The following is a 57,671-nucleotide window of genomic DNA, read 5'->3' as shown; positions in this document are numbered from 1 at the left end:
AGGGTTGTTTTTCACGGCCGCAGCCGATACCGATTTCCTGTCCCGGTTTACGCCCTTCCAGAATCACACGATTCCAGTTATGGCGGGCACACGCCAGTTCATCCGCGCTCATTTCCGGCGCATCCGCCAGCACACACCAGATAAGGAACAGGTCGAGGAAACGGATTTGTGTTTCATCGACACCGGTGGCAGAGAACGGGTTGATATCCAGGGCACGGACTTCGATATACTCCACCCCGCCGCGCTGTAAGGCATCTGACGGCGACTCGTCGCCTTTCTGCACACGCTTCGGCCGGATAGGCGCATAGAACTCGTTTTCAATCTGCAGGACGTTAGTATTAATCTGAAGGTGTTTTCCGTCTTTGGTTAATCCCAGTGCGGCAAATTCTTCAGACGGGATCTGAATGGCATTCTTCAGCCCGGCAACATAGGTGTCCAGATGGTTGAAGGTGATGTTCAGATCACTTTGTGACTTGTTGGTATAGCCGAGGTCGCTTAAACGCAGTGACGTGGCATACGGCAGGTATAACGCCCCTTTCGGCAGTGTTTCAAACGGCAGATTGGTTTTGCGGCCGCGCAGGAATGAGCCGCAAATCGCCGGCGATGCACCGAACAGATACGGGATCACCCAGCCGAAACGGTAATAGTTGCGGATCAGGCGAAAATAGCCGTCGGAGATTTTATCCTTGCCGCTCTGCGCATCACTGATACCGCTCCACGCCTGCCAGAATTCCATCGGCAGAGAGAAGTTATAGTGGACACCGGAAATGGTCTGCATCAGCGCACCATAGCGGTTTTTAAGCCCTTCACGGTACAGTGTCTTAAAACGGCCGGCATTGGATGTGCCGAACTGCGCCAGTTCGATATGCTCTTCAGAATCAATGAAGCATGGCATACTCAGCGGCCACATCCGTTCATTGTTCAGATGACGCGCGGTATAACGGTGCACATCACGCAGAAATTTCACGGTGTAATCAATACGCGAGTCCACCGGGGTTATAAACTCCAGCAGTGACTCGGCAAAGTCCGTGGTGATCCACTTATGGGTTAATGATTTTCCCAGCCCTTCCGGGTGACCGGTACGTGCCAGAGCACCATCCGGCGTGATACGCAGTGTTTCGCGCTCAATGCCGCGGTTGATGCCTTTTAAAATCCGGGGGTGCGCCTCTAACCATGAGAGCGCTTTGGATACATCCGGGATCAAATCGACCTCCCGTCCTGATAATGGATATTATTCATAAGGGGGATACTTTATCGCAAAGCCGGACTATTGTCGCTGTGATTCAACCCTGCCCCACACAAACGGAACAGCAGAAACCACTGTCACGACAATGCATTATCCCACTTACATGTCATTGTTATACGATCAGTTTCAGAAGCATCTGTACTTCAGATAACAAGTATGACGTAAAAACGGATTCGATTCAGTGACGGGAAAAACGGAAAAAGAAAAACCCCGCTCAAAGAGCGGGGTTTTTATATGGTGCACCCGAGAGGATTCGAACCTCTGACCGCCCGGTTCGTAGCCGGGTACTCTATCCAGCTGAGCTACGGGTGCTGAATATGGGATAAGAGAGGAAGATGGTGCACCCGAGAGGATTCGAACCTCTGACCGCCCGGTTCGTAGCCGGGTACTCTATCCAGCTGAGCTACGGGTGCATCGCATACTAATTCTGTTACCGGAAATCAGTTTTGAAATAAGGTGATAAGATGGTGCACCCGAGAGGATTCGAACCTCTGACCGCCCGGTTCGTAGCCGGGTACTCTATCCAGCTGAGCTACGGGTGCGTACCTTAAAACATCTTTTCAGAACTGATTTTTTATCTTAGCATTTTCTTTTGCCAAAATAAAAACCCCATGACAGTATCGTGGGGTTTAAATGGTGCACCCGAGAGGATTCGAACCTCTGACCGCCCGGTTCGTAGCCGGGTACTCTATCCAGCTGAGCTACGGGTGCAATCTGAATGGCGGTGAGAGAGGGATTCGAACCCTCGATGCAGCTTTTGACCGCATACTCCCTTAGCAGGGGAGCGCCTTCAGCCTCTCGGCCATCTCACCATTGTTTCAGACCACACAACGATGATTTCCGTTTCCGTCATCTCGTCGTCGTGTGGCGCACATATTACTTTCCCCCACTGAGAAGTCAAACAATTTTTCCCAACTTTTTAAGATCTCACGATCGTTTGCACAATTACCGCTCACTATGTTGATTTTCACAACGATACGGCGGTTTTTACGGCAACGGGATCCACATCTGCTTAACACGCGGTGAGAAATAAATCCGGCCGTGTGCAGAAAAAGTGACAGAATAGCGGGCGATTTTTGCAGGAAAAAAAAAGCAGAACCGGGATAATAGCGGCAGGAAAAAAGAAGAAGGCGCCCGTTGCGGTAACGAGCGCACCTCACAACTTAATAGTTATTGTTATTGTTATTGGGTTGAGATTTTTCAGCCTGGATCCGCTGGTAAATTTCTTCACGGTGAACAGAAACCTCTTTGGGGGCGTTGACACCAATTCGAACCTGGTTTCCTTTAACACCCAGTACAGTCACTGTTACCTCATCGCCTATCATGAGTGTTTCACCAACTCGACGAGTCAGAATAAGCATTCTTTGCTCCTTGAAATATTAAAAGAGTCGGGCCTCTGAGTTTACCCGCCATTATCCATCCAACACCGTGAAAGCGTATAGCAATGATTATTTGTAAACTATATGTAGTTTTAGACACATTGCAATATTTAGTGTAGTTAAAAATTGCGACCTAACGTTAGTGATACAAAGACCTAATCACCAATATCAGGAGCACGCCGGAGCGCGCTCCTGTTCAGATTTACTCAGACTACAGGTGAGATGCCACCCAGCTTTCAACGCTTGCCATAGCAGCAGGTAAAGCAGCGGTATCTGTCCCGCCGGCTTGAGCCATATCCGGGCGACCGCCCCCTTTACCGCCGATTTGTTCAGCAATAAAGGCCACCAGTTCGCCGGCTTTGACTTTACCGGTCAGATCTTTTGTTACACCTGCAATGAGACTAACTTTATCATCACTGATAGTTGAAAGCACAATAATTCCAGAGCTTAATTGATTTTTTAGATCATCAACCATCGTCCGTAACATTTTAGGTTCGGCGTTAGTCAGTTGTTTCACCAGGAGTTTAACACCGTTCACTGAAACGGCATCTTTGGTCATGGAGGAACTTTCCTGCGCAGCCTGCTGTTCTTTGAGTTGCTGTAACTCTTTTTCCAGGGTGCGGATTTTATCCAGTGCAGCTTTGACTTTTTCACTCACACCGGCTTCATCACTTTTCACCAGCTGTGCCACCGCAGAGAGTGCGTCAGACTGCTGATTCACGCTTTCCAGTGCGCCGGTACCGGTAACCGCTTCAATACGGCGGATACCGGCCGCTGTGGCGGATTCACTGATAATACGGAACAGACCGATATCACCGGTACGTGCTGCGTGAGTACCGCCGCACAGCTCGGTTGAGAAGTCGCCCATGCTCAGTACACGGACACGTTCATCGTATTTTTCACCGAACAGTGCCATCGCACCTTTGGCTTTCGCCTCTTCCAGATCCATCAGCTCAGTCACGACCGGCTCATTTTTGCGGATTTCGGCGTTGACCAGGGTTTCCACTTCACGGATTTGTGCCGGAGTCATGGCTTCAAAGTGAGAGAAGTCAAAACGCAGGTATTTATCGTTTACCAGTGAGCCTTTCTGTGACACATGCTCACCCAGAACCTGACGCAGCGCGGCATGCATCAGGTGCGTTGCCGAGTGGTTCAGACGGATAGCATTACGGCGCTCTTTGTCGATTTTCGCGGTGATTTTGTGGTTCACTGTCAGTTTGCCGCTGTCCACACGACCGGCATGGCCGATAGCCTGGCCGTATTTCTGTGTGTCCAGAACACTGAACTGCGCATCGTTGCTTGACAGTACACCGGTATCACCGACCTGGCCGCCGGATTCCGCATAAAACGCGGTTTTGTCCAGGATCACCAGACCTTCATCACCGGCATTCAGCTCAGTCACCGGCTGACCTTCTTTGTACAGTGCAACAATGGTTGCCGCCTGTTCATTGTGGTCATAACCGGAGAAGTCACTGCGCTTATCCACTTTGATGAGACTGTTGTAGTCCGCACCAAAGCCGCTGTTTTCACGGGCACGGCGGCGCTGTTCTTCCATTGCCGCTTCAAAACCGGCTTCATCCACTTTCAGGTTACGCTCGCGGCAGACGTCAGCAGTCAGATCCAGCGGGAAACCATAGGTGTCATAAAGACGGAATGCCGCTTCACCGCTCAGGGTATCCCCGGTCAGTGAGGCTAATTCGTCATCCAGCAGTTGCAGGCCGCGTTCCAGCGTACGGGCAAACTGCTCTTCTTCTGACTTCAGCACTTTCTCAACCATCACGCGCTGACGTGCCAGTTCTTCACCGGCAGAGCCCATCACGTCGATCAGCGGCGAAACCAGTTTGTAGAAGAAGGTGTCTTTCGCGCCCAGCATGTAACCATGGCGGACAGCGCGGCGGATGATACGGCGCAGTACATAACCGCGGCCTTCATTGGACGGAATAACGCCGTCACAAATCAGGAAGGCACAGGAGCGGATGTGGTCGGCGATCACGCGCAGTGATTTACTGGTCAGATCGTCAGCACCGGTCACTTTCGCCACATCGGCAATCAGTTTACGGAACAGATCGATATCATAGTTAGAGTTTACGTGCTGCAGAACAGCCGTAATACGCTCCAGACCCATACCGGTATCAACGGATGGTTTCGGCAGCGGCTCTAATGTGCCGTCAGACTGACGGTTGAACTGCATAAAGACGATGTTCCAGATCTCGATGTAACGGTCGCCGTCTTCTTCCGGTGATCCCGGAGGGCCGCCCCAGATGTGGTCACCGTGATCAAAGAAAATCTCAGTACACGGACCGCAGGGGCCGGTATCACCCATCTGCCAGAAGTTATCAGAGGCGTATTGCGCACCTTTGTTATCACCGATACGGATAATGCGTTCAGCCGGCACACCGACTTCATCTTTCCAGATGTTGTACGCTTCATCATCCGTTGCATAGACAGTAACCCACAGCTTTTCTTTCGGCAGGTTAAACCATTCTTTGCCGGTCAGCAGTTCCCAGGCGAAATTGATGGCATCGTGCTTGAAGTAATCGCCGAAGCTGAAGTTACCCAGCATTTCGAAGAAAGTGTGGTGGCGTGCAGTGTAGCCGACGTTTTCCAGGTCGTTGTGCTTACCACCAGCGCGGACACAGCGCTGTGCTGTCGTGGCGCGGGTGTAAGGACGTTTATCCAGACCGAGGAAAACATCTTTGAATTGGTTCATCCCTGCGTTAGTAAAAAGCAGCGTTGGGTCGTTATTCGGAACCAGCGAACTGCTCTGGACAATCTGATGTCCTTTTGTATGGAAAAAGTCGAGAAACGCTTGACGGATCTCAGCGGTGCTTTTGCTCATATTTATCCCGAAATCAAGCTGAAATAATAAGATTTATGAATTGCGAAACAGACTGTGAAGCCGCTCCGATTCAACCTTCGGATCAATCAAGGCGGAGAGAAATTTAAGGGTTTCCCTTGAACATTAATTCCCAGATAAATCCATTCGCTGTACCCATTGTAAAGCGAATAAACTTTTTCTGAAAGTCTGTTCGTACAAACGGCACCCATCCGGCCGGTAGAGTTTTTTTGTATGAGGAACACGGTATGAGGGGGCAGAGACAGGCTGTTGTCCGCAGATAAAAAGAAAGCCGTACCCTTCACGGACACAGCTTTCATAATAACTCAATGATTTTATTACTGTAAATATTAAAATCAGTGTGGCTTTACGAATTAAAACTCTTCGTTGCCCGCATCTTCAGTTTCACTTTCTTCATTGAAACTTTCTGCTGCGGTACTGAATTCACCGCTGTGATTCAGTAATAACTCACGTAACTTTTTATCCAGCTCAGCCGCCATTTCCGGATGTTCTTTCAGGTAAATCGTGGCGTTTGCTTTGCCCTGACCGATTTTTTCACCGTTATAGCTGTACCATGCACCGGCTTTCTCAACCAGTTTATGTTTCACACCCAGGTCGATCAGTTCGCCCATGGTGTTGATACCTTCACCGTACATGATCTGGAATTCAGCCTGTTTGAACGGCGCAGCCACTTTGTTTTTCACCACTTTTACGCGGGTTTCGCTGCCGACCACTTCATCACCGTTTTTCACCGCGCCGATACGGCGGATATCCAGACGGACAGAGGCATAAAATTTCAGTGCATTACCCCCGGTAGTGGTTTCCGGGTTACCGAACATCACACCGATCTTCATACGGATCTGGTTGATGAAAATCAGCAGGGTGTTGGAGTTTTTCAGGTTACCGGCCAGCTTACGCATTGCCTGGCTCATCATACGGGCCGCCAGACCCATATGGGAATCACCGATTTCACCTTCGATTTCCGCTTTTGGTGTCAGTGCAGCCACGGAGTCAACAATGATGACATCAACCGCACCGGAGCGGGTTAAGGCATCACAAATTTCCAGTGCCTGCTCACCGGTGTCCGGCTGGGAGCACAGCAGGTTATCAATATCCACACCCAGTTTCTTGGCGTAGACCGGATCCAGTGCGTGTTCCGCATCGATAAATGCACATACACGGCCCTGACGCTGTGCAGCGGCAATAACCTGTAATGTCAGTGTGGTTTTACCGGAAGATTCAGGCCCGTAGATTTCAACAATACGTCCCAGCGGCAGACCGCCTGCACCCAGTGCAACGTCCAGTGCCAGAGAGCCGGTAGAGATAGTTTCCACGTCCATGGAACGGTCTTCACCCAGACGCATGATCGAACCTTTACCGAACTGCTTCTCGATCTGACCTAAGGCTGCTGCCAGTGCTTTCTGTTTGTTCTCATCAATAGCCATGTAAACTCCCTTCTCAACCCCTGAGACACCGCCCGGGTTATTAAAATGGTTTCAACTGAATCTGTCGGACTGATTATACTGTATAGTCATACAGTATCAAGTGGTTTTTTTGTCAGAATGGCAATTAATCCGTCCAGCCCTTTCAGCACCGCCTGACAGCGTACTGCATTGCGATCGCCCGCAAAGCACCAGCAGCGGGCCGCGGTTTTTATTCCTGTTTCTTCCCGCCACGCCCAGCCGAACCAGACTGTACCGACCGGCTTTTCATCACTGCCGCCGTCCGGCCCGGCAATACCGCTGACAGAGACGGCTAAGTCCGCACCAGCGGTGTCCAGCGCCCCGGCGGCCATTTCCCGCACCACCGCCTCACTGACTGCCCCGAAGGCGGACAGTGACTGTTCTGATACCCCGATCATACTGTGTTTGGCATCATTACTGTAGGTGACAAACCCGCGCTGAAAATACGCCGAGCTCCCGGCGATATCCGTGATCACCTTGGCAATCCACCCGCCGGTGCAGGATTCAGCCGTTGTAACGCTCAGACCGGCCTCAAGGAGATAAGAGCCCAGTTGCGTACTGCGCCGGATCAGTGTCTGTTCATCATGCATCGGTCACTCCTGTTGTGAAATCTGTTTTTTGCGGCGGATATCCCAGAGCCATAATCCGCCGATGGCGAGGGCAAACAGGCTGCCAAATGCCGCGCCGATCGCCACCACCGGCACACCGGCTTTGACGGCCAGGGAGTAGAGCCCCAGCATCAGCAGCATCGCACCATTTTCCCCCAGATTCTGTACCGCGATGGCGTTACCCGCCCCGACCGTCTCTTTACCGCGCTTTTGCAGCAGCGCATTGAGCGGCACCAAAAACAGTCCGCCGAATACACCGAGCAGAATCAGGGTGATACCGGCCGGCACCATCGACGTCTGAAAGGCGAATATAATGACCATCCCCCCGATCAGGATCCCGGCCGGCATACAGCGGCGTACGGTTTCCAGGGTAATAAAACGGGCAGCCAGACCCGCTCCTGCCACAATCCCGATAGCAACCATCGCGTTAAGGAGTGTCGGCATGGTCTGGCCGGTAATGCCCAGCGCCGCCGGAACCCACAATACCAGCATCAGCCGCAGTGTCACCCCCGCACCCCAGAACAGACTGGTACCGGTCAGGGAAAAGCGGCTTTCCTGGTTTTTCCACAGGGATACCGCAGCACGGAGAAACGTGACCACCATAGTACGCGGATTGCGGCTCAGACCGGTTTTCGCCGGCGGCAGACGCGGAATAAAGATGCTGGTCACCGCCGCCAGTGCGTACATCACCGTACATAATACCAGTGTCATTGTAATATGGTAATCAGACAGGAAACCGCCGGTTACCGATCCCAGCAGGATAGCCACAATGGTCGAAGCTTCAATCAGCCCGTTGGCTTTCACCAGCTGTTCACCGGTGGTCAGCTCACCCAGGATCCCGTATTTTGCCGGGGAATAAGCCGCAGCCCCCACCCCGATCAGCCCGTATCCCAGAAACGGATCGGTACCAATGCAGATCACCGCCGCACCGATGAGCTTACAGCCGTTCGACAACAGCATCACCCGTCCTTTCGGGAAGCTGTCGGCAATCTGCCCGACAAACGGTGCCAGTACAATAAAGGTCAGCACAAAGACCATCTGCAGCATCGGCTGACTCCACTCCGGATAGTGCCGGGCGCTGAGCTGTGCAAGGATGGCGAACAGAATCGCGTTATCCGCAAATGCCGTAATAAACTGTGAAACCAGTACCGCTTTCATGCCTTTGTTCAGTAACGGGGCGGGGGCAGTCATACCTGCGGCTCCTGTAATGCCTGTTGTTTCAGTGTGACAAAATCCGGTTTACCGCTGCCGAGCACCGGCAGTTGTCTGATATAACGGATATCACGCGGAACCGCCAGTTCCGGTAATCCTTTCGCTTTTGCCTGTGCCATCAGTCGGGTACGATCCAGTTCACTGTCAGTGGTAAACATCACCAGCGCTTCGCCGCGTTTTGCATCCGGTTTTGTCACCACCACGTGCAGTTTCTCCGGCGAGACACTCAGTGCCAGTTGCTCCACACTCTCCAGCGAGATCATTTCACCGGCCAGTTTGGCAAAGCGCTTCACCCGTCCGCGGATAGTAATAAATCCGTCTTTATCGATCGTGACGATATCACCGGTATCATACCAGCCGGCCTGAACCTCGCCCTGTGCATTTTCCGCTGACGGCGGTTCAATCTGACCCGGTTTTTCCACCCGCAGATACCCTTTCATCACATTCGGGCCGCGCACCTGCAGCAACCCGCCGTTTTCAATCCCGGCAACCGGCAGCAGCCGCGCTGCCATCCCCGGAACCAGACGTCCGACCGTACCGGTGCGGGCAGCCATCGGCACGTTAATGGAGATCACCGGCGCACACTCTGTCACCCCGTAACCTTCCAGGATGCGCAGACCAAATTTATCCTGCCAGACCTGTCTGGTGCCTTCCGCCAGCTTCTCCGCCCCGGCGACTGCATAGCGGATACGGGCAAAATCATACGGATGCGCAAAACGGGCATAGTTGGCGAGGAAAGTGGATGTCCCGAAAATGACGGTACAGTTCTGATCATAGGTCAGTTCCGGCACCATGCGGTAATGCAGCGGGCTCGGATAGAGGAAAATCCGGCTGCCGCATAACAGCGGCGTGATAAGCCCGGCCGTCAGGCCAAAAGCATGGAACAGCGGCAGTGCGGACATAAAACGGTCTTTTGGCGTGAAATCCGCAACCGTTTTAATCTGTTCGACGTTCGCCAGCAGAGAGTCGTGGCTGTGTACCACACCTTTCGGTGTGCCTTCCGAGCCGGAAGTAAAGAGAATAACCGCATCATCTTCCGGCTTTTGCGGCAGCAGTGCTGCCTGCGGTGTAATCAGATGGCGTATCACCCACAGTTTATCTTTCAGGGTAACAGATGCTTTTGCCTCTTCCAGATAGACCCAGTTGGCTTCTGTCAGCTGTTCCGGTAAGTGGGTCAGTTTGCCCTTTTCCAGAAACTGACGTGAGGTGATGATGGTATTAATACCCGCCGCTTTCATGGCATTGCGCAGCCCGGCAACACCCGCCGTGTAGTTCAGCAGTGCCGGAATACGGCGGCGCATGGAAGCACCGAGGATCGCCGCGCCCATCACGGTGGCATTCGGCAGCAGGAAGCCGGTGCGCTCCCCCTCTTTGGTGTGGTGGCTGATAATACAGCTCAGTCCGAGGGATTTTTTCAGCAGCCCCTGATAACTGTCTTCACTGAAATTGACATCATCAATGATCCGCTGGAAACGCCCGTAGCGTTTTACCGCGCCGAGAAACGCCTGCGGCAGTGTCAGTGACGGGCGGCACGCCATACGGGCGTCCATCATAATGTCGCGCAGATGTTCCCCCGCCAGACGGCGGCGCTCTGCGGCACGCGGTGCTTCCGGCATCGGAATGGTTTCCGGCGGCAGAACATGGATGGTGATCGCCGGGAAAAAATGACTTTTGATCACTTTCCGCATCCGGCTGAAATACGTCAGTTCCGCGCCGTCAATCCGCACCGGGATCACTTTCGCCCCGGTTTTGGCGGCAATAAAGGCAGCGCCGTCGTAGATCTTCATCAGAGAATCCGTAATCGTCACCCGCCCTTCCGGGAAGATCACTATCTGACGCCCTTTTTCCACTTCGCGGATCAGATGCCGCAATGCCAGCGGATTACGCGGATCCACCGGAATAATATCGGCAATCGGTTTTAAGCAGCGGATGAAAAATGGCGTGGCATAGTTGGTGTACATCGCGAATACCGGCCGGGTCGGCAGGAATAACCCCAGCAGAACACCATCAATAAAAGAGGCATGGTTCGGGGTGATAACACTTCGTGGTTGATTAAGATTACTCAGGTCACCAGTAACACGAATACGGAATAATCCGCGGAGCAGCGCACGTAATACATTCATCAACATACTGAATTCCCTGTGTATTTATTATTCCGCCAATCAGTTCGGCGGGCAGACGTTTTAATAATAACACAGAGGATTGATTAACCACCTGACAGAATTGTACGGAATTATTTTTATCCGGTTTGTGCCGTAGTTCCCGGTAATCCGGCAGCAGGTACTATACCGCAGCGTGAATGCGGGTGCAGATCTGACTGATAAGCTCCGGTACCGGACAGGTGGCATCCACCACAATATCCGCACATTCCAGATAGAGAGGGTCGCGCTTGCTCAGCACTTCTGCCATTTCCTCCACAATGCACTTGCCGGTCAGGCTCGGACGCTGATGTGCCTGAGGGGTGTGTGACAGCCGTTCCGCCAGGGTTTCGGCACTGGCGCGCAGATACACCACTTTGCCGGAGGACTGCATAAACGCCCGGTTTTCCGGTGCCATCACAATGCCGCCGCCGGTGGAGACCAGTCGCTGTGGTTGACTGACCTGACGCAGCACATCACTTTCCAGTTCCCGGAAGCGGAGCCAGCCTGATTGTTCCACCAGCCGGGAAATCGACATCCGGCACTGTTCTGTCACACAGGCATCGGTGTCAATAAAATCGTACAATAATGCCTGTGCCAGCGGTTTACCCAGCGTGGTTTTGCCAGCCCCGCGGGCGCCGATAAGATAAATAATCGGTTTCTCATCCTGATGATTCATACTATCCGCTTTCCCCGCAGGTGTTCATAATATTTTACATAGGTGTAAATTAAGATGGCCTATCATAGCGTACTCAGATAAAAAGCTAAAGCACGATCCGCAGAACACGGCTGTCATCTGACAAAAAGCGCCCTGCGGATGCATAATGGCCTGTTTATGAACGGATCGTATGGTTACCGATCCCGATCCACTTATAGGTGGTCAGTGCCGCCAGCCCCATCGGGCCGCGGGCATGCAGTTTCTGAGTGCTGACGGCAACTTCCGCCCCCAGTCCGAACTGACCGCCGTCAGTGAAGCGGGTGCTGGCATTCACATATACCGCTGATGAATCAATATTTGATACGAAATAATCAGCCTGAGACATAGATTGTGTCAGAATCGATTCTGAGTGTTCAGTGCCGTAATGACGGATATGCTCAATCGCGCCGTCAATGTCCTTCACAATCACCACGTTCAGATCAAGTGACAGCCATTCATCTGACAGTTGTGCCTCTGTTACGGCTTCCGTCTTCGCCGGGCCGTTTTTCAGCAGCATCAGCGCGGCAGGATCCGCATGCAGGGTGACATTATCCGCCGCCATGTGATCACTCAGCAGCGGCAGAAATTCCGCAGCCACTTTTTCATGCACCAGCAGCGTTTCCACCGCATTACAGACTCCCGGACGCTGCACTTTGGCATTGCGGATGACCGGCAGCGCGTTATGCAGATCCGCCGTTTCATCGACAAAAATATGACACACGCCGATACCGCCGGTGATCACCGGAATCGTCGACTGCTCACGGCATAAGCGGTGCAGACCGGCACCGCCGCGCGGGATCAGAATATCCACATAACGATCCATCTTCAGCAGTTCATTAACCAGCGCGCGATCCGGGTTATCAATCGCCTGGATCGCCGCCTGCGGCAGACCGCATTCGCTGAGTGCCTGCTGAATAACACTGACCATCGCCACATTGGTATTATGTGTCTCTTTGCCGCCGCGCAGGATCACCGCGTTACCGGTTTTCAGGCACAACGAGGCAACATCCACCGTCACATTCGGGCGGGCTTCATAAATCACACCGACCACACCGAGCGGGACACGGCGGCGCTCAAGGCGCAGGCCACTTTCCAGCACACCGCCGTCGATCACTTCCCCGACCGGATCCGCCAGCTGACACACTTTGCGTACATCAGCAGCAATACTTTCCAGGCGCGCCTGCGTCAGCAGCAGACGATCAAGCAGTGCCTCTGACGAGCCCTGCTCCCGGGCTTTGGCAATATCGAGTTCATTGGCAGCAAGGATCGGCGCACTGTTCTGTTCCAGCAGATCGGCAATACGGGTCAGTGCCTGATTTTTCTGTTTTCCGGACAGCTGAGCCAGTGCCCGGGAGGCAGCTTTCGCCGCTTTACCTGTTTGTTCTAACATATGCTGATATCCTTAACTGACAATCATATCGTCGCGGTGAACCGCCACTGCGCCGTATTCGTAACCTAAAATCGTGCTGATTTCCTGTGACTGCCGTCCGGCAATCAGGCGCAGCGCATCACTGTTATACCGGCAGACACCGTGTGCCAGATCGCGCCCGCTCAGGGTGCGGATACGGACAACCTCACCACGGGAGAAATTGCCGTTAACAGTACGGATCCCGCTCGGCAGCAGGGAACTGCCCTTCTCTTTCAGGGCCTTCTCCGCGCCGTCATCCACAATGATTTCGCCGGCAGGCGGTGCCCCGAAGATCCACTGCTTGCGCGCTTCCATCGGCGCTTTTTTCCCGAAGAAACGGGTGCCGACCGGAATATCATCAATCACATCACAAATCACCCCGGCGCGATCACCGGCGGCAATAATGACATCAATCCCCGCACGGCCTGCGACAGTTGCGGCCTGGAGCTTGGTGGCCATTCCGCCGGTACCCAGCCCGGAAACACTGTCCCCCGCAACACTGCGCAGTTCGTCACTGATATCATGCACTTCAGAAATCAGGGTGGCATCCGGGTTGCTGCGCGGATCAGCAGTATACAACCCTTCAATATCGGTCAGCAGCAGGAGCTTATCCGCCCCGCCGAGGATCGCAGCCAGCGCGGAGAGGTTATCGTTATCCCCGACTTTAATTTCTGCTGTGGCGACCGCATCATTTTCATTAATGACCGGCACGATACCGTTATCCAGCAGCGCGGTCAGGGTGTCACGGGCATTCAGGAAACGCTCGCGATCTTCCATATCCGCACGGGTCAGCAGCATCTGACCGATATGGATACCGTAAATAGAAAACAGGCGCTCCCATAACTGGATCAGGCGGCTCTGGCCGACCGCAGCCAGTAACTGTTTGGACGCAATGGTGGCGGGGAGTTCGGGATAACCGAGGTGCTCACGCCCGGCGGCAATCGCCCCGGAGGTCACAATAATAATACGGTGTCCTTTTTCATACTGCTGCGCACACTGCCGGACCAGTTCAACAATCCTGGCCTGATTTAAATGTCGTGATCCGCCGGTCAGCACACTTGTGCCCAGTTTGACAACCAGCGTTTGGCTGCTATTCATTGCGTTCTACCATTCATTTTGCGGGATAAAAAAAGATGACCTGTTTTAACAGGTGATGCGCGTCATGCCAACCGGCACAACGCAAAACCGGACATTAATCCGGCTGCTTTCCGGGGGGCGGTGATACCGGTGACGGGGTCAGAGACAGATCCAGCTCCTGAAGAACGGCCTGTAAGCGGGGATAAAAATCAGTCAGGGTTTTGCTGACCGCATCACGGGTCTCATTGTCAGACAGGGATTTTTCCTGCCAGAGCCCTTTTTTATCAAATACCCCGGTATGGTATTCAGAGACAAACCCGGTTTCCTGCGGGATCAGCGTCAGCCACCAGCCAAAAAACTCCCGTTTTTCCGGCGCGACACCCGCATTCACACACACCGCCAGGCAGTCAAAAAAATAGTGACCCTCCTGACACTGCGGCTCACGGATATACGGACCCAATGCAGTGAAACATCGCAGCAACCTGCCGTGTGTGTAATCTGAAACCAGTGCCATCATTAAGCCTCCTTTCAGCGAAGGCTTAGTTGTAGCAAACAGACAGGAATTATCAATGATTTTTATGCTGTTCAGGATAAAATTCCGGTGAGCCACCGGGTGGCCTCATCCAGCGATTTATGAAAAGTGTCAAAAACCGGGGTATGGCCGAATTCCAGCAGCTTACCGTCAGCACTGGAACGGACTATCAGCTCCGATTCACTTTTCGGACTGAACACATCCTCTTTCCAGCACATGCTCAGCACCGGCAGTGAACAGCGGCGGCCGAGCAGCCCCTGATTTTTCAGAGACAGGCAGCCGAGCCGGGTGCGGACAGTATCAAGATCAGTACAGCGGGCCGCAGTACGGCTGGCCAGCACATCCATATACATGCCGGGAATTTTATCCTGCCGCTGCGGGCTGACAAACAGATCATGCACCACCGGCCCGAACAGCACGGCTCCCCGCAGCTGATGTGCGGACAGGTATGCCATGCGCATTGCCACATTGGCACCGAAACGCAGCCCCATCACCGCCACACGGGTGTGGTCAATCCACGGCACATTGCGCAGCTGATCCAGCACCTGCTGGTGCATCAGGCTGCTTTCCTGGCCTAAAGTCTGTTTTGAGGAGTAACCGATTGACGGCATATCCAGCGTCAGCAGTGCAATTCCCTGCGGTGCCAGATAATCACGGAAGTAGCGGCAATAATCACTTTGCAGATTATCCAGACTGCCGCACATCATCACCACCGGAAACGCACTGTCTTTCCCCGGCGGGAGGTGCAGGAAAGCGCAGATGTTTCCGCCGCTCTCCATTTTGAATTCAATTTTTTTCAGTTCATATGCGGCAAAGCGGGCGGAGTTTTCATACGCCTGATTTGCCAGAACGGTAGCCTGATCCGCCAGCTCATCCCCTTTTAAATGAGGATATCCCGCAATACTGTACAGATTTGCGGCAAGCAGCCAGGCTTCACAGGCTTTTTCGCCGGATTCAAATTCCAGCGCTTTGCGCTGCCACAACATCGCCTGCTGAGACCATTCATAAGCCCAGTTACCGCGGCGGTAGCCGATCACCGTATCCAGCAGGGCATCATCACTGCGGGGGGCATCAGATGCCGCTATCCGGCTGAGAACCTCTTCGGTTTCCAGCGGCGGGATCCCCCGCCAGGCCCACATTAAGCGGTTAATCATGCGATACCAGCCCGGATGTGTACATCCGCTCAGGACGCTGCCCCTGACTTCTTTTACCCCGGAACGGGTAAAGTTCACCAGTGCGGATGTCTCAGGGTGTTTGATTTTCGGCTTAAACAGTTTCTCTGACAGGTTCTGTTGTGTCATGGCATTCGCTTACTGATCGCAGATGGGTTTAACAAAACTGACGGTCATATCCCACGGCTGTTCGATCCAGGTATCCTGCGGGATATCAATCACATAATCGTCAACCAGCGGACGACCGGCCGGTTTGGCAAAAATAGTGACGAAATGCGCTTTCGGATACATATCGCGGATCATCTGAGCGGTACCGCCGGTATCCACCAGATCATCAACAATGATAAATCCTTCACCGTCACCGTCGGCTTTTTTCAGGACTTTCATATCGCGCTGATGATCGTGATCATAGCTGGAAATGCAGACAGTATCCACATGGCGGATACCCAGTTCACGAGCGAGTAAAGCACCCGGTACCAGACCACCGCGGCTTACGGCAATAATGCCTTTCCATTGTTCGGTTGGCATTAAACGCTGTGCCAGTTTACGGGCATGCATTTGCAACATATCCCACGTTACGACGTATTTTTCGCTCATATCAGATTGATCCCGGCTTGATGATTTACAGAAAAGAGTCTTTTTTGCGGAAAAAAGGTTGCGCGAGATTATAGTGACTTGAACCGCCAAAGACCAGAGCATCTGACAAATTCATCATAATTCCCTGTTATGACACACGCACTTTGTGTGAGAATTTGCTATTCTCCGGACATCGGATATTCGCGACCGCTCATTTTAAACAGCGTTACCGGCCGCCTTCGGGTATCCTCCCCCTGATAATGAAAAATGCAGTAACAGGAGATCGAACGTGTCTGAACTATCACAATTATTTCCGCAGCCGCTGTGGGATATTTTTGCCAAAATCTGCTCTATTCCTCATCCGTCCTACCACGAAGAGCAACTGGCTGCACATATTATTGAATGGGCAAAAGAAAAGGAATTCCACGTTGAACGCGACAGCGTCGGTAATATCCTTATCCGCAAACCGGCCAGTAAAGGCCTGGAAAACCGCAAAGCGGTCGTTCTGCAGGCTCACCTGGATATGGTGCCGCAGAAAAATAATGATACCGCACACGATTTTGAAAAAGATCCGATTCAGCCATATATCGACGGCGACTGGGTAACCGCGAAAGGCACCACATTAGGGGCGGATAACGGCATCGGTATGGCCTCCGCGCTGGCGGTGCTGGCTGACGATTCTGTCAAACACGGGCCGCTGGAAGTCCTGCTGACCATGACAGAAGAAGCCGGGATGGACGGTGCATTCGGTCTTCAGCCTGGCTGGTTACAGGCGGATATTCTGATCAACACCGACTCCGAAGAAGAAGGCGAAATTTACATGGGCTGTGCGGGCGGTATTGACGTCACCACCACCCTGGCACTGAGCCGCGAAGCCGTTCCGGCCGGTTACAGCACCTTCACCCTGACCCTCAAAGGTCTCAAAGGGGGCCATTCCGGCGGCGATATTCATCTGGGCCTCGGCAATGCCAACAAATTACTGGCCCGTTTCCTGGCCGGTCACGCCGCAGAACTCGGTGCGCGTCTGGTTGATTTTCAGGGCGGTACACTGCGCAACGCGATTCCGCGTGAAGGCCACATCACCCTGGCAGTACCGGCAGATAAAACCGCTCAGCTGACATCACTGGCGCAAACCTTTGAAGCGCTGCTCAGAGAAGAGCTGGCGCAGAAAGAGAAAAACCTGGTCGTCACCCTGGAAGCCGTAACCGCCGCTCAGGGCGTACTGACCGCCGATGTGCAGTCCCGTTTTATCAATATGCTCAATGTCATGCCGAACGGTGTGGTCCGCATGAGTGACGTGGTTCCGGGCGTGGTCGAAACCTCACTGAACGTGGGTGTGGTGAAAATGAGCGATGACCGTGTGCAGGTTATCTGCCTGGTACGTTCTCTGATTGAATCCGGCAAATCCTCGGTGGTCAGCATGCTGACCTCGCTGGCGGCACTGTCCGGCGCAGAGATTGTTGCCGAAGGCGGTTATCCGGGCTGGCAGCCGGATGCGGACTCTCCGGTCATGCATCTGGTCAGCGAAACCTATCAGCAGCTGTTTGATAAAACCCCGAACATCATGGTGATCCACGCCGGCCTTGAGTGCGGTTTATTCAAAAAACCGTATCCGGACATGGACATGGTCTCCATCGGGCCGACAATCACCGGTGCTCACTCGCCGGATGAACAAGTGCATATCAAGAGTGTCGGGCAGTACTGGCAGTTACTGACCGCTATCTTAAAAGCGATCCCGGAAAAAGCATAACAACGCCATTCAGTTCAGCGGCGGGATAACTATCCCGCCGTTTTTATATGTGATTCAGAACCCGAGCAGCAACTGCCGCTCAAGCTGCGGATCGCGCAGTGTCACATGCAGCCCCACCAGCCGCACGCCGCGCCCTTCCCGGCGGCTCTCCCAGGCAAGTTCCGCCGTTTTCAGTAAATCCGCTTTATCCAGCACCTGATGGACATGTTCCTGTGTGGTCTGCTGAAAATCCGCAAACTTCAGTTTAATGCCCTGACGGGCGATCCGCAGATCCGGTGACACTTTTGCCAGACGGCGCTCCAGCTCCGGAAACAACTCATCAATAATCGTCTGACACTCATCCCACGAAGCAATATCTTCCGCCAGCGTCCGTTCGATGCCGACAGATTTCCGTTCCCTGTCCGGACAAACCGGTCGTTCATCGGTACCGTGACTGCGCTGCCAGATGATCTGCCCGAACTTTCCGAACTGTTTCAGCAGCAATATCTGATCATAATGCTGCACATCCCGGCAGGTCTCCAGCCCGAGGTCAGCCAGACGCTTTGCCGTCACCTTTCCCACACCGGGAATTTTGCGCAGCGGCAGTGACAGCACAAAATCCGTCACCTGCTCCGGCGTGATAATATACTGTCCGTCGGGTTTATTCAGATCAGACGCGATTTTGGCAAGGAATTTTACCGGAGCCACGCCGGCAGAAGCGGTCAGTCCCAGTTCGGAAAAAATCGTTTTGCGGATCGCTTCCGCTATCAGTGTGGCAGAGCCCCGGCACTGCGGGCTGTCCGTCACATCAAGATACGCCTCATCCAGAGACAGCGGTTCAATCAGTGAGGTATAACGGGCAAAAATCGCATGCAGATGGCGGGAGGTGGTTTTATACAGCTCCATCCGCCCCGGGATCACTTTCAGATGCGGACACAGCAGCAGTGCTTTTGCCGTTGACATCGCGCTGTGTACCCCGAAGCGCCGCGCCGGATAGTTAGCGGTCGCAATCACGCCGCGCCGGTCGGAACTGCCGCCGATAGCCAGCGGAATATCGCGCAGACGGGGGTCGTCACGCATTTCAATCGCCGCATAAAAGCAATCCATATCAATATGAATGATTTTACGCATCCGCCTCTCCTGCTCACCAATAATACTGTTTGAATATACAGTTAAAATCACTGTAATTCAAATTAGTTAATCTGCTTATTATTCACCACACCAATCAGTGGGCTGAAATTTGCAAGTTTGTCCTTTTTTTCTGTGATTACATCCGGTTGTCATGTTACTCCGCTACAACAGCATGACATCACACCTGGTCTCTTTCTTTTTGACGGACGAATTATGAAAAAAATACTTTCAGCCCTTTTCCTGAGTGGCATTGTTATGACAGCCCATGCAGCACCGCAAATTATTGCCCACCGCGCCGCCACGGCGGATGCCCCTGAAAACACCCTTTACGCTATCGATAAAGCGCTGGGTAACAAAGCCGATGCCATCTGGATCACCCTTCAGCTATCAAAAGATAACCAGGTCGTGTTATACCGCCCGTCTGATCTGAAATCCCTGACTGACAAATCGGGTCCGGTTTCCGGTTACAACGCCGCAGAGCTGGCACAGACCGATGCAGCCCGGGATTATAATCAGAAACATAAAACCCATATCAAAGCCTCGGTTCCGGCACTGGATGCCGTCCTGAGCCGTTATCCGGATACCTTTTTCTATCTCGATATCAAATCTCCGGACGCCTCACCGGCAGTTTTCGCACAACAGCTGGATGCAGTTCTGACCCGTCATAAAGCCAAAAACCGTGTCCGCGTCTATTCAACCGGGCAGGATTATCTGGCTGCTCTGCCGTCATCAATTCCCGTATTTGAAAGCCGTGATACCACCCGCAATGCACTGGCCGGCAGCCTGATCACACATACCTGTGACCTGGCGGATAATCCGCAGCCGCGCTGGTATGGCTTTGAACTGCACCGTAACGTGGATGTGGTTGAAACCTTCACACTGGGTGAAGCCCGCTCTCCGGTTGTGCTGACATGGGATAAAACCGCGATGGATTGTTTCCGCAAAAATAATAAAGACCGGGTTATTCTGTTCGGCATTAAAACACCCGCCGATTTACAGCTGGCAACAGAACTGGGGGCAGATGGTGTGATGGTCGATTCCCTGCTCAATATGAAAATTAAATAATTAATCAGCGTGTTATTACGGGTAAACTTACCGTGCTGAAAAATAAGAGTGAAACCGGATATATTGTCAATTTCACTCTTATTTACTGCCTTCCGCCTTCCCCTGCCAGCCTGCATAATATTTTATAACTTCAACAAATCTCATTAATTATAGTAATTTATTTATCAGGTCACTTTTGTTATAACTATAAGAAACATCCGGGAGACCATGCGGTGATAAGCAACCTGTTTTTCGATTTACATTCACCACCAAAATCCTTCATTGTTTTTACAGGATTCTTCTTTCTGTTATTCAGCGTTTATTCTTATGCAGGCTGCGATGTGTATTCAGATGAAACACGCAGCAGCAACTTTATTATTCTGGGTGCCGGTATGATTAACGGCCCGGTAAAATCTGTCACCACAACAGCACATTCCCCGGACAACAAGAACGGCAATATTATGATTAACGGGCAATATGACCTGACGCCGTGTGGTGAACTGAGTTACTTTTCGCTGGAAGTCACCGAGCACTATCCGGGGTTACAGAACCGGATGTATTCCGAAGGTAAGATGACAGAACAGGGTTATAGCTTATTATTCACGTCACAAATACATGGCAGCGGAAAAGCCCCTGTCACACTGATCCATGCCCGCAGTCACCTTTTCTATAATCATCAAAAACAAATCGTCCGTGCCGAATCTGAAAGTAACAGCGGCGGTAATACTCAAAAGTCGCATATGGAAACCGATTTTTTTTATGAGAATGGTTTGATTACACACGCCGTATCAAAAGGTGATTCCGCAGACACCGGCGGCGAAATCCGTTACGACTGGCGTCAGGATCGGCAGATAAATGCAATTATGTCACGGAGTAACGGGCTTCCTCAGCTGAACTATGAATTTTCATATGATGATGAGGGGCAGGTTATCCGGCAGACACAGACGCAGCACACGCCGCTGGGCAGGGTAAAAACCATCTATATCTGCCAGCAGACAGATATCTACGGAAATTGTGAAAAAGCACTCTGGCAGAGTATCTCTGAAGGGAATCAGGCCAATAATATTATTGTGATAAATACCGCTATTGTGACATCAGACTATCGTTATTACTGATTCCGTATTGCTGTCCTGCCATTAATAAACAAAGGCGCGTTAACGCGCCTTTGTTATATCTTACGAATCTATACAATCCGGTTTTTATTCAGTTTTTCTTCGCGGGCAGCTTCACGTGCCATCCGTTTTTTCCGGGCATCACACGGTTCGGGACAGTCACAGACTTTCTCGACACCAATGCTGCTCAGCCCGCCGCAACTTCCCTGAATGCTCTTGCGCTTAATGATATAGCCGAGAGACATTCCCAGAAACGCGACCAGGAACAGGATAAAGGTTGCGATAAATACTTTTATCACCATATCAGCCACCTCCTTTTATTTTTGCTGCAAATAGGGCTTAAATGCCTCACTGTAGCGTTCTTCAAATCCCTTATCTGTTTTGACAATCATAAAGACAGGGATATTTTGTGCATTCGCCACTTCAAGGCCGCGCTCCGGCCCGAGCACATTCAACCCGGTAGAAAAACCATCCGCACTCATGCAATTATCCGCAATAACGGTTATCGATACCAGATTGTGGTTAATCGGACGTGCTGTTTTCGGATCAATGGTATGTGAGTAGCGGACATTATTTTCTTCAAAATAATTCCGGTAATCCCCGGATGTCGCCACAGAGGCATTACCCGGCTCAATAATTTCCTGTGCAGACTGGCTCAGCCCCTGTGACGACGGTTTTTCAATCGCAATGCGCCACGGCTTTCCTTTGCCGTTAATACCCTGCGTCCGGACTTCACCGCCCACATCCACCATATAATTGCGGATATTCTGTGATTCCAGGTATTCCGCCACCGCATCCACCCCGTAACCTTTGGCAATCGAGGACAGATCGACGTACAGTTCCGGTACAGTCTTAATCAGATTATTGCCTTCAACCTTCAGTTTATCAATTCCGGTCCACTGACGGCGGGTTTCAATATCCTGCTCTGTCGGTACATGGGTCACCCGTCCTTCCGGGCCAAATCCCCATAAATTGACCAGCGGGCCGACCGTGACATCCAGCGCACCGTCTGTCAGCCCGTTAATGCGGATAGCCTCACGAACCACTTTTGCCGTCGCGGCAGAGACGGGAAACGGCGTATTCACCTCACGGCTCTGATTAAAACGGCTGAGTTCAGAATCCGGCCGGTAGGTGGACATCTGGTCATTAACTTCTTCCAGCACCACATCAATGCCTTTCTGCAGTGATTCCGCCGGAGGATCTTTTTGATCAGCAACATATTTTATCGCGTAATAGGTACCCATCGTTTTGCCGTTCAGGGTGACCTGCTGTGCTTCCGGTGTGTTATCACCGCACGCGCTCAGTAACAATGCCATCAGCGCCAGCGGCAGAAAAGCCTGTTTTATTTTTACCATACACAATCCAGTCTGATTTCAGATCATCTGCGCCCACAGGTGTGGGCGCAGTTTCATGATAACAAGGGCGGAAATCAGCCGCCGAAGTCATCCAGCATAATGTTTTCGTCTTCCACACCCAGATCTTTGAGCATCTTGATCACGGCGGCGTTCATCATCGGCGGCCCGCACATATAGAACTCACAATCTTCCGGTGCCGGATGATTTTTCAGGTAATGCTCATAGAGAACATTGTGAATAAACCCGGTATATCCGTCCCAGTTATCTTCCGGCAGGGCATCAGACAGCGCCACGTTCCAGGTGAAGTTTTCATTTTCAGCCTGAAGCTGGTCAAAATCTTCTTCATAGAACATTTCACGTTTTGAACGCGCACCATACCAGAAAGACATCTTGCGTTTGGAATGCAGACGCTTGAGCTGATCGAAGATATGCGAACGCATCGGTGCCATCCCGGCACCACCACCGATAAAGATCATTTCCGCATCAGTATCTTTCGCGAAGAATTCCCCGAACGGCCCGGAAATTGTCACTTTATCACCCGGTTTCAGTGACCAGATATAAGAGGACATAATCCCCGGAGGGGCATCCGGTACACGCGGAGGCGGTGTGGCGATACGCACGTTCAGCATGATAATGCCGTGCTCTTCCGGATAGTTCGCCATGGAGTAAGCACGCACTGTCGGCTCTTTCACATCAGACACATAACGGAACAGGTTGAACTTGTCCCAGTCCTCGCGGTATTCCTGCGGCACATCAAACTCATCATAGCGGACCACATGCGGCGGACATTCAATCTGAATATAACCACCGGCACGGAACGGCACACTTTCGCCGTCAGGAATTTTCAGTTTCAGCTCTTTAATGAACGTCGCTTTGTTATCATTGGAGATAACTTCGCACTCCCATTTTTTCACCCCGAAGATCTCTTCCGGCAGCTCAATTTTCAGATCCTGCTTCACATTCACCTGACATGCCAGACGGCAGCCTTCACGCGCTTCGCGCTTGTTAATGTGCGACATTTCTGTCGGCAGAATATCACCACCGCCTTCTTTGATCTTCACACGGCACTGGCCGCAGGTGCCGCCGCCGCCGCAGGCCGAGGAGACAAAAATCCCCTGACCGGACAGCACATTCAGTAATTTGTCACCGGCCGGTGCGTCGAAGCTTTTCTCCGCATCACCGTTGATTTCAATCTTAACGTCCCCTGTGTTCACCAGTTTTGATTTTGCGAACAAAATCAACGCGGTCAGCGCCAGAACAATCAGGGTAAACATTGCCACGCCTAAAATAACGATATCCATAATTGCGTTTCACCCTTATAACTGTACGCCGGAGAAGGACATAAAGCCCAGAGCCATCAGTCCGGTGGTCACGAATGTGATCCCCAGCCCTTTCAGGCCGGCCGGTACGTCAGAGTATTTCATCTTCTCGCGGATAGCGGCCATCAGCACAATCGCCAGCAGCCAGCCGATACCGGAAGCAAACCCGTAAACCACAGACTCCGTAAAGTTGTAGTCACGCTGCGCCATAAAGGACACACCACCGAAAATCGCACAGTTTACCGTGATTAACGGCAGGAAGATCCCCAGCGCGTTATACAGTGCCGGGAAATAGCGATCCAGAATCATCTCCAGAATCTGTACCAGCGCCGCAATGACCCCGATAAAGGTAATGAAGTTGAGGAAGCTTAAATCCACGCCTTCCATCAGCGCGCCGTCGCGCAGCAGCAGGTTGTACACCAGGTTGTTTGCCGGAACCGAAATCCCCAGCACCACGGTAACCGCCACGCCGAGACCAAACGCCGTTTTGACGTTTTTCGATACCGCCAGAAACGTACACATCCCGAGGAAGAAGGCCAGCGCCATATTTTCAATAAACACTGCCCGCACAAAGAGACTGATATAATGTTCCATATCTTAATCCTCCTCGACTTGTGACGGTTTCAGGGTACGGATCCCCCAGATGAGCATTCCGATAATAAAGAATGCACTTGGTGCCAGCAGGAACAGGCCGTTCGGCAGATACCAGCCGCCGTTCTGCGCTGTTTCCAGCACAGTCACGCCAAAGAGTTTGCCGGAACCGATAAGTTCACGGAAAAAGCCCACCAGCAGCAGGATCACCCCGTAACCCAGGCCGTTACCGATACCGTCCATAAAGCTTTCAAGCGGCGGCGCTTTCATGGCATACGCTTCCGCTCGTCCCATCACAATACAGTTGGTAATGATCAGACCAACGAACACGGAAAGCTGCTTGGAGATACCGTAGGCATAGGCCCGCAGAATCTGGTCAACAAGAATAACCAGCGAGGCGATAATTGCCATCTGAACGATAATCCGCACACTGCCCGGAATAAAATTACGGATCATCGAGATAAACATGCTGGAGAATGCCGTCACCAGGGTTACCGCAATGGTCATAACCAATGCAGTTTCCAGTTTGGTGGTTACCGCCAGCGCCGAACACACACCCAGTACCTGGAGGGCAATCGGGTTGTTATCTAATAACGGTCCGAGAAGAACGCGTTTAATTTCTTTACTATCAGCCATGATTCAACGCTCCTTCGCGTACTGTTTTCAGGAACGGGCCAAAACCGTTGTCACCCAGCCAGAAATCAAACATATGCTGGATGCCGTTTGAGGTCAGTGTCGCACCGGACAAACCATCAATGCCGTACGGGCTGTCAGTGGTGCCGCTGCGGACAATTTTGATGGCCGGCATACCGTCTTCATTAAACAGCTTTTTACCAATCCACTGTTTACGCCACTGCGGGTTATCCACCTCACCACCCAGCCCCGGGGTTTCACCGTGCTGATAGTAAGAGATCCCTTCGGAAGTGATACCGTCGACATCAATCGCGACAAAGGCATACATCACCGACCACAGACCGGAGCCGTAAACCGGCAGAACAATTTTGCTGGTTTCACCCTGCTCATTCTGTACCAGATAGATTTCCGCGCTGTTGGCACGGCGGCGGATTTTCGCCAGATCTTCTTCCGGTGACAGCGCAATACTGGTCTCATCACTGCGCAGTTCATCATTGAGATCGTATTTACCGGTGCTGTCCGTCATCTGACCGGTTTTTAAATCCACCATTTTTGCTCTGATGAATTTTTTATAGGCTGCATCGATTTCGTCCGCCGTCATGGATGGCGTCAGTAACCCGGCGACATCCAGAATGTTACGCTGCTTATCCAGCATAATCTGCGCCTGCTGCGTGGACTTCAGCCCCACAGCAGAACCAGCCACGACTATCGAACACACAAGGCAAAGGACGAAGACAACGATAAACGTTCTTGCGACACTGTCCTTGTTTTTCGTTTTTTCATTAGCCACGTGCTTTTCTCCGTTTAATGTTTGCCTGAACCACCAGATAATCAAATAACGGTGCGAATAAGTTGGCAAACAGGATAGCCAGCATCATCCCTTCCGGATATGCCGGGTTTGCCACACGGATCAGGACACACATCACCCCGATCAGGATCCCGTAAGCCCATTTCCCTTTATCGGTAAATGAAGCTGATACCGGGTCCGTTGCCATGAAAATCATACCGAAGGCAAAGCCGCCCAGGACCAGATGCCAGTACCACGGCATAGCAAACAGCGGGTTGGTATCCGAACCAATCATATTAAAGACGGCGGACATCGCGATCATCCCGACCATCACACCGGCCACAATACGCAGAGAGGCAATACGGGCAAACAGAATGACGGCACCACCGATCAGAATCATCAGCGTGGAGACTTCACCAATCGAGCCCGGGATGTTACCGATAAAGGCATCCATCCAGGAGATCGGCTGATTGGTTATGGTATTAACCAGCTGATGCTCACCACCGACCGCCCACTGTGACAGCGGGGTAGCACCGGAAAAGCCGTCAGCGGCAGTCCAGACCGTATCACCGGAAATCTGAGCCGGATAAGCAAAGAACAGGAAAGCACGACCGGCCAGTGCCGGGTTCAGGAAGTTACGCCCTGTACCGCCGAAGATTTCCTTCGCGACCACCACACCGAAGGTGACAGCCAGCGCGGCCTGCCATAACGGCAGCGTCGGCGGCACAATCAGAGCCAGCAGAATAGAGGTGATAAAGAAACCTTCGTTGATTTCATGCCCGCGGATCATCGCAAACAGGACTTCCCAGAAGCCGCCGACGATAAAAATCACCCCGTAGATAGGCAGAAAATAGACGGCCCCGAACAGCATTTTGCTGACCCAGCCCGCATCCTGTGTGAAGGAGACCCCGATAAGCTCCGCCAGACGATAATGCCAGTCACCGGCAATCACCTGCTGAAGCTCCGCACCGCTGTACATATCCAGCAGTACCGGTATTGCCTGGTTACCAACGTTATACATCCCCCAGAACATAGCCGGGAAAACCGATAACCAGACCAAGATCATCAGACGTTTAAGGTCGATGGAGTCACGGACATGTGAACGCCCGCGGGTAACTGTCCCCGGGGTATAGAAGATAGTGGCGGCTGCTTCATACAGTGCATACCATCTCTGTAATTTGCCGCCCGGTTCAAAATGCGGCTCAATTTTTTCGAGAAATTTTTTCAGACCCATGATTATCCTTCCTGCTCAATCCTGGTCAGTACGTCACGCAGCACCGGGCCGTACTCATATTTACTCTGACAGACATAGGTACACAGCCCCAGATCCTCTTCATCCAGCTCGAGCGCACCCAGTGCCTGGGCACTGTCAGTATCACCCGCCAGCAGATCGCGCAGGAAATGTGTCGCCATAATGTCGAGCGGCATCACACGTTCATAACTGCCGATTGGCACCATAGAACGTTCGCCGCCATTCATTGATGTAGTGAATGAGAACAGTTTCTTCTTAAAGAAATGACCCAGTGTGGTGCGGGTAACCGTGTATTTGTCTGTGCCCGGCATAATCCAGCCGAACAGCTCTTTCTCACGGCCTTCTTCCAGAACGGAGACCTGATTGGTAAAACGGCCCAGATAGTGATGAGCATCATCACTGGCCACGCCCCACAGGACAGAACCGGAAATAATGCGGTTTTCACCGGCTTTCAGCTGCCCTTCGGTCAGTTCATACAGATCTGCACCGAGACGGGTTTTCAGCAGACGCGGTTTTTCCACCTGCGGACCACCGAGCGCCACAATACGGTCGGTATATAAAAAGCCGGTCGTGAACAGTTTACCGATGGCGATGACATCCTGGTAATTCAGAGACCAGACAGTTTTCGTTGCGCTGACCGGCTCCAGGAAGTGGATGTGCGTACCGGCAAGACCTGCCGGATGCGGCCCGGTAAACTGTGTGTAACTGATACGATTGTTATCGGTAACTTTTGCGAAGTCATCTGTACCGTGGCAAACGTGAACCTTCCCTTCCGTCAGGCAGCTCAGTACCTGTAAGCCGTCATCAAACGACGCCTGTTCCTGACGGATAATCACCTGCGGATCAGCAGCCAGCGGATTGGTGTCCATAGCAGTGACAAAAATAGCGGCAGGTACGGAACCTAATTTCGGGGTATGACTGAACGGACGTGTCCGCAGCGCGGTCCACAATCCGGAGGCCACCAGGTTTTTTTCTGTCTGCTCACGGGTCAGTGACGGCAGATCCCGGCGGTCATAACAGTCAAATGTCAATTGCTCGTCTCCCTGTATCTCAATCACCACAGATTGTAATACACGACGCTCACCACGATTGATGGCTTTTACCACTCCGCAGGCGGGGCTGGTAAAAATCACACCGGGGTTCTTTTTATCTTCAAAAAGAGCCTGTCCTTTCTTTACTGATTCACCTTCCTGAACCAGCATCGACGGACGCATCCCGATGTATTCCTCACCCAGCAGCGCTGCGTGGCGGACTGAAGGGCCATCTTCTGTGACTTGAGCAGGTGCTCCTGCGATCGGCAGGTCGAGTCCTTTTTTAATTTTAATCATAAATTTGCACAAGTTTTTGTTAAACCCACGTCATCACTGCCGCAGCAGTGATGACAACTCAACAATAAAAACACTCCGGGCCGTTATTATCGCCCCGGGCTGTTTTTTCCGACATATGTCACGGTTTTGCGTAAACCGGATCCGGATTATTTTACCACTTCACAACAATTCTGTCCGGCGAAACGAGTGACCTGGCTCAAGCAAATAGGATTATTGTGATCAGAAAAAGCTCAATAACTCGCCTTTACCGAATAATTAAGTCACCTTTACCGATTCCTGTCTCTTTTTTAACCACAATAATATTCGTAACAAATGATTTTATTCTCACAGGAAACCATTCACAAATTATCTGCATCATGGCAATCTGTTGTTACTTTTTTCACCAATCTATTGTTACCCTGAATACTGAGAATGCGACATATCATTTTTATGATGATCGGCCTGCTGTTTTTTACGGGGCAATCATCAGCAACCACAGAAAAATCCGCATCATTATGGCTTACAACGCCGGTGAGTGATGCCCGTAACAGCCGGGTATTTATACAGATATTTAAAGAAGAAAAAGAGCTGGAGCTTTATCAGCGGGAAAATAACGGACGTTTTAAACTGGTGAAACGCTACCCGGTTTGTCAGTTTTCCGGCGGACTCGGGCCAAAGCAACTGACCGGCGATTTAAAAAGCCCGGAAGGATTTTACCGTATCAGTCTGTCACAGCTTAACCCGAACAGTCGGTTTTACCGAGCTATCAACCTTGGTTTTCCCAATGAATTCGACCGGGCGCATGGCTATACCGGGGATTATCTGATGGTTCACGGAGACTGCAAATCCGTCGGCTGTTACGCCATGACGGATGCTTATATTGATGAGATTTACCGCTACGTGGAAAGCGCCCTGCTGAGCGGACAGACGGATCTGAATATCGCGATTTATCCTTTCCGGATGACGCCGGAGAACCTGAACCGCCACCGGAACTCCTCACATCTGGCCTTCTGGCAGCAGTTACAGCCTGCTTATCAGTATTTCGCGGATAATCGGATACCTGCAGTGGTTGCTGTTGTTAACGGCCGTTATGTGACCGCCGCACACTCAGCGGTCCCGGCACCGGCTGCGGACACCGGTTTACTGACTCAGAACACGGATTGATCCCGTTCGCCGTAATAAAAGAGAACGGCTTCGCCGGGCCCGATTTTCTGCCACTGTTCATTACCGGTCAGCGGCAGTGTGGCAATGACAGACACCACATCGTCCGGCCGGGTATGCTGCGAAAAATCAATCTCCACATCGCTGTCCACCAGCCGCGCTTTACCGAAAGGCGCGCGGCGGGTGATCCAGTGCAGATTCGTCGAGCAGTACGCCAGCACATAGCTGCCGTCTGACAACAGCATATTAAAGACACCAAACTGGCGCAGTATATCCGCCAGCCGTTTAATTTCACGGAACACCGTCTGCAGATCCTGCGGTGGCTGCGGGTATTTTTCTTTCAGCTGATTCAGCAGCCAGCAGAATGCATGCTCGCTGTCCGTCTGGCCGACCGGGGTAAAAAAACCGGTCGGCAGATGTTCATAGCCGCTGAGCTGCCCGTTGTGGGCATATGTCCAGTTCCGCCCCCACAGTTCGCGGGTAAAAGGATGGGTATTTTCCAGTGATACCACCCCTCTGTTTGCCTGGCGGATATGGGCAATTACCGCTTCGGATTTGACCGGATAATCACGGACAAAACGGGCAACGGGGGAGTTGCAGCAGGCACGGGCGTCTTTGAATGTCCGGCAGCCCATTCCTTCATAAAACGTAATTCCCCACCCGTCTTTGTGCGGCCCGGTTTCGCCGCCGCGCGGGATCAGGCCACTGAGACTGAAATGAATATCAGTCGGGACATTCGCACTCATCCCCAGCAATTCACACATCGCCTTTCTCCCTTACCCGTTTTTGTGATGACTGAGGACTATTGTTACCCGCAATCCGATAGTTTCACAATCGTGAAAATATCATTCTTTTAGATGATTTGGTTATATGTAAGGTGATTTATGCTTATGGTGAATAAGACAGGCGTTGCGCCATAAAAAAAGCACTCAACGGGCGGCAGAGTGCTTTTTCAGGAGATCGGGCTTATATCCGGTTATTTGGCCATTTCTTTTTCGATCAGCATGATCAGAATATGAATAACCTTAATATGAATTTCCTGAATGCGATCTGCGTAGCCGAAATGCGGAACACGGATTTCAATATCCGCGCTGCCTGCCATTTTGCCGCCGTCTTTGCCGGTCAGCGTGATCACTTTCATGCCTTTGGCGCGCGCCGCTTCAATCGCTTTAATAATGTTGCCTGAATTACCGGATGTGGAAATACCAAGTAACACATCCCCTTCACGACCGACAGATTCCACAAAACGCGAGAAAACATATTCATAGCCGAAATCATTGCTGACGCAGGATAAGTGGCTGACATCTGAAATGGCAATCGCCGGATAGCCCGGACGGTTTTCACGGTAGCGCCCGGTCAGCTCTTCCGCAAAATGCATCGCATCACAGTGTGAACCGCCGTTGCCGCATGACATCACTTTGCCGCCCGCTTTAAAAGAATCAGCCAGCATGACAGCAGCCCGGCGGATAGCATCAATATTATTCTCATCTTTCAAAAAGTTATCGAGGGTTGCCGCTGCTTCGGTCAGTTCACCGCGGATAAGTTCCTGGTACATAGAGATAGGCTCCTGAAAATGAATCGGATTTGTCTGTCCTGAGTGTAACGGATCTGCCCCGGTGAAAGAAGTCACAATCCGTGGCATCTGCAAATAAGACACATTTTATTCTGCTAATTTTGTGAGCTGAGTTGTAAATAAAATGTGAAATCATTGAAGTTATTCTTCCGTTGCGCTAAATCTGAACACAACAGGTCAGACCTCTGATGTCACATTGTGCTGACACGGATATCCCTTTACGGAGGTTCATCATGTTACTACTCAGTATTATCTTGTTTATCGTCGTCACCGGGCTGCTCTCTTTTCACAGAGTCAGTCTGAAGTACAGTGCAATAGCACTGATCCTGTTCAGTCTCATCATGAATATCTTCCGTTTATGGCCGTTTGCTGTCACCGCGCTGCTGGTACTGCTTTTCCTGCCGTTTGTGATCACGTCCGTACGTAAAGCTCTGTTCAGCAGCCGTCTGATGCTGCTGTTCCGCAAAGTGATGCCGCCGATGTCACAGACAGAAAAAGAGGCGATTGATGCGGGCACCACCTGGTGGGAAGGTGATCTGTTCCGTGGTCAGCCTGACTGGCAGAAACTGCACAGCTATCCCGCTCCGCAGCTGACAGCAGAAGAGCAGGCTTTCCTCGACGGCCCGGCAGAAGAAGCCTGCCGGATGGCCAGCGATTTTGAAATTACCCACGAACTGGCGGATCTGCCGCCGGAATTATGGCAGTTCCTGCGCGAACATAAATTCTTCGCCATGATCATCCGCAAAGAATACGGCGGCCTGGCATTCTCCGCCTATGCCCAGGCGCGGGTGCTGCAAAAACTCGCCGGAGTTTCCGGTATTCTGGCGATTACCGTCGGCGTTCCCAACTCGCTGGGGCCGGGAGAGCTGTTACAGCACTACGGCACTGATGAACAGAAAAAACGCTGGCTGCCGGGGCTGGCCTCCGGGGAAGAAATCCCCTGCTTTGCCCTGACCAGTCCGGAAGCCGGTTCTGATGCCGGTGCCATTCCGGATACCGGAATTATCTGCACCGGCGAATGGCAGGGTGAGCAGGTGCTCGGCATGCGCCTGAACTGGAATAAACGCTATATCACCCTGGCACCGGTTGCCACCGTGCTGGGTCTCGCCTTTAAACTGTATGACCCGGACAAACTGCTCGGTGAAAAAACCTCGCTCGGGATAACCTGCGCACTCATCCCGGTGAATACCCCGGGGGTTGAAACCGGTACCCGCCATTTTCCGCTGAATATCCCGTTCCAGAATGGTCCGACCCGCGGCAAAGATGTCTTTGTGCCGCTGGATTATATTATCGGTGGCCCGGCAATGGCCGGACAGGGCTGGCGCATGCTGGTGGAGTGTCTGTCGGTCGGGCGTGGTATCACCCTGCCGTCCAATGCCACCGGCGGGCTGAAAAGTGCGGCCATGGCAATTGGTGCTTATTCTTATATCCGCCGCCAGTTCCGGATGCCGATCGGCAAAATGGAAGGGATTGAGGAACCGCTGGCGCGGATTGCCGGAAATGCCTATCTGATGGATGCCGCCGCCACGCTGATTACCACAGGTATAATGCTGGGAGAAAAACCGGCGGTTCTGTCCGCGATTGTAAAATACCACTGTACCCACCGGGGGCAGCGCGCCATTATTGATGCCATGGACATTGCCGGCGGCAAAGGGATCTGCCTCGGGCCGTCCAACTTCCTGGCCCGCAACTATCAGGGGGCGCCTATCGCGATCACTGTCGAAGGTGCCAATATCCTGACCCGCAGTATGATTATCTTCGGTCAGGGCGCTATCCGCTGTCACCCGTATGTGCTGACTGAAATGGCCGCAGCAGCAGACAATCAGCTGAATGACTTCGATAACGCGCTGTTTGCCCATATCGGCCATGTATTAACCGCCGCCACCCGCAGTTTCTGGCTCGGGTTATCACGCGGGTATTTCAGCCCGTCACCGTTCCGGGATGCCACCCGCCGCTATTATCAGCACCTCAACCGGCTGAGTGCCAACCTGGCACTGTTGTCTGATATCGCCATGGCAACACTCGGCGGCGGTTTAAAACGCCGTGAGCGGATCTCCGCCAGACTCGGCGATATACTCAGCCAGCTTTACCTGGCATCTGCCACCTTAAAACGCTTTGATGAGGATGGCCGTCCGCAGGCAGACTTACCGCTGGTGCACTGGGCAGTACAGGATTGCCTGTATGAAGCCGAAAAAGCCATGGATGAACTGCTGACCAACTTCCCTGACCGCAAAGTGGCTGCGCTGCTGCGCCTGACCATATTCCCGTCAGGCCGTCATCACCGTCCGCCGTCAGATAAACTGGACAGCAAGCTCGCCCGTCTGTTGCAGGAACCGTCAGAAACCCGCGACAGGATCGGACGCGGACAATATCTGGCACCTGAGCCCAACAACCCGCACGGGCTGCTCAATGCCGCACTCAGTGATATTCTCGCCGCCGAGCCGCTGGTAGATCGCCTCAGTCGTATGGCCGAAAAACACATTGATTTCACCCGGCTGGATAAACTGGCGGATATTGCCCTGGGGGACGGAAAAGTCACTCCGGAGGAGGCGGATATTCTGCGCAAAGCCGAAGCCAGCCGTCTGCGTTCAATCAATGTGGATGAGTTTGCACCGGAGATTATCGGTCTGAAATCACACGCCAATTCTCACCGTTACCGCAAAGGTGAAAATCCCGGCGCATAAATAATATGGCGGAGCCGTTTTCTGCTCCGCCATTACTGCACTCTTTATTACCGTCCTGTGCTGCTGTTACCGGTCACATTGGCATCCAAACTGAGGATATCCCGCATTTGTGCATCTGTCAGATCGGTATCAAAGAACTGCTTAAAGAACTGACGGATATCCTGCTGTATTGCCGCGTCATCTGCCGGTTTACGTTTAACCCGCGCTTCAATCCATTTCATCATCAGCGGTGTTTCGATCCCCGGTGCATCCCAGCGGTAAATACCGATAGGGGCTTTATAAACACGTCTGTTCTTCACAGCAGAAATCGTTTCTGCGCCCTGCCAGCCGACCGTATTCCGGTACACATCTTCCGGCACGAATGAATCAAACCGGCTCAGAATAATAATGTCCGGATCCAGGTTAATCACCTGCTCTGCCGACACCGTGATCCAGTTTGGTTTAACCGGCATATCATCTGTCAGATTAATGCCCCCGGCCCGGTTGATCATCAGGCTGTTTACCGAGGTCTTACCGGCCACCGTCAGGTTTTTATCTCTGACATACAGAATACCCGGCTTTCCGTACGGCATCTCACGAATGGTCACCGGGGTTGAGTCTCTTGTCACCGTGTTCACTGACTGAATCTGATGATCAAAAAAAGCCAGTAAATCTGCGGCCCGCTTTTCTTTGCCCAGAATGTCGCCCAGCAGCCTGATCCCGTTTTTCACATCATCCAAATCACCGTATCTGATTGCCACCGCCGGGATACCGAGTTTATCCAGTTTCTCTTTTTCTTCTTTCTGGTAATCCCAGATAATCACCAGATCCGGATTTAACCTGACCAGCTCTTCGCCGTTAATCGTGAAATCTTTATTCACAAAGGTGCTGTTCACCTTCTCAATACCGGGCGCCAGTGTTTTTAAAATACTGTTGCGGTAAGCCTCTTTTGCTGACGGATGCATCCCCGCAATTTTTGCATCTGAACCATCCACCACATAAATCATCGACATCCACGGAATAGGCACAACCGCAATCCGCTCTACCGTATCCGGAATAGTGACCCGGTTTCCGGCGAGATCAGTAATTTCTTTTGCCCCTGCACAATTGAAAAACAGCAGTAATACACAGGCACTGAAAATACGTTTTAAGACTGATATTGCCATGTTATCTTCCTGTCATTGTATTTACTGTTATCAGCGAAATGCTCGGATATACGGACGGGGAATTAATTTACGATCATATTTCAGCAAATATTCCAGATACCAGTTAGGATTGCGCAATAATCCGCGGCCGACGGCAATTAAATCAGCATACTGATGCTCTAATATATCGTCTGCCAGCTGATGGTCGCGAATACCCCCGACAACAATCACCGGTTTTTCACAGCCTTTTTTAACTCCTTTGGTATCTTCCAGCTGATAAGCCACACCTTTATTTGTACCATGCATCTGACTGCCGCCATTGGATATATGCACAATATCAATAAGCGGATTTATATTACGCAGAATTTTTTGTGTAAATGAAATACTGTCTTCTTCACAGTAACGGGTGCCGATACGCAAAATAATCGCTTTATCTTCCGGCCAGGATTTGCGGATTGCGGTCAGTAATTCTGTCAGAAAAATAACCGGATCGGCATATTTATCGCTGCGCTGATTTGTCCGCCGGTCAATAAACTGAGAAATTAAAAATTCATGGGATGACATAATTTCCAGGGCATCAAAACCGGCTTTATCTGCCCGTGCCGCCGCACGTGTATAACAATCAAACAATGCCGTAATATCTTCTGCGGTTAATGTATTAATATCCTGAATAATATTGCCGGATTCCAGCCGTGACTTGCTGCCTGCATGATTAAGCTGAATTGCCACTTTGCTGCCTTCATTTTGCAGCATCGCCACAATCTGCGCCAGCATCGCAACATGCCCGTCCTCATATAAACCCAGCGCGCCACTGCCCAGACGGCCGTCAGCGGTAACCGCGCACTCCTCCATAATAATCAGCCCGACCTGACCGACAGCAAAAGACATATAATGCGCCAGATGAAAATAATCCGCGTAGCCGTCAGTGGCACGTTTTATTCTGACCGGTGGATAAACTAATTTATTTTTAAGTGTTAATTTTTCTGATACAAATGGCTGCATTAAATTCATAATACACACGTCCCCGGAAAAAGCTGACCGGCACTGTTATATAAAAACGGTACCGGTGATAAATAATAAAATAACTGAAGGGATAATAGAGGTAACAGTGCGGGGACTCTATGACAGGCAATCTGTTTTATAACGTCTGTCACACTCTGCCGGAATACCGCCTACGGATGCAGTTATTGAGTTAACAATCATCATTGTGTTGTTATTTTTATGTAATGAAAAAATAACATCAATATACTCCCCGGGAGTATCAATAATAAAATACCCGGGATGTTATTCCCAGGTATTTTCAGTATCCGTCAGACACATATATTATTCTGTCATTTCCAGTGCCATCAGTTCATCAATTGTCTGACGGCGGCGGATCAGTTTTGCTTTCCCGCCGGTAAATAAGATTTCCGGTAACAACGGACGGCTGTTGTAATTTGATGACATCGATGCACCGTATGCCCCGGTATCGTGAAATACCAGAAAATCATTCACACCGGCTTCCGGTAATGCGCGCGGCACCACCATTCCGCCTTCCAGCTGGGTAAACACATCCCCGGATTCACATAACGGCCCGGCGACAATCGTTTCCCGCACGGCGCTGCTTTGCAACTCTCCCGCTGCCGGTAACACCGAAATATGGTGATAACTGCCGTACATGGCCGGACGCATCAGGTCATTAAAACCACTGTCCACCAGCACATAGTGGCGGCTCCCCATCTCTTTGACCGCCCGTACCTGTGCCAGCAAAATACCGGATTCTGCCACCAGATAACGCCCCGGTTCAATCTCAAGGGTGATCTCACGGCCGAGATGACGGGCTATACGTGCCCGGGCAGCATCCCAGAGTGAGAAATAATTGCCGATATCAATAATTTCATCCCCTTCACGGTAAGGGGTCGATAATCCGCCGCCGGCAGAAATCGCGCGGATATCCAGATTATTGGTGATCACCAGTTCGGCCATGGCATCACAGACCGTTGCCAGGTGCTCATAATCCACACCGGAACCGATATGCATATGGATGCCGGTTAATGTCAGCTGATAATGGCTGATCTCCGCCAGTGCTTCACCGAGATCCGCAAACCAGATCCCGTGCTTACTGTTCTCACCGCCGGTATTGGTTTTCTGGCTGTGACCGTGACCAAAACCCGGATTAATGCGCAGCCACACCGGATGTCCCGGACGGCGGGCACCAATCTGGCGCAGCATATCCACCGAGCCGGTATTCACCGCAATGCCGAGTTCCAGCACGCGATCCAGCGTTTCTTCTGTGATCATATCGGCAGTGAAAACAATCTCATCCGGACGGTAACCGGCTTTCAGTGCCCGTTCGATTTCCCCTGCAGATACAGAATCTACTTTTACACCATGCTCATGCATCAGGCGCAGAATATGAATATTGGAATTGGCTTTCTGCGCAAAACGGATCACATCAAAGCGGTTCAGCCGGGCAATGCGGCTGACAATCACCTCACTGTCATACAGCCACAGCGGGGTACCGTACTGCTGAGCCAGGCTGCGCAGGGCATCCGGGGTAAACGGGGCGCGGAGTGTTTTGGTTGCGATGGTCATGATGTTGTGCTCTTTTTGATCGTGATCTCATTTTTTCCATCGTGACAAAAATTCTGCGGGATTTAAAATATCTGATTTGCTAAGGTCTATTCATTACTGATATGGATTCGATGAATAATGGAACACTACTCCTGGCGTCACATTGATATTTTCCATGCCGTTATGACAACAAAAAGTCTGACGGATGCCGCGCAACTGCTGCATACCTCACAGCCGACTGTCAGCCGGGAGCTTGCCCGTTTCGAGAAAATCCTCGGGTTCCGTGTTTTCGACCGCATCAAAGGCCGCCTGCACCCGACTGAACAGGGGCTGCGGTTATTCGAGGAAGTGGAACGATCATATTACGGTCTTGAGCGTATCAGCCGGGCGGCGGAGAGCATCCGCCAGTTTCAGCATGCCCAGCTGGCAATCACCTGCCTGCCCGCCTTTGCTCAGTCATTGCTGCCTGCTGTCTGCCGCACATTTCATGCGCAGTATCCGGATGTGAATTTTGAAATCGCCCCGCAGGAGTCACCGCTGCTGGAAGAGTGGCTCTCCGCCCAGCGTTATGACATCGGGATTACCGAACATCAGCTGACGCCGCCCGGCACCCTGCAGGAAACCCTGCTCACGCTCAGTGAAGTCTGTGTGCTGCCGTCATCGCATCCGCTGTGCAGCAAATCAGTACTGACCCCTGCTGATTTTGCACAGCAAAATTTTATCAGCCTGTCCGTTGCGGACAGTTACCGGCAGAGGATTGATGCATTGTTCAGTGAAAAGCAGATCCCGCGCCGGATGATAATGGAAACACACAGTGCCGCTTCGGTATGCGCCATGGTCAGGGAGGGACTGGGGGTGTCTGTCGTTAACCCGCTGACCGCCATGGATTGCAGCGGAATTTGTGTCCGCCCGTTCAGTGAGGATATTCCGTTCACGGTGAGCCTGATCCGCCCGCTGCACAGACCGCATTCTGTACTGACAGATATTTTTATCACCCATCTCCGTCAGCATATGCAGGCCGTTTTGCGGCAGTTAAAACGGGTTACCGGTTAGTCTTTTCATCCAGCAGATACGGCAGCCAGTCCGGCGAATGCGCAAACCACTCCGCCAGAAAATCCAGCAGCAGACGCAGCGGCCGCGCCATATGTTCCCGGCTGGTATAAATGCCGTAAATGCCGAGTGCAGGCAGCCGGTATTCCGGAAACAGACGCACCAGGCGCCCGGTTTTCAGATGTTCATACACCGAACAGTAAGGCTGCAATGCAATACCTTCCCCGTTCAGCGTTGCTTCCAGCAGAAACGTGGATTCATTGGCACTGAGCGCCCCGCTTACCGGTACAGAAATTACCTCATCATCCCGTTCAAACAGCCACAGACTGCGGCCGTAAAAGTTATAAGTCAGGCAGGTCAGCTCACTGAGCGCTTCGGGTGACGGCGGATAGCCGTGCTTTTCCAGATAGACCGGTGACGCACAAACCACAGAATCACAGCGGGAAAGCGGCTTCGCGATCAGGTTTGGTTCGAGATTATTGGTGATGCGGATCCCCAGATCAATCCGTTCCTCCACCAGGCTGATCGCTTTATTTGTGACCTGCACATCGACGGCAATGGCCGGATAGCGGGCGCGGAACTGCACAAGTGCCTTTGACAGTGCCACCATCGCCAGTGACTGGGCGCAGGTGATCCGCACCAGACCGCTGACAGCCTCATCTTTCGTCACAACCGGACGGGCAATCGCCGTTGCCAGCGACAGTAATTCCCGGCTTTGCGTCAGCACAGCTTCACCGGCAGAGGTCAGTGTCAGGCTGCGGGTTGTCCGGTTCAGCAACCGCACACCGGCCCAGTTCTCCATTTCTGCCAGATAGCGCGTCACCATTGCACGGGACATTCCCAGCATATCCGCAGCTTTACTCATGCTGCGCTGTTCGGTAATAGCAATAAAAACCTGAGCGGCAGTGATCCTGTCCATTTTATTTGTCCGGTTTACGCAACAATGAAGACCGGATTATGGGGTTTTTCCGGCGGATTATGCAACTTATTATAGCGTCATCTTAACGACTCACCTGCAAAAAAGGATAACACCATGACTTCTGCAATCCGTACCTCACTGGTATTCAGCGCCCTGATGGGTGCCTCTTTTGTCACTGCCGCCGCACCGCTGTCGCTGGAAGTGTATAACCCCGGCGAAAAAAGTATCTTCCCGGTTTCTTCGGAAATCATCAGCGGCAAAAATGAGGTGGTTCTGATTGATGCCCAGTTTCAGAAAGATGATGCTCAGGTACTGGCGGATAAAATCCGTGCGACCGGCAAAATGCTGACCACCATTTATATCAGCCATTCTGATCCGGATTTTTATTTCGGTCTGGATGAACTGAAAAAAGCCTTCCCGCAAGCTAAGATTGTCGCCACTCCGCAGACCGTGGCACTGATTAAAGAAAGCAAAGACGGTAAACTGGCTTACTGGGGACCGGTTCTGAAAGAGAATGCCCCGCAGAGTATCGTTGTGCCGGAGCCGTTAGAGGGCAACCGCATTATGCTGGAAGGGGAAAGCATTCTGATTGAAGGACTGGACAGCCCGGCGCCGGAACGCAGTTATGTATGGGTGCCGTCACTGTCTGCGGTAATGGGCGGTGTGCTGGTATCAGAGAATATCCATGTCTGGCTGGCGGATACCCAGACCCCGGAATCCCGTCAGTACTGGCAGCAGTCGCTGAAAAGTATGCAGGACAAACGTCCGGCCACCGTGGTGCCCGGCCATTATGCCGGTAACAGCCATTTCTCACCGGCGGCCATTACCTTTACCGCCGATTATCTGACCCGTGCGGAAGCCGCTCTGAAAGAGAGTAAGGACTCACAGCAGATGATCAGCACACTGAAAGCCGCTTACCCGGCCCTGGCGGATGAACCAAGCCTCGAACTGAGCGCCAAAGTGCTCAAAGGTGAAATGCGCTGGCCGCAGTAATCTGATTTAAGGAAAACAGAATGTCAGTAAAAACGCTGCACTATATTTATGATCCGCTCTGCGGCTGGTGTTATGGTATTGCGCCGTTTATTCAGGCCGCACATAAACAGGGCGTGACGATCGCCCTGCACGGCGGCGGGATGATCACCGGTTCACAGCGCCGCCCGGCAGATGACAGCATGCGGGAGATGATCCGCAACCACAATCAGCGTATCACTCAGCTGACCGGACAACCGTTTACCGATGCCTTTTACACCCTGCTGAAAAATCAGGAGTGGGTGATGGATTCCGTGCCGCCGATTGCCGCCATTCTCAGTGCGCAGGCACAGTCAGGTAAAGGCATTGATATGCTGGAAGCCTGCCAGAAAGCCTATTATCGGGACGGGTTGCCGCTTAACCGCGATACCCTCCGTAAGCTGGCGGATAAACTGGGTATCAGTGATATTCAGTCTGATAATACTGAGCAGCATATTCATGAGAGCCGTCAGTTATTTGTGCATAACCCGACCGGCGGCTTCCCGACTCTGCTGCTGGAAGAGGACGGCCAATTTCAGCACATCCCGAACCAGGCGGTACTGGGTGCAGAATCTCATTGGGAAAGGCTGATCCCGTTACTGAAAACGGCTGCCTGACATCATTCCCATCACCATAATCATCCCCGCAATTAAATGCGGCCCGAAGGCAATAATACGCGGGCCGCACTGAGGGTGATGATAACCGCGATGACGGAAATAGTGCATCCCGGACACCACCAGCGCTGACACACAGGCCAGCATCAGCAACAGCGCGAGTTGTTCCGCCCCCACCCAGGCCCCGGAGGCAGAAAACAGTTTGATATCCCCGCCGCCCAGGCCGCTTTTTTTCCGGCACCAGGCATAACCTTCCGCCACACACCAGAGCAGAAAAAAACCGCCGATCACCCCGTACAGCGCGGAAGAGAGCGTCACCAGCCGGACCTCATTCTGAAACAGCAATCCGGCCCACAGCACCGGGAACACCAGTTTATCCGGCAGATAAAATACTGCGTTATCAATATGAAACAGCATCACCAGACACAAAAACAGCAGAGTCAGAAACAGGACATACACGCCCTGTCCGTCTGACCAGAACACGATCAGCACGCCGGATAACAGGCAGTGCAGATACAGCCACCCGCCCGGCAACCGCTGCGGATACTGATAGTAATGGCGCAGAATATATTCCGTCCCGGCTTTTAGCGGCAGCGGCAAAAATACTCCCCAGATAATCATAATCAGCCAGTCCATGTTTTCTCCGCGTCTTTCCCTGTTGCGATATCCGCAGCCTGCCTGACCGCCCCGGGAAAGACACGTTTTTTTCCCTGATTACCGCTGAATTACATTTTTTTTCGGGTCATCACGCAATATTGACAGTTACCCCGGCATGTAATGATCCCGGCTGATGCTTGCAGTGAGGATCCCCCCTCTATTATCATGGGGCAATGTGTATCAACCGGCAGCGTGCCGGCAGAACGTAAAGGATATTTTCATGCGGATCCCGCGCATTTATCACCCCGGCACTTTAACCCCCGGCATGGTGACAGAACTGACAGATGACGGCGCCAACCATGTTGCCCGTGTGCTCCGGATGAAAACCGGCTATTCCCTGATCCTGTTTAACGGCACCAACCGGATTTTTAATGCTGAAATTACAGATGTCAGCAAAAAAAGTGTGTCCGTCCGTGTGACAGATGAGCAGGACGACAACCGCGAATCCCCGCTGTCTATCCACCTCGGACAGGTGATGTCACGCGGCGAAAAAATGGAATTCACCATTCAGAAATCCGTTGAACTGGGTGTTCAGATTATTACCCCCCTGATCTCTGAGCGCTGTGGTGTTAAACTGGATGGTGAACGGCTGGACAAAAAACAGCAGCAGTGGCAGAAAATTGCCATCGCCGCCTGCGAGCAGTGCGGACGCAACGTGATTCCGGAGATCCGCCCGGTGCAGACCCTGGAAGTATGGTGTGCGGAAAATGATGATGCCCTGAAGATAAATTTACATCCGCGCGCATCACAAAGTATCAATACACTGCCCGCAGAAACCGCTAAAGTGCGATTGCTGATTGGCCCGGAAGGCGGGCTGTCAGCAGAGGAAATCGCGATGACCGCCGGTCATCAGTTTACCGACATATTATTAGGGCCGCGTGTATTACGCACAGAAACCACCGCGCTCACTGCAATCACCGCATTGCAGGTGCGTTTCGGCGATCTGGGTTAAGGAGAAAAAATGATCAAGCTCGGTATTGTGATGGATCCTATCGATTCCATCAAAATCAGGAAAGACACCAGTTTCGCGATGCTGCTCGAAGCACAGCGCCGTGGTTATGAAATCCATTATATGGAGATGAATGACCTTTATCTGCATCAGGGCGTTGCCCGTGCCCGTACCCGCACCCTGACGGTGAAAGAAGATCCGGCGGGCTGGTATCAGTTCGGCAGTGAGCAGGATATCGCGCTGGGCACCCTGAATGTCATTCTGATGCGCAAAGATCCGCCGTTTGATACTGAATTCATTTACGCCACCTATATCCTGGAGCGTGCTGAAAGTGCCGGTTCCCTGATCGTCAACAAACCGCAGAGCCTGCGTGACTGTAACGAAAAATTGTTCACCGCCTGGTTTGCCGATCTGACCCCGGATACCCTGGTCACCCGCAGTGCACAGCGTCTGCGTGAATTCCATCAAAAACACGGTGATGTGATTTTCAAACCGCTCGACGGCATGGGCGGCGCGTCTATTTTCCGTCTGAAACAGGATGATCCGAACGTCGGTGTGATTATCGAAACTCTGACCAATCACGGCCATACTTTCTGCATGGCGCAAAACTTCCTGCCTGCCATCAAAGACGGTGACAAGCGTATCCTTGTGGTGGACGGCGAGCCGGTTCCTTACTGTCTGGCGCGCATCCCGGCCAAGGGTGAGACACGCGGTAACCTTGCTGCCGGTGGTCACGGTGAAGTGCGTCCGCTGAGTGAGAGCGATTGGGCCATTGCCCGCAGCGTGGCACCGGTCCTCAAAGAAAAAGGTCTGATTTTTGTCGGCCTCGATGTGATCGGCGACCGCCTGACGGAAATCAACGTAACCAGCCCGACCTGTGCCCGCGAAATTGAAGCCGCACAACCGGACGTTTCTGTCACCGGCATGCTGATGGATGCCATTGAAAAACGTCTCGCCCGGTAACCGCCGGGGCTCTCCCCGCACACTCACATCCGCAGGCCGTTTTCTCCGGTCTGCGGGCAGACTGAAAAGAAGGTTATGAACTTACAACATCATATTCTCATTGCTATGCCCTCACTGGATGACCCGTATTTTGCGCGTTCAGTTGTGTATCTGTGTGAGCACAATGAAAACGGGGCAATGGGACTGGTGATCAACAAACCAATCGAACAGCTGTCTGTCAGTAAAATTCTGCAAAAGCTGAAAATCACCCCGGATATCCGTGATGAAAACCTGTCGCTGGAAAAACCGGTTCTGCTCGGCGGACCGGTTTCTGAAGAGCACGGCTTCGTGCTGCACTCCGGTGATAAAAAGTACGCCGCCAGCACCCGCCTGACCGATGATCTGTTTCTGACCACCTCGAAAGATGTGCTGGAAACCCTGGGAACCACAGAGCAGCCGGCGCATTACCTGATGACGCTCGGCTACTCAAGCTGGACCGCCGGTCAGCTGGAACGGGAAATCATGGAGAACAGCTGGCTGGTGGCGGATGTCAGCGATCGCCTGCTGTTCCGTACCCCGGTGCCCGACCGCTGGCGCGAAGCTGCCGCCGGTATCGGCGTCAATATTTACACCATTGCACAACAGGCCGGACACGCATAATGAGCAGCAATACTGTGATTGCCTTTGATTTCGGCACCAAAAGCATTGGTGTGGCTGTCGGTCAGACCATCACCGGCACCGCCCGCCCGCTGGCGGCACTGAAAGCCCGTGAAGGAATTCCGGACTGGGACCTGATAGCCGCTGTGTTCCGTGAATGGCAGCCGGATTATGTGGTTGTCGGCCTGCCGCTCAATATGGACGGCACACCGCAGCTGGTCACTAATCAGGCGAAAAAATTCGCCAACCGCCTGCACGGGCGTTTCGGGATCCGCGCTGAACTCCATGACGAGCGCCTCAGCACAGTGGAAGCCCGCGCCAATCTGTTTGCAGACGGCGGCTACCGCGCTCTCGGCAAAGACAAAGTGGATTCCGCCTCAGCCGTGATTATCCTTGAAAGCTGGTTCGAACAGCTTTACGGCTGACTATCCCGCACCCGGCGCGCAGTACTGTTTACCATGCCGGTACCGCGCCCGCCACCCCCGCAATCTCTCCTCTGCCGCGCCGCCATTGCAGGCACTGCTCCTCCGTCATCATGCCGGACTGTGCGCCTGACTGCTGATGAGAAGCAATCTGATGTGCTTTGTTATCACGGATAAGGCTCGCCACCGCCGGGGTATTGATCAGCACATCAAACACGGCACAGCGCCCGCCCCCCTGTTTTGCCACCAGATACTGACTCAGCACTGCCACCAGACTGCCTGCCAGCTGACTGCACACCCTGTTTTTTTCTGTGCCGCTGAACACATCTGTCAGCCGCTCAATCGCTGCAATCGCGCCTCTGGTATGAAGTGTACTCAGCACCAGATGTCCGGTTTCCGCCGCCGTCAGAGCAAGACGGATAGCCGCCTCATCCCGCAGCTCCCCCAGCATAATCACATCCGGATCCTGTCTCAGCGCGGCCGTCAGCCCCTGCTGATAATCCTCACAATCACGACCGATTTCCCGCTGGCGGATCAGCGATTGCCTGCTGCGGTGACGGAACTCCACCGGATCTTCGAGGGTAATCACATGCCGCCGGAAGTGCTGATTGATATAACTGAGCAGCGCCGCCAGCGTGCTTGATTTTCCGCTGCCGGTCGCCCCGGTGACCAGAATCAGGCCGCTTTGCGTTTCTGACAGCAGTCCGGCAAACACCGGCGGCGCCAGGATATCCTCCAGAGAGGGTACCACCGGGTTTATCAGCCGCAGAGCGGCGTTCAGCAATCCCCCTGCCATAAAAATATTCACCCGCAAAGGTTGATCGCGGATAAACAACGCAAGATCCGCCTGCCCTTTTGTCATCAATCTGTGGTAATTTGCCTGGTCGAGGATCGTCTTTACCCAGCCGCGCAGTGCGTCATCGGTTACCGCCGCACAGTGTGTCTGCGAAAAAAGCTCTCCATCCACCCGTAACACCGGCACCTGACCAACACAAAGGTGCAGATCGGATGCATTATGCTTTACACTAAGGGCGATTAAATTATCCATATTCATTAGGTTATCTCCCGGATCATCATGAAACCAATAAAAGACAATCTGACAGAAATCAGAGAACGTATAACCGCTGCGGCGCAAAAATGCGGCCGCGATCCACACACAGTGACCTTACTTGCCGTCAGTAAAACCAAACCTGTGAGCGCGATCGAAGAAGCGATAACTGCCGGGCAAACCCGCTTTGGTGAAAACTACGTCCAGGAAGGCGTTGAAAAAATTCAGTATTTCTCTGCGAATAAAAATCTGGAATGGCACTTTATCGGCCCGCTGCAGTCTAATAAAAGCCGTCTGGTTGCGGAGCATTTTGACTGGTGCCACACCATCGACCGGCTGAAAATCGCACAGCGCCTGAGTGACCAGCGTCCGGCGGACAAAGCGCCGCTGAATGTGCTTATCCAGATCAATATCAGCGATGAGAACAGTAAATCCGGTATCACCCTTGCGGAATTACCGGCGCTGGCAGAGCAGGTTGCGGCCCTGCCGAACGTCTGTCTGCGCGGGTTGATGGCAATACCTGCACCGGAAACGGATCCTGAGCGCCAGTCTGCGGTTTTCCGTCAGATGGAAACCGCTTTCCGTGAACTGCAGGGGAAATACCCGCAGGCGGATACGTTATCGATGGGTATGACTGACGATATGGACGCCGCCATCACCTGCGGTTCGACCATGGTGCGCATCGGCACTGCAATTTTCGGTGCACGTAACTATTCTGTATCCTGATCATTCTGTATCATGACCTTCCGGTACCTTAGTGCGTTATCACAAACCGGTTAATTTGTTTTCTGTTAAGGATTTCACCGATGCAAACACTGAATTTTGTTGTCACCACGCTCCTGCATGCCTATGCCACGATTTTACTGCTGCGTGTCTGGATGCAATGGGCGCGCGCGGACTTTTATAATCCGTTTGCCCAGTTTGTCGTGAAAGCCACACAGCCGGTTGTTCGTCCGCTGCGCCGTATTATTCCGGCTGTCGGCCCGATTGATACGGCTTCTGTGCTGCTGGCCTATGTTGCCGTACTGCTGAAACTGCTTTTTCCGTGGTTTCTGGCCGGTTTTCAGGAGCAGCTCGGCGGGCTGATGCTGTTAGTCGCTTTCTTTAAACTTCTTTATCTTGCAGGTATGACGGTATTCTGGGTGATCCTCGCCCGCGCGCTGCTGAGCTGGTTCAGCCAGGGCCGCAACCCGGTGGATTATGTGCTGATGCAGCTGACCGAACCGCTGATGTCGCCGTTCCGCCGTATCATTCCGCCGATGGGCGGCATTGATTTCTCTGCAATGATTGTCATTTTTATTCTGTATGCACTGGGCTATCTCTATAACGATATTGTTCAGTGGATATTTATGTAATCAGGCGCTGATATGACCCGCAAAATTGTTTTAGCTACCGGCAATGCCGGAAAAGTCCGCGAAATGGCCTCACTGCTGGCGGATGCCGGTATGGATGTGGTGGCACAGACAGAACTGGGAGTCGGCTCCGTTGAGGAAACCGGCCTGACCTTTGTTGAAAATGCCATTATCAAAGCGCGTCACGCAGCGAAAGTGACCGGTTTACCGGTCATTGCGGATGACTCCGGGATCTCCGTCGATTACCTCGGCGGTGCGCCGGGGATCTACTCCGCCCGCTATGCCGGGACTGACGGCAACGACGGTGCCAATATCGTAAAACTGCTGGCCGCCCTTGACGGCGTACCGGCGGCGCAGCGTCAGGCGCACTTCAACTGTGTGCTGGTCTATATGCGTCACGAAAACGACCCGACACCGATTATCTGTCATGGCCGCTGGGCCGGAGTGATTGCAGAGCAGGCGCAGGGCGAAGGCGGTTTCGGTTATGATCCGGTCTTCTGGTTACCTGAACTGAACAAAACCGCCGCACAACTGCGTCCAGAAGAAAAACAGGCTATGTCTCACCGCGGCAAAGCGCTGGCACTGCTGTCGGAAGCCCTGCGTAATGGGTAAGCTTCCCCCGCTCAGTCTGTATATTCATATTCCGTGGTGTGTTCAGAAGTGCCCTTACTGTGATTTCAACTCTCACGCGCTGAAAGGTGAAGTGCCGCATGATGATTATGTGGCACATCTGCTGGCTGATCTGGATGCCGATCTGCCGCTGGTGGCCGGGCGGGAAATCCGGACCATCTTTATCGGCGGCGGCACTCCCAGCCTGCTGAGTGCGGAAGCCATGCAGACACTGATGGACGGCGTGCGTGCCCGTATTCCTGTCGCAGCAGATGCGGAAGTGACCATGGAAGCCAACCCGGGCACCGTGGAAGCCGATCGTTTCAGCGGCTATCAGAAAGCCGGTATCAACCGCATTTCCATTGGTGTGCAAAGCTTCGGTGATGACAAACTGATCCGCCTCGGGCGCATTCACGATGCCGGAGAAGCCAAACGGGCTGCCCGGCTCGCGGCGACACTCGGACTGCGCAGTTTTAACCTCGACCTGATGCACGGGCTGCCGGAGCAGCATCTCGGCGAAGCACTCAGTGACCTGCGCCAGGCGATTGAACTTGCCCCGCCGCACCTGTCCTGGTATCAGCTGACGATTGAACCGAATACCAGCTTCGGCTCCCGCCCGCCGGTACTGCCGGATGACGATCTTCTGTGGGATATTTTCTCACAGGGCCATCAGTTACTGACACAGGCCGGTTATGTGCAGTATGAAACCTCCGCGTATGCAAAACCGGGATTTCAGTGCCAGCATAATCTCAACTACTGGCGTTTCGGGGATTATCTCGGGATCGGCTGTGGTGCGCACGGCAAAATTTCGTTTGCTGACGGACGCATTCTGCGGACAGTCAAAACCAAACATCCGCGCGGTTATATGGCCGGACGCTATCTCGATCAGCAAAATGACGTGGCAACGGAAGATCGGCCGTTTGAGTTCTTTATGAACCGGTTCCGCCTGCTGGAAGCGATGCCGCGCCGGGATTTCACCGATTATACCGGACTGCCGGAATCCGTGGTTCGCCCGCAGATTGAGGCGGCACTGAATGCCGGTGAGATTTCCGAAACCGCGACTCACTGGCAGGTAACCGAACATGGCAAGTTATTCCTCAATACCCTGCTGGAACGATTTTTATAAAACAAAAACCCGGCCGCTTCACACTTTCACGCCCGGGTGAGATTGCTGACAAAGCAGGATAAAACGTGGTTTTTCCTGCTTTGTGTTATCAGCCGAAAATCAATAAATTGATTTTCCTGGTTTATTTTTACAACTTCTTCGGTCGTCGCCAACCCCTGCGGGTTTGTCAACGGCCTGACCCGGCCGCTTTCACGCCCGGGTTTTATTATTGATATAAATCAGCTGATTACAGCGTGCTTTCCACAGCCTGTACCTGGAGGCTCAGACTGTCCAGCCCGCCGCCGGAGAGATACCAGAGATCCGGCTGTAACACGATAATTTTGTCATTTTTAAAGGCATTGGTCTTTTTCACGCCATCGGTTTCAAAGGCGGCTTTATCCCACTGCCCTGCCCCAATCGCCGCGCTGCGGTCAATCACCAGAATCACATCCGGATTCAGCTCCGCCACCATGTCCGGTGTCACCTGCGGGCGCTTATCTTTCTCTGCTTTCGGGTCAACCGGGATATCAACAGCAGCCGCTTTCACCACCTGATAGACAACCGGCTGTTTATTCGGGAATAATTTGCCGTCATTATGCAGCATCACCAGTACTTTTTTACCGGATTTGGCGGCTTTTTCCTGAGCCTGAGCAACGGTTTTATTCAGTGCGGCCAGTTCTTCTGCGGTTTTCTTCTCAATATCATAAAGCTGACCGATCAGAGTAATATTCGCCTCTGCCGCTGCCAGATAATCATCACCGCCGGTACCGAGATTCACTGTCGGCGCGATTTTGTTCAGTTCATCAAATGATTTGCCCTGACGGCCGGTGATCACAATCAGATCCGGCTTCAGTTCCGCGATTTTTGCCAGGTCCGGCGTTTTCATTCCGCCTGCATCCGCGACTTTGCTGTTCACCTGACCTTTCAGGTATGACGGCAGATTACCCAGCGGCAGCGCAACGACATTGTCAGCCAGCCCCAGCTTATTCATGGTGTCGTACACACCAAAGTCAAACAGCACCACGCGGGATGGCTTTTGTGCCACTTTCGCAGAGCCGGACTGGTGTTCGATGGTCAGCATCGGGCTTTTATCCGCCGCAGCGGCAATATGATTCGGGGTATATTTCGGCGCGGAGTCAGCCAGCGCGGAAGCGGAGGCAAAGCCTAAAAACGGAATTAACACTAACGGAATGATCTTTTTCATGTTCCTGCCTGATTAAATGCGTTTAACGTTGCAGTTCATTCTAGGCAGAAGCCGAAACATGTCAATCAAATAAGAATCATTATCATAACAATTATTATTTATTTGAACCTGATCAGCTAAAAAAGCAGTTACCGGTACAAAATGTACCGGTAACCTTATATTACTTAAGGGAATTCATCAGCTGAATACGCTGCTGTTCCAGCGTGGTGACTTTACCGCACACCTGTTTACTGAACTGTTTAAAATCACCTTCCTGTTCACGCACGGCCTGCTGTAAGGATTTCTGTAACCCGTCCAGCCCGCTCAGTGCCGCACCGGCGGCGCTTTTGTCACCGGTCAGCCCGGCAAGCAGCTGTTTGCGGCCGATCTCATTGATAGCATCCTGAAGCATGCCGCCGAGACGCTGCTGAATTTGCGCACGTCCGTCCTGCTCCACCTGCTTAATCGCCTGATGATGGAAAGCATAACCATCCGCCCGGGTTTCAATAATCCGATCAATCTGTTTATTCAGATCCGCTTCCAGGGTTGTCAGATGGCCGCGCAGTTTGCTGTCCTGCCCCATCTCTTTGATCAGTACCTTATCCACCGCCTGACGGGATTTACCGATCCGGTTCACCGCCTGCTGTTTTATCCACGGCACATCCTGACGCACACCCGACTGATAGCGTTTTGCATCCGCACTTTGTGCGGCGCTGAGTGTCAGGGATTTGCCGTCACGGGTGATCTGCCCGTCAGGGGTGATCTTCATTTCCCCGCTTTTCCCGATCACCTGCACATACGCCGGTGTGATGACCAAATCATCCTGCGGGGTGACACTGCACTGATACCCTTCCGCCGATACCAGCGATGCAGCACCCAGACTCAGAACGGCAATCCATTTACGTAACATAAACACTCCTGATTCTCAGACAGCGGACGCTGAACCCGGCGGGTTCAGAAAATAGAGCGCCCGATTTTTGCAGATAACATTTCTAAGGCAGCGCAACCGGCCAAAGAGTTCCCTGAATCATCCAGTTCCGGTGACCAGACCACCACAGAAAACTCGCCCGGCACCACACAGACAATCCCGCCGCCGACCCCGGATTTACCGGGCATGCCTATCCGGTAAGCAAACTCCCCGGATCCGTCATACATTCCGCAGGTCAGCATCAGGGCATTTATCTGCCGTGACTGCAACGGCGTGATCACCGGTTCGCTGCTGCCCGGCGGTACGCCGCCGTTGGCCAGATAGGCGAAACAGGTTGCCAGTTCAGCACAGTTCATTGAGAGTGCGCAATAGTGAAAATAGTTCTCCAGCACAGTCAGTACATTATTTTCAAAATTGCCGAAAGATTTCATCAGAAAAGCGATAGCGGCATTGCGGCTGCCGTGCTCCAGTTCAGAACGCGCCACCTGCAAATCATAGGTAATATCCTGACTGCCGGTCAGTTTGCGGACAAACTCCAGCATCCGCTGACGCGGCGCACTGAGACGGGACTGCAGCATATCCGCAATAATAATCGCCCCGGCATTAATAAACGGATTGCGCGGAATGCCTTTTTCCATCTCCAGCAGCACCAGCGAGTTAAACGGCAGACCGGACGGCTCTTTACCGACCCGCGACCAGATCTCCGATTCCTTATAACGTGTCATCGCGAGTGTCAGACTCAGCACTTTGGAAATAGACTGTACAGAAAAGCGCTGATAAGCATCACCGGCGGAAAAAATCTCCCCGTCCACAGTACACACCGCGATCCCCAGCCTGTCAGGTGAGATTTCTGCCAGCGCCGGAATATAATCCGCCACTTTACCGGAGCCCATCAGCGGCCGGACACGGTGCAAAATATCGTCCAGCAGTTCATTACTAAAGTGTGTGGTCAAAATTGTTACTCCAAAACACGGTATGCCGCAAATCCGGAGGCCGGAGACAGATAAGGGCACCCATTCAGGTGCCCTTATTAATAATTAGCGTGGTAAGAAATTTATCTCAGTCCCACCAGATATCGAACAGTTCAGACATCTGAATGTTCTGCATCCCTTTGGCTTTCAGCCAGTCACCCACCAGCTTACGGTGTTCATCGGTACACTCGCCGATTTTCTGTAAACAGACCATGGCTTCCCAGCTCAGATAACCGCTGGCATCCAGCGCCAGGCCGTTCGGCTCGATCACTTCGTCAACCAGCTGGTCAACGGTGCGGTCGATAGTATCGACATCAGTGCCTTCCGGGAAATCCCATTTGAAGGAAAAACCGAGTTCGCGGAACTCATCGATACGCATTTTTTTCCGTAAACGACGACTACGTTGTGTTGCCATTATTTCATCCTCTCAAACATCAGATCCCAGACGCCATGGCCTAAGCGATGGCCGCGTTTTTCAAACTTCGTGACCGGCCGGGTATCCGGGCGCGGTACATAATCCTGTGTGGCTGACAGATTGCGGTAACCCGGTGCCTGAGTCATGACCTCAAGCATGTGTTCCGCATACGGCTGCCAGTCTGTCGCCATATGGAAGATACCGCCCTGCGTCAGTTTTGTCCGCACTTTTTCGGCAAACGGCAGCTGAACAATGCGCCGTTTATTGTGACGGGCCTTATGCCACGGATCAGGGAAGAACAGCTGCACCATATGCAGGCTGTTATCCGGGATCATTTTATCCAGCACTTCGATGGCATCATGGCACATCACCCGCAGGTTCGTCACACCGGCTTCCTGCGCATCCGCCAGACAGGCACCGACCCCCGGGGCATGTACTTCAATCCCCAGATAGTTTTTATCCGGATTCTGTTTCGCCATCTCCACCAGAGAAGTGCCCATGCCGAAACCGATCTCCAACGTGACCGGTGCATCACGCCCGAACAGCGCGGTAAAATCCAGCAGTTCCGGGGTAAAATCCACACCCGCTGACGGCCACAGGTCAGTCAGGGCATCTTCCTGACGTTTGGTCAGCCGTCCCTGACGGCGCACAAAACTGCGGACACGGCGCATGGCTCTGCCGTCTTCATTAAATTCCGGCGAAATTACATTGTTGATCATAAGGTTTGCTGTCAGTATCCCGGCAAAAATAAATCATAATGTGTCCGGCACAACGGGCTGCGCTGCGCTGACACACGCAAAGTGCGGCAAGTTTAGCAAGAGACAACCGACTTCGCACCGGTTAATCACCCTCTTTCGCACAATTTCGGGTAAAAGTTGGTTTACAGTCGCAAAACAGTGTGCTGGAATTCCCGTCAATTAAAACTATTCAATTATTATTTTATTCTCATGGAAGCACAGCAATTTTCGCAGTCGGTTCTGACGTGGTATCACCGTTACGGCAGAAAAAACCTGCCCTGGCAGCAGGAAAAAACCCCTTACCATGTCTGGCTCTCTGAAGTGATGTTACAGCAGACCCAGGTGGCAACGGTTATTCCTTATTTTAACCGTTTTATTGAACGGTTTCCGGCGGTCACTGATCTCGCCGCCGCACCGCTTGATGAAGTGCTGCATTTGTGGACCGGGCTCGGCTATTACGCGCGTGCCCGCAATCTGCATAAAGCCGCACAGACTATCACCTCAGAGTTCGGCGGCAGGTTTCCGGTGACGTTTGAGGACGTGGTTGCCCTGCCCGGTGTCGGGCGCTCAACCGCAGGCGCGATTCTGTCCCTCTCTCAGAATCAGCATTTCCCGATTCTGGATGGCAATGTCAAACGGGTGCTGGCGCGCTGTTATGCCGTCAGCGGCTGGCCCGGTAAAAAAGAGGTGGAAAACCGCCTCTGGGCGATCGCCGAAGATGTGACGCCGGCTGACGGCGTGCAATATTTTAATCAGGCGATGATGGATCTGGGCGCGATGGTTTGCACACGCAGCAAACCCAAGTGCGAGCTGTGCCCGCTGCAGTCCGGCTGCATTGCGTATGCAGAGCACAACCCGGCAGCATATCCCGGCAAAAAACCGAAACAATCGATCCCGGAAAAAACAGCTTACTTTCTTATCATTCAGCATGATAATGAGATCTGGCTGGAAAAACGCCCTGCGAAAGGGATCTGGGGCGGATTATACAGTTTTCCGCAGTTTGCAACGGAAGATGACATGTACGGCTGGCTGGCACAGCGCCGTATCAGCCACTCACCGTTACAGCAGCTGATTGCTTTCCGCCACACATTCAGCCATTTTCATCTGGATATTGTCCCCGTTGCCGCAAACGTCACCGATCGCACCGCAGTCCATGACGACAGCGACGGGATTTGGTATAACAGCCAAAATCCTCCGGCAATCGGCCTGGCCGCCCCGGTGGAAACCTTGCTTAAGCAAATCGGTAAAGAACCCTATTTTTGAGGATGTTACATGAGCAGAACGATTTTTTGCACCTTTCTTCAGCGTGAGGCTGACGGCCAGGATTTTCAGCTCTATCCGGGCGAATTAGGCAAACGTATTTTTAATGAGATTTCCAAAGAAGCCTGGCAGCAGTGGATGTCCAAACAGACCATGCTGATCAACGAAAAAAAACTCAGCACCATGAACCCGGACGATCGCAAACTGCTGGAACAGGAGATGGTCAAATTCCTGTTTGAAGGCCATGATATCCACATTGAAGGCTATACACCGCCTGAAAAATAACCCAGTCATCAGAGCCCTTTCCCGGCTCTGATGTTGTATCTGAACCCGGATCGCACCGTATTTATACCCATGAAAAAACTCGCTGCACTGATCATTATTGCGCCGCTGCTGGCTTCCTGTACCGGTTCACAGAAACAGACGGATTACCGTCCTGAATATGTTAAGGATACCAACGGATTTGATATTCTGATGGGCCAGTTTGCCCATAACATTGAAAATATCTGGGGTATAAAAGAAGTTCTGATCGCCGGTCCGAAAGATTATGTCAAATACACCGATCAGTACTACACCCGCTCCCATATCAACTTTGATGCCGGTACTGTTACCATTGAGACTCTGGCAGGGGTTGAGCCGGAAGCCCATCTGCGTCAGGCGATTATCAATACCCTGCTGATGGGGGATGATCCGGGCTCGGTTGACCTCTATTCCGATGCCAACGATGTCACCATCAGTAAAGAGCCGTTCCTGTTCGGTCAGGTGCTGGATCATACCGGACAACCCGTCCGCTGGGAGTGGCGTGCCACCAAATTCGCGGATTATCTGGTGACCAATCGCCTGCAGCGCCGTCAGTCCGGCTCACAGATGATCACCTATATCACCCTGAAACTGGTGCCTAACCATCTGGATAAGCGCGCTCACAAATACCTGCCGCTGGTTCGTCAGGCATCGGCCAAATACGGTGTGGAAGAATCGCTGATCCTCGCGATTATGCAGACGGAATCCAGCTTTAACCCGTATGCGGTCAGCCGTTCTGATGCACTGGGGCTGATGCAGATCATGCCGAACACCGCCGGACGTGACGTGTTTAAATCACAGGGCCGCTCCGGTGTGCCAAGCCGCAGCTATCTGTTTGACCCGGCCAGTAATATCGACACCGGTACGGCATATCTGGCTATTCTGCAGAATACCTACCTCGGTGAGATCAGCAACCCGACATCACGGCGCTATGCGGTTATCACCGCCTACAACGGCGGTGCGGGCAGTGTGCTGCGTGTCTTCCACAGTGATAAAAAGCAGGCCGCCCGCATTATCAGCGGTATGGAACCGGGGAAAGTGTATGAAACCCTGACGACGAAACACCCGTCCGGTGAATCCCGTAATTACCTGCGTAAAGTCAACGATCTGCAAAAAGGCTACCGCCGTTAAGTTTTCCGGCGGACAGGATCTGCAATTGTCCGCCGGTAATTTTACGTGTTATGCCGCAAAAACGGATGTTACTGCTTAAAATTTCAGTAAATTGCAGAAAAAACCGTCACTTGATTAAATTTGAAGGAAATAAGATTGACGCCCGGAACGGAATCGGGTTTAATACGCCTCGTTGCCCGGATAGCTCAGTCGGTAGAGCAGGGGATTGAAAATCCCCGTGTCCTTGGTTCGATTCCGAGTCCGGGCACCAAATTCATGTCAACGGACCTCTACGGAGGTCCGTTTTCGTTTATAAAGCCCGCCAGATATCTACTTCTCCGTAGTTCTTCATTCAACCCAACTCAACCAAATTCTACCCGCATCAAGTTACTTGCGCGGGTACAAATGAGGGTATACCCTGATTCGACAGAAATTTGTACCCTCTCGTATTCCGGAGACCCCTTTTATGGCACTTACTGACGCTAAGATTCGGGCTGCAAAACCGCAAGAAAAACCCTATAAACTTACTGATTCCGGCAATATGTTTTTACTTGTTCATCCCAACGGCTCACGTTACTGGCGACTCCGTTACCGTTTTCAGGGAAAAGAAAAAACATTAGCTCTGGGAATTTATCCTGAATTATCCCTTTCTGACGCACGTGATAAAAGAGACAGCGCACGTAAGCAGATTGCTGAGGGTATCGACCCTTGTGAACAGAAACGGATAAAGAAAGCGTTACCAGACGCTTCACAAAGCTTTGAAGCCATTGCCGGACTTTGGCATAAAAGCAACAAAACCTGGTCAGAATCCCACAGGGAAAAAACATGGAAAAGCCTTCAGACGCATGTTTTCCCTTACATCGGTTCACGGGATATGACATCACTGAAAACACCTGATTTACTCATTCCGGTTAAAGCTGCTGAAGCAAAAGAGATTTATGAAGTAGCAGCCCGCCTTCAACAACGAATCTCCGCTGTCATGCGATATGCCGCCCAGTCCGGGATCATTGATTATAATCCCGCTACCGATATGGCGGGGGCGCTGGCCACAGTTAAACGGCAGCACAGGCCTGCATTGCCACTGAGTCGGATATCTGAGTTACTGGAACGTATTGATACTTACCGGGGACAAATCATGACCAGACTGGCAACACAGCTTTCTTTGCTGATATTTATCCGCTCCAGTGAATTTCGCTTTGCCCGCTGGCCAGAGATAAATTTTGAGAAAGCTATGTGGACTATCCCTCCGGAACGAAAACCGATTGACGGTGTAAAATTCTCTCATCGTGGCTCAAAAATGCGTACAGAGCACCTGGTACCACTTTCAATTCAGGCACTGGATATCCTGTGGGTGATTCACACTATCAGCGGTGAGCATGAATTAATTTTCACGGGTGATCACAATCCCTGGAAACCAATGAGTGAAAATACGGTAAATAATGCATTACGACTTATGGGATACGATACGAAAGTTGATATTTGTGGTCACGGCTTCAGAGCTATGGCCTGCAGCTCATTGATCGAATCTGGATTATGGTCAAGAGATGCTGTAGAACGTCAGATGAGCCATCAAGAACGTAATGGCGTACGTGCAGCTTATATTCACAAGGCGGAGTTTCTTGAAGAACGCAGGCTGATGCTGCAATGGTGGGCTGATTTTCTGGATGCTAACAGAGAACAAACTATTTCACCTTTTGATTATGCAAAAGTAAATAACCCGGTAATCCCCCCGAAAA

At 52.3% G+C, this 57,671-nt stretch carries 55 protein-coding genes and 6 tRNA genes (1 of these 61 running past the window's edge); 21 read left to right on the top strand and 40 right to left on the bottom strand.

Annotated features, from left to right (window positions below; translation table 11 throughout):
- The 18 genes from gshA to gpt form a co-directional block, all read right to left on the bottom strand.
- Window positions 1-1,204, bottom strand: partial view of a glutamate--cysteine ligase gene (gene gshA / locus U868_RS0115555; RefSeq protein WP_025154097.1) — the 5' portion only. 356 nt of this gene lie to the left of the window's left edge; only the first 1,204 of its 1,560 coding nucleotides appear in the window; it begins with the start codon at window positions 1,202-1,204; its stop codon lies off the left edge, out of view.
- Window positions 1,205-1,481: 277 nt separating this feature from the next.
- A tRNA-Arg gene (locus U868_RS0115550) sits at window positions 1,482-1,558 on the bottom strand.
- A gap of 24 nt (window positions 1,559-1,582) precedes the next feature.
- A tRNA-Arg gene (locus U868_RS0115545) sits at window positions 1,583-1,659 on the bottom strand.
- 52 nt (window positions 1,660-1,711) lie between these two features.
- Window positions 1,712-1,788 (bottom strand) — tRNA-Arg (locus U868_RS0115540).
- 92 nt (window positions 1,789-1,880) lie between these two features.
- Window positions 1,881-1,957 (bottom strand) — tRNA-Arg (locus U868_RS0115535).
- 8 nt (window positions 1,958-1,965) lie between these two features.
- Window positions 1,966-2,058 (bottom strand) — tRNA-Ser (locus U868_RS0115530).
- Between the two features lie 351 nt (window positions 2,059-2,409).
- Window positions 2,410-2,607 (bottom strand): carbon storage regulator CsrA, encoded by a 198-nt coding sequence (gene csrA / locus U868_RS0115525; RefSeq protein WP_025154096.1) that lies wholly within the window; start codon window positions 2,605-2,607, stop codon window positions 2,410-2,412.
- 229 nt (window positions 2,608-2,836) lie between these two features.
- Window positions 2,837-5,464, bottom strand: coding sequence for an alanine--tRNA ligase (alaS, locus tag U868_RS0115520; protein WP_025154095.1), 2,628 nt, complete (start codon window positions 5,462-5,464; stop codon window positions 2,837-2,839).
- Window positions 5,465-5,835: 371 nt separating this feature from the next.
- A complete protein-coding gene (gene recA / locus U868_RS0115515; RefSeq protein WP_025154094.1) occupies window positions 5,836-6,906 on the bottom strand; it encodes a recombinase RecA in 1,071 nt (356 codons plus the stop codon).
- 86 nt (window positions 6,907-6,992) lie between these two features.
- On the bottom strand, window positions 6,993-7,514 hold the full coding sequence (pncC, locus tag U868_RS0115510; RefSeq protein WP_025154093.1) for a nicotinamide-nucleotide amidase: 522 nt from the start codon (window positions 7,512-7,514) through the stop codon (window positions 6,993-6,995).
- A gap of 3 nt (window positions 7,515-7,517) precedes the next feature.
- Window positions 7,518-8,723, bottom strand: a complete 1,206-nt coding sequence (gene lplT, locus U868_RS0115505; RefSeq protein ID WP_025154092.1) for a lysophospholipid transporter LplT — start codon at window positions 8,721-8,723, stop codon at window positions 7,518-7,520.
- Window positions 8,720-10,873, bottom strand: a complete 2,154-nt coding sequence (gene aas, locus U868_RS0115500) for a bifunctional acyl-ACP--phospholipid O-acyltransferase/long-chain-fatty-acid--ACP ligase (RefSeq protein ID WP_025154091.1) — start codon at window positions 10,871-10,873, stop codon at window positions 8,720-8,722. The genes lplT and aas overlap by 4 nt, the downstream gene beginning before the upstream one ends.
- Window positions 10,874-11,027: 154 nt before the next feature.
- A complete protein-coding gene (aroL, locus tag U868_RS0115495; RefSeq protein ID WP_025154090.1) occupies window positions 11,028-11,561 on the bottom strand; it encodes a shikimate kinase AroL in 534 nt (177 codons plus the stop codon).
- Between the two features lie 154 nt (window positions 11,562-11,715).
- On the bottom strand, window positions 11,716-12,969 hold the full coding sequence (proA, locus tag U868_RS0115490) for a glutamate-5-semialdehyde dehydrogenase (protein ID WP_025154089.1): 1,254 nt from the start codon (window positions 12,967-12,969) through the stop codon (window positions 11,716-11,718).
- A 12-nt stretch (window positions 12,970-12,981) separates the two neighbouring features.
- Window positions 12,982-14,085 carry a glutamate 5-kinase gene (proB, locus tag U868_RS0115485; protein ID WP_025154088.1) on the bottom strand — a complete coding sequence of 368 codons (1,104 nt, stop codon included), beginning with the start codon at window positions 14,083-14,085 and terminating at the stop codon, window positions 12,982-12,984.
- A gap of 94 nt (window positions 14,086-14,179) precedes the next feature.
- Entirely contained in the window at window positions 14,180-14,581 is a 402-nt protein-coding gene (gene crl / locus U868_RS0115480) for a sigma factor-binding protein Crl (protein WP_205275520.1), read from the bottom strand.
- 68 nt (window positions 14,582-14,649) lie between these two features.
- Window positions 14,650-15,897 (bottom strand): esterase FrsA, encoded by a 1,248-nt coding sequence (gene frsA / locus U868_RS0115475; protein ID WP_025154086.1) that lies wholly within the window; start codon window positions 15,895-15,897, stop codon window positions 14,650-14,652.
- A 9-nt stretch (window positions 15,898-15,906) separates the two neighbouring features.
- A complete protein-coding gene (gene gpt / locus U868_RS0115470) occupies window positions 15,907-16,365 on the bottom strand; it encodes a xanthine phosphoribosyltransferase (RefSeq protein WP_025154085.1) in 459 nt (152 codons plus the stop codon).
- Between the two features lie 268 nt (window positions 16,366-16,633).
- Here gpt and pepD point away from each other — a divergent pair, with 268 nt between their 5' ends.
- A complete protein-coding gene (gene pepD, locus U868_RS0115465; protein ID WP_025154084.1) occupies window positions 16,634-18,094 on the top strand; it encodes a beta-Ala-His dipeptidase in 1,461 nt (486 codons plus the stop codon).
- A 54-nt stretch (window positions 18,095-18,148) separates the two neighbouring features.
- Here pepD and dinB read toward each other — a convergent pair whose 3' ends face one another.
- Window positions 18,149-19,204 (bottom strand): DNA polymerase IV, encoded by a 1,056-nt coding sequence (gene dinB, locus U868_RS0115460; RefSeq protein ID WP_025154083.1) that lies wholly within the window; start codon window positions 19,202-19,204, stop codon window positions 18,149-18,151.
- Between the two features lie 213 nt (window positions 19,205-19,417).
- Here dinB and U868_RS0115455 point away from each other — a divergent pair, with 213 nt between their 5' ends.
- Together U868_RS0115455 and U868_RS0115450 are read left to right on the top strand one after the other, a co-directional pair.
- Window positions 19,418-20,269 carry a glycerophosphodiester phosphodiesterase family protein gene (locus U868_RS0115455; RefSeq protein ID WP_025154082.1) on the top strand — a complete coding sequence of 284 codons (852 nt, stop codon included), beginning with the start codon at window positions 19,418-19,420 and terminating at the stop codon, window positions 20,267-20,269.
- A 320-nt stretch (window positions 20,270-20,589) separates the two neighbouring features.
- Complete coding sequence (locus U868_RS0115450; RefSeq protein ID WP_240182727.1) at window positions 20,590-21,363, top strand: hypothetical protein; 774 nt, start codon at window positions 20,590-20,592, stop codon at window positions 21,361-21,363.
- Window positions 21,364-21,431: 68 nt separating this feature from the next.
- On the opposite strand, the gene nqrM is transcribed toward U868_RS0115450, so the two are convergent.
- The 8 genes from nqrM to U868_RS0115410 all read right to left on the bottom strand — a co-directional run bounded on the left by nqrM (window position 21,432) and on the right by U868_RS0115410 (window position 28,625).
- Window positions 21,432-21,662: a (Na+)-NQR maturation NqrM gene (gene nqrM / locus U868_RS0115445; protein ID WP_036411953.1), complete on the bottom strand. Its 231-nt coding sequence runs from the start codon at window positions 21,660-21,662 to the stop codon at window positions 21,432-21,434.
- A 15-nt stretch (window positions 21,663-21,677) separates the two neighbouring features.
- Entirely contained in the window at window positions 21,678-22,715 is a 1,038-nt protein-coding gene (locus U868_RS0115440) for an FAD:protein FMN transferase (protein ID WP_025154080.1), read from the bottom strand.
- 74 nt (window positions 22,716-22,789) lie between these two features.
- Window positions 22,790-24,016, bottom strand: coding sequence for an NADH:ubiquinone reductase (Na(+)-transporting) subunit F (nqrF, locus tag U868_RS0115435; RefSeq protein WP_004238760.1), 1,227 nt, complete (start codon window positions 24,014-24,016; stop codon window positions 22,790-22,792).
- 15 nt (window positions 24,017-24,031) lie between these two features.
- Window positions 24,032-24,628: an NADH:ubiquinone reductase (Na(+)-transporting) subunit E gene (gene nqrE / locus U868_RS0115430; protein WP_004237852.1), complete on the bottom strand. Its 597-nt coding sequence runs from the start codon at window positions 24,626-24,628 to the stop codon at window positions 24,032-24,034.
- Window positions 24,629-24,631: 3 nt separating this feature from the next.
- Window positions 24,632-25,261, bottom strand: a complete 630-nt coding sequence (locus U868_RS0115425; RefSeq protein WP_025154079.1) for an NADH:ubiquinone reductase (Na(+)-transporting) subunit D — start codon at window positions 25,259-25,261, stop codon at window positions 24,632-24,634.
- A complete protein-coding gene (locus U868_RS0115420) occupies window positions 25,254-26,048 on the bottom strand; it encodes a Na(+)-translocating NADH-quinone reductase subunit C (protein WP_025154078.1) in 795 nt (264 codons plus the stop codon). Before U868_RS0115420 ends, U868_RS0115425 begins: the two co-directional genes overlap by 8 nt.
- Window positions 26,041-27,279, bottom strand: a complete 1,239-nt coding sequence (locus U868_RS0115415) for an NADH:ubiquinone reductase (Na(+)-transporting) subunit B (RefSeq protein ID WP_025154077.1) — start codon at window positions 27,277-27,279, stop codon at window positions 26,041-26,043. Before U868_RS0115415 ends, U868_RS0115420 begins: the two co-directional genes overlap by 8 nt.
- Window positions 27,280-27,281: 2 nt before the next feature.
- Window positions 27,282-28,625: a Na(+)-translocating NADH-quinone reductase subunit A gene (locus tag U868_RS0115410; protein WP_025154076.1), complete on the bottom strand. Its 1,344-nt coding sequence runs from the start codon at window positions 28,623-28,625 to the stop codon at window positions 27,282-27,284.
- 411 nt (window positions 28,626-29,036) lie between these two features.
- On the opposite strand from U868_RS0115410, the gene U868_RS0115405 reads away from it, so the two are divergent.
- The gene (locus U868_RS0115405; RefSeq protein WP_025154075.1) at window positions 29,037-29,768 is read left to right on the top strand and encodes a L,D-transpeptidase family protein; all 732 of its coding nucleotides are present in this window, start codon (window positions 29,037-29,039) and stop codon (window positions 29,766-29,768) included.
- Here U868_RS0115405 and U868_RS0115400 read toward each other — a convergent pair.
- Both U868_RS0115400 and lpcA read right to left on the bottom strand, forming a co-directional pair.
- Complete coding sequence (locus tag U868_RS0115400) at window positions 29,753-30,529, bottom strand: class II glutamine amidotransferase (RefSeq protein ID WP_025154074.1); 777 nt, start codon at window positions 30,527-30,529, stop codon at window positions 29,753-29,755. The two genes, U868_RS0115405 and U868_RS0115400, sit on opposite strands and share 16 nt — an antisense overlap.
- A gap of 212 nt (window positions 30,530-30,741) precedes the next feature.
- On the bottom strand, window positions 30,742-31,320 hold the full coding sequence (gene lpcA, locus U868_RS0115395) for a D-sedoheptulose 7-phosphate isomerase (protein WP_004238763.1): 579 nt from the start codon (window positions 31,318-31,320) through the stop codon (window positions 30,742-30,744).
- A gap of 251 nt (window positions 31,321-31,571) precedes the next feature.
- Between lpcA and fadE the strand changes: the two genes are divergently transcribed.
- Window positions 31,572-34,022 (top strand): acyl-CoA dehydrogenase FadE, encoded by a 2,451-nt coding sequence (fadE, locus tag U868_RS0115390; protein WP_025154073.1) that lies wholly within the window; start codon window positions 31,572-31,574, stop codon window positions 34,020-34,022.
- A gap of 47 nt (window positions 34,023-34,069) precedes the next feature.
- Here the strand turns inward: fadE and U868_RS0115385 are convergent, their stop codons facing one another.
- From U868_RS0115385 to lysA, 3 genes are all read right to left on the bottom strand, one after another.
- Window positions 34,070-35,167: an ABC transporter substrate-binding protein gene (locus U868_RS0115385; RefSeq protein WP_025154072.1), complete on the bottom strand. Its 1,098-nt coding sequence runs from the start codon at window positions 35,165-35,167 to the stop codon at window positions 34,070-34,072.
- A gap of 30 nt (window positions 35,168-35,197) precedes the next feature.
- Window positions 35,198-36,148 (bottom strand): NADH:flavin oxidoreductase, encoded by a 951-nt coding sequence (locus U868_RS0115380; RefSeq protein WP_240182730.1) that lies wholly within the window; start codon window positions 36,146-36,148, stop codon window positions 35,198-35,200.
- A 321-nt stretch (window positions 36,149-36,469) separates the two neighbouring features.
- Window positions 36,470-37,720 carry a diaminopimelate decarboxylase gene (gene lysA / locus U868_RS0115375; RefSeq protein WP_025154070.1) on the bottom strand — a complete coding sequence of 417 codons (1,251 nt, stop codon included), beginning with the start codon at window positions 37,718-37,720 and terminating at the stop codon, window positions 36,470-36,472.
- Window positions 37,721-37,837: 117 nt separating this feature from the next.
- Between lysA and U868_RS0115370 the strand changes: the two genes are divergently transcribed.
- Window positions 37,838-38,752: a LysR family transcriptional regulator gene (locus U868_RS0115370; protein WP_025154069.1), complete on the top strand. Its 915-nt coding sequence runs from the start codon at window positions 37,838-37,840 to the stop codon at window positions 38,750-38,752.
- On the opposite strand, the gene U868_RS0115365 is transcribed toward U868_RS0115370, so the two are convergent.
- Window positions 38,742-39,668 carry a LysR family transcriptional regulator gene (locus U868_RS0115365; RefSeq protein WP_025154068.1) on the bottom strand — a complete coding sequence of 309 codons (927 nt, stop codon included), beginning with the start codon at window positions 39,666-39,668 and terminating at the stop codon, window positions 38,742-38,744. The genes U868_RS0115370 and U868_RS0115365 overlap by 11 nt on opposite strands.
- A gap of 156 nt (window positions 39,669-39,824) precedes the next feature.
- On the opposite strand from U868_RS0115365, the gene U868_RS0115360 reads away from it, so the two are divergent.
- Window positions 39,825-40,661 (top strand): MBL fold metallo-hydrolase, encoded by an 837-nt coding sequence (locus U868_RS0115360; protein WP_240182729.1) that lies wholly within the window; start codon window positions 39,825-39,827, stop codon window positions 40,659-40,661.
- Between the two features lie 20 nt (window positions 40,662-40,681).
- Entirely contained in the window at window positions 40,682-41,293 is a 612-nt protein-coding gene (locus tag U868_RS0115355; RefSeq protein ID WP_025154066.1) for a DsbA family protein, read from the top strand.
- Here the strand turns inward: U868_RS0115355 and U868_RS0115350 are convergent.
- Window positions 41,273-41,926 carry a prepilin peptidase gene (locus U868_RS0115350; protein ID WP_025154065.1) on the bottom strand — a complete coding sequence of 218 codons (654 nt, stop codon included), beginning with the start codon at window positions 41,924-41,926 and terminating at the stop codon, window positions 41,273-41,275. The genes U868_RS0115355 and U868_RS0115350 overlap by 21 nt on opposite strands.
- 241 nt (window positions 41,927-42,167) lie before the next feature.
- On the opposite strand from U868_RS0115350, the gene rsmE reads away from it, so the two are divergent.
- The 4 genes from rsmE (at window position 42,168) to ruvX (ending at window position 44,920) form a co-directional block, all read left to right on the top strand.
- The gene (gene rsmE / locus U868_RS0115345) at window positions 42,168-42,899 is read left to right on the top strand and encodes a 16S rRNA (uracil(1498)-N(3))-methyltransferase (protein ID WP_025154064.1); all 732 of its coding nucleotides are present in this window, start codon (window positions 42,168-42,170) and stop codon (window positions 42,897-42,899) included.
- Window positions 42,900-42,908: 9 nt separating this feature from the next.
- Complete coding sequence (gene gshB, locus U868_RS0115340; RefSeq protein ID WP_025154063.1) at window positions 42,909-43,859, top strand: glutathione synthase; 951 nt, start codon at window positions 42,909-42,911, stop codon at window positions 43,857-43,859.
- Window positions 43,860-43,934: 75 nt separating this feature from the next.
- The gene (locus U868_RS0115335) at window positions 43,935-44,498 is read left to right on the top strand and encodes a YqgE/AlgH family protein (protein WP_025154062.1); all 564 of its coding nucleotides are present in this window, start codon (window positions 43,935-43,937) and stop codon (window positions 44,496-44,498) included.
- The gene (gene ruvX, locus U868_RS0115330) at window positions 44,498-44,920 is read left to right on the top strand and encodes a Holliday junction resolvase RuvX (RefSeq protein ID WP_025154061.1); all 423 of its coding nucleotides are present in this window, start codon (window positions 44,498-44,500) and stop codon (window positions 44,918-44,920) included. Before U868_RS0115335 ends, ruvX begins: the two co-directional genes overlap by 1 nt.
- Before the next feature lie 28 nt (window positions 44,921-44,948).
- On the opposite strand, the gene U868_RS0115325 is transcribed toward ruvX, so the two are convergent.
- Window positions 44,949-45,971, bottom strand: coding sequence for a type IV pilus twitching motility protein PilT (locus U868_RS0115325; protein ID WP_025154060.1), 1,023 nt, complete (start codon window positions 45,969-45,971; stop codon window positions 44,949-44,951).
- A 21-nt stretch (window positions 45,972-45,992) separates the two neighbouring features.
- On the opposite strand from U868_RS0115325, the gene U868_RS0115320 reads away from it, so the two are divergent.
- From U868_RS0115320 to hemW, 4 genes are all read left to right on the top strand, one after another.
- Entirely contained in the window at window positions 45,993-46,691 is a 699-nt protein-coding gene (locus tag U868_RS0115320; protein WP_025154059.1) for a YggS family pyridoxal phosphate-dependent enzyme, read from the top strand.
- Window positions 46,692-46,771: 80 nt separating this feature from the next.
- On the top strand, window positions 46,772-47,320 hold the full coding sequence (locus U868_RS0115315) for a YggT family protein (protein WP_025154058.1): 549 nt from the start codon (window positions 46,772-46,774) through the stop codon (window positions 47,318-47,320).
- Window positions 47,321-47,332: 12 nt separating this feature from the next.
- Complete coding sequence (gene rdgB, locus U868_RS0115310) at window positions 47,333-47,929, top strand: RdgB/HAM1 family non-canonical purine NTP pyrophosphatase (RefSeq protein ID WP_025154057.1); 597 nt, start codon at window positions 47,333-47,335, stop codon at window positions 47,927-47,929.
- On the top strand, window positions 47,922-49,052 hold the full coding sequence (gene hemW / locus U868_RS0115305) for a radical SAM family heme chaperone HemW (RefSeq protein ID WP_025154056.1): 1,131 nt from the start codon (window positions 47,922-47,924) through the stop codon (window positions 49,050-49,052). The genes rdgB and hemW overlap by 8 nt, the downstream gene beginning before the upstream one ends.
- 226 nt (window positions 49,053-49,278) lie before the next feature.
- Here hemW and U868_RS0115300 read toward each other — a convergent pair whose 3' ends face one another.
- From U868_RS0115300 to trmB, 5 genes are all read right to left on the bottom strand, one after another.
- Window positions 49,279-50,235, bottom strand: a complete 957-nt coding sequence (locus tag U868_RS0115300; RefSeq protein ID WP_025154055.1) for a siderophore ABC transporter substrate-binding protein — start codon at window positions 50,233-50,235, stop codon at window positions 49,279-49,281.
- 160 nt (window positions 50,236-50,395) lie between these two features.
- Complete coding sequence (locus U868_RS0115295; protein WP_025154054.1) at window positions 50,396-51,124, bottom strand: DUF2884 family protein; 729 nt, start codon at window positions 51,122-51,124, stop codon at window positions 50,396-50,398.
- 44 nt (window positions 51,125-51,168) lie between these two features.
- Entirely contained in the window at window positions 51,169-52,095 is a 927-nt protein-coding gene (glsB, locus tag U868_RS0115290) for a glutaminase B (RefSeq protein WP_025154053.1), read from the bottom strand.
- A 106-nt stretch (window positions 52,096-52,201) separates the two neighbouring features.
- Window positions 52,202-52,528, bottom strand: a complete 327-nt coding sequence (locus U868_RS0115285; RefSeq protein ID WP_025154052.1) for a YggL family protein — start codon at window positions 52,526-52,528, stop codon at window positions 52,202-52,204.
- Window positions 52,528-53,247 (bottom strand): tRNA (guanosine(46)-N7)-methyltransferase TrmB, encoded by a 720-nt coding sequence (gene trmB, locus U868_RS0115280; protein ID WP_025154051.1) that lies wholly within the window; start codon window positions 53,245-53,247, stop codon window positions 52,528-52,530. Before trmB ends, U868_RS0115285 begins: the two co-directional genes overlap by 1 nt.
- A gap of 228 nt (window positions 53,248-53,475) precedes the next feature.
- On the opposite strand from trmB, the gene mutY reads away from it, so the two are divergent.
- From mutY to U868_RS0115255, 5 genes are all read left to right on the top strand, one after another.
- On the top strand, window positions 53,476-54,528 hold the full coding sequence (gene mutY / locus U868_RS0115275; RefSeq protein ID WP_025154050.1) for an A/G-specific adenine glycosylase: 1,053 nt from the start codon (window positions 53,476-53,478) through the stop codon (window positions 54,526-54,528).
- Window positions 54,529-54,537: 9 nt separating this feature from the next.
- Window positions 54,538-54,810 (top strand): oxidative damage protection protein, encoded by a 273-nt coding sequence (locus tag U868_RS0115270; protein WP_004237812.1) that lies wholly within the window; start codon window positions 54,538-54,540, stop codon window positions 54,808-54,810.
- Between the two features lie 69 nt (window positions 54,811-54,879).
- A complete protein-coding gene (gene mltC, locus U868_RS0115265; RefSeq protein WP_025154049.1) occupies window positions 54,880-55,956 on the top strand; it encodes a membrane-bound lytic murein transglycosylase MltC in 1,077 nt (358 codons plus the stop codon).
- A 174-nt stretch (window positions 55,957-56,130) separates the two neighbouring features.
- Window positions 56,131-56,206, top strand: a tRNA-Phe gene (locus tag U868_RS0115260).
- A gap of 195 nt (window positions 56,207-56,401) precedes the next feature.
- Window positions 56,402-57,671: tyrosine-type recombinase/integrase (locus U868_RS0115255; protein WP_025154048.1), on the top strand; the 1,270-nt coding region annotated here is incomplete at its 3' end.

It is taken from the genome of Morganella morganii H1r, assembly GCF_000633515.1.
Classification (GTDB): domain Bacteria; phylum Pseudomonadota; class Gammaproteobacteria; order Enterobacterales; family Enterobacteriaceae; genus Morganella; species Morganella morganii_B.
Note: the sequence above shows the minus strand (reverse complement) of the source record. Positions and strands in the feature narration are given on the sequence as shown.

Bases quoted from the DNA above. Each gene is read 5' to 3' on its own strand.
- csrA (WP_025154096.1), bottom strand. From the start codon at position 2,607: ATGCTTATTCTGACTCGTCGAGTTGGTGAAACACTCATGATAGGCGAT.
- alaS (WP_025154095.1), bottom strand. From the start codon at position 5,464: ATGAGCAAAAGCACCGCTGAGATCCGTCAAGCGTTTCTCGACTTTTTC.
- recA (WP_025154094.1), bottom strand. From the start codon at position 6,906: ATGGCTATTGATGAGAACAAACAGAAAGCACTGGCAGCAGCCTTAGGT.
- pncC (WP_025154093.1), bottom strand. From the start codon at position 7,514: ATGCATGATGAACAGACACTGATCCGGCGCAGTACGCAACTGGGCTCT.
- lplT (WP_025154092.1), bottom strand. From the start codon at position 8,723: ATGACTGCCCCCGCCCCGTTACTGAACAAAGGCATGAAAGCGGTACTG.
- aas (WP_025154091.1), bottom strand. From the start codon at position 10,873: ATGTTGATGAATGTATTACGTGCGCTGCTCCGCGGATTATTCCGTATT.
- aroL (WP_025154090.1), bottom strand. From the start codon at position 11,561: ATGAATCATCAGGATGAGAAACCGATTATTTATCTTATCGGCGCCCGC.
- proA (WP_025154089.1), bottom strand. From the start codon at position 12,969: ATGTTAGAACAAACAGGTAAAGCGGCGAAAGCTGCCTCCCGGGCACTG.
- proB (WP_025154088.1), bottom strand. From the start codon at position 14,085: ATGAATAGCAGCCAAACGCTGGTTGTCAAACTGGGCACAAGTGTGCTG.
- crl (WP_205275520.1), bottom strand. From the start codon at position 14,581: ATGATGGCACTGGTTTCAGATTACACACACGGCAGGTTGCTGCGATGT.
- frsA (WP_025154086.1), bottom strand. From the start codon at position 15,897: ATGACACAACAGAACCTGTCAGAGAAACTGTTTAAGCCGAAAATCAAA.
- gpt (WP_025154085.1), bottom strand. From the start codon at position 16,365: ATGAGCGAAAAATACGTCGTAACGTGGGATATGTTGCAAATGCATGCC.
- dinB (WP_025154083.1), bottom strand. From the start codon at position 19,204: ATGCGTAAAATCATTCATATTGATATGGATTGCTTTTATGCGGCGATT.
- U868_RS0115455 (WP_025154082.1), top strand. From the start codon at position 19,418: ATGAAAAAAATACTTTCAGCCCTTTTCCTGAGTGGCATTGTTATGACA.
- nqrM (WP_036411953.1), bottom strand. From the start codon at position 21,662: ATGGTGATAAAAGTATTTATCGCAACCTTTATCCTGTTCCTGGTCGCG.
- U868_RS0115440 (WP_025154080.1), bottom strand. From the start codon at position 22,715: ATGGTAAAAATAAAACAGGCTTTTCTGCCGCTGGCGCTGATGGCATTG.
- nqrF (WP_004238760.1), bottom strand. From the start codon at position 24,016: ATGGATATCGTTATTTTAGGCGTGGCAATGTTTACCCTGATTGTTCTG.
- nqrE (WP_004237852.1), bottom strand. From the start codon at position 24,628: ATGGAACATTATATCAGTCTCTTTGTGCGGGCAGTGTTTATTGAAAAT.
- U868_RS0115425 (WP_025154079.1), bottom strand. From the start codon at position 25,261: ATGGCTGATAGTAAAGAAATTAAACGCGTTCTTCTCGGACCGTTATTA.
- U868_RS0115415 (WP_025154077.1), bottom strand. From the start codon at position 27,279: ATGGGTCTGAAAAAATTTCTCGAAAAAATTGAGCCGCATTTTGAACCG.
- U868_RS0115410 (WP_025154076.1), bottom strand. From the start codon at position 28,625: ATGATTAAAATTAAAAAAGGACTCGACCTGCCGATCGCAGGAGCACCT.
- U868_RS0115405 (WP_025154075.1), top strand. From the start codon at position 29,037: ATGCGACATATCATTTTTATGATGATCGGCCTGCTGTTTTTTACGGGG.
- U868_RS0115400 (WP_025154074.1), bottom strand. From the start codon at position 30,529: ATGTGTGAATTGCTGGGGATGAGTGCGAATGTCCCGACTGATATTCAT.
- lpcA (WP_004238763.1), bottom strand. From the start codon at position 31,320: ATGTACCAGGAACTTATCCGCGGTGAACTGACCGAAGCAGCGGCAACC.
- fadE (WP_025154073.1), top strand. From the start codon at position 31,572: ATGTTACTACTCAGTATTATCTTGTTTATCGTCGTCACCGGGCTGCTC.
- U868_RS0115385 (WP_025154072.1), bottom strand. From the start codon at position 35,167: ATGGCAATATCAGTCTTAAAACGTATTTTCAGTGCCTGTGTATTACTG.
- U868_RS0115380 (WP_240182730.1), bottom strand. From the start codon at position 36,148: ATGCAGCCATTTGTATCAGAAAAATTAACACTTAAAAATAAATTAGTT.
- lysA (WP_025154070.1), bottom strand. From the start codon at position 37,720: ATGACCATCGCAACCAAAACACTCCGCGCCCCGTTTACCCCGGATGCC.
- U868_RS0115370 (WP_025154069.1), top strand. From the start codon at position 37,838: ATGGAACACTACTCCTGGCGTCACATTGATATTTTCCATGCCGTTATG.
- U868_RS0115365 (WP_025154068.1), bottom strand. From the start codon at position 39,668: ATGGACAGGATCACTGCCGCTCAGGTTTTTATTGCTATTACCGAACAG.
- U868_RS0115360 (WP_240182729.1), top strand. From the start codon at position 39,825: ATGGGTGCCTCTTTTGTCACTGCCGCCGCACCGCTGTCGCTGGAAGTG.
- U868_RS0115355 (WP_025154066.1), top strand. From the start codon at position 40,682: ATGTCAGTAAAAACGCTGCACTATATTTATGATCCGCTCTGCGGCTGG.
- U868_RS0115350 (WP_025154065.1), bottom strand. From the start codon at position 41,926: ATGGACTGGCTGATTATGATTATCTGGGGAGTATTTTTGCCGCTGCCG.
- rsmE (WP_025154064.1), top strand. From the start codon at position 42,168: ATGCGGATCCCGCGCATTTATCACCCCGGCACTTTAACCCCCGGCATG.
- gshB (WP_025154063.1), top strand. From the start codon at position 42,909: ATGATCAAGCTCGGTATTGTGATGGATCCTATCGATTCCATCAAAATC.
- U868_RS0115335 (WP_025154062.1), top strand. From the start codon at position 43,935: ATGAACTTACAACATCATATTCTCATTGCTATGCCCTCACTGGATGAC.
- ruvX (WP_025154061.1), top strand. From the start codon at position 44,498: ATGAGCAGCAATACTGTGATTGCCTTTGATTTCGGCACCAAAAGCATT.
- U868_RS0115325 (WP_025154060.1), bottom strand. From the start codon at position 45,971: ATGAATATGGATAATTTAATCGCCCTTAGTGTAAAGCATAATGCATCC.
- U868_RS0115320 (WP_025154059.1), top strand. From the start codon at position 45,993: ATGAAACCAATAAAAGACAATCTGACAGAAATCAGAGAACGTATAACC.
- U868_RS0115315 (WP_025154058.1), top strand. From the start codon at position 46,772: ATGCAAACACTGAATTTTGTTGTCACCACGCTCCTGCATGCCTATGCC.
- rdgB (WP_025154057.1), top strand. From the start codon at position 47,333: ATGACCCGCAAAATTGTTTTAGCTACCGGCAATGCCGGAAAAGTCCGC.
- hemW (WP_025154056.1), top strand. From the start codon at position 47,922: ATGGGTAAGCTTCCCCCGCTCAGTCTGTATATTCATATTCCGTGGTGT.
- U868_RS0115300 (WP_025154055.1), bottom strand. From the start codon at position 50,235: ATGAAAAAGATCATTCCGTTAGTGTTAATTCCGTTTTTAGGCTTTGCC.
- U868_RS0115295 (WP_025154054.1), bottom strand. From the start codon at position 51,124: ATGTTACGTAAATGGATTGCCGTTCTGAGTCTGGGTGCTGCATCGCTG.
- U868_RS0115285 (WP_025154052.1), bottom strand. From the start codon at position 52,528: ATGGCAACACAACGTAGTCGTCGTTTACGGAAAAAAATGCGTATCGAT.
- trmB (WP_025154051.1), bottom strand. From the start codon at position 53,247: ATGATCAACAATGTAATTTCGCCGGAATTTAATGAAGACGGCAGAGCC.
- mutY (WP_025154050.1), top strand. From the start codon at position 53,476: ATGGAAGCACAGCAATTTTCGCAGTCGGTTCTGACGTGGTATCACCGT.
- U868_RS0115270 (WP_004237812.1), top strand. From the start codon at position 54,538: ATGAGCAGAACGATTTTTTGCACCTTTCTTCAGCGTGAGGCTGACGGC.
- mltC (WP_025154049.1), top strand. From the start codon at position 54,880: ATGAAAAAACTCGCTGCACTGATCATTATTGCGCCGCTGCTGGCTTCC.